The organism is Pseudomonas citronellolis, from assembly GCF_029335315.1.
GTDB classification, from domain to species: Bacteria; Pseudomonadota; Gammaproteobacteria; order Pseudomonadales; family Pseudomonadaceae; genus Pseudomonas; species Pseudomonas citronellolis_A.
Genome location: NZ_JARJLT010000028.1, coordinates 1 through 52,825, shown reverse-complemented (window position 1 = coordinate 52,825; position 52,825 = coordinate 1). Strand labels below are relative to the sequence as shown.

66 protein-coding genes and 1 other RNA gene are annotated in these 52,825 nt (G+C 67.2%); 17 read left to right on the top strand and 50 right to left on the bottom strand.

Going from position 1 to position 52,825, the window contains the following annotated elements:
- Positions 1–29 precede the first annotated feature (29 nt).
- From P3W75_RS02200 to flhB, 9 genes are all read left to right on the top strand, one after another.
- The gene (locus P3W75_RS02200; RefSeq protein ID WP_276225733.1) at positions 30–1,340 is read left to right on the top strand and encodes a flagellar hook-length control protein FliK; all 1,311 of its coding nucleotides are present in this window, start codon (positions 30–32) and stop codon (positions 1,338–1,340) included.
- Positions 1,341–1,602: 262 nt separating this feature from the next.
- Positions 1,603–2,115 (top strand): flagellar basal body-associated protein FliL, encoded by a 513-nt coding sequence (fliL, locus tag P3W75_RS02195; protein ID WP_276225732.1) that lies wholly within the window; start codon positions 1,603–1,605, stop codon positions 2,113–2,115.
- A gap of 9 nt (positions 2,116–2,124) precedes the next feature.
- Positions 2,125–3,096 (top strand): flagellar motor switch protein FliM, encoded by a 972-nt coding sequence (fliM, locus tag P3W75_RS02190; RefSeq protein ID WP_276225731.1) that lies wholly within the window; start codon positions 2,125–2,127, stop codon positions 3,094–3,096.
- A 24-nt stretch (positions 3,097–3,120) separates the two neighbouring features.
- Complete coding sequence (gene fliN / locus P3W75_RS02185; protein ID WP_276225730.1) at positions 3,121–3,588, top strand: flagellar motor switch protein FliN; 468 nt, start codon at positions 3,121–3,123, stop codon at positions 3,586–3,588.
- Between the two features lie 2 nt (positions 3,589–3,590).
- The gene (gene fliO, locus P3W75_RS02180) at positions 3,591–4,073 is read left to right on the top strand and encodes a flagellar biosynthetic protein FliO (RefSeq protein ID WP_276225738.1); all 483 of its coding nucleotides are present in this window, start codon (positions 3,591–3,593) and stop codon (positions 4,071–4,073) included.
- Positions 4,070–4,849, top strand: a complete 780-nt coding sequence (gene fliP, locus P3W75_RS02175; protein WP_276225729.1) for a flagellar type III secretion system pore protein FliP — start codon at positions 4,070–4,072, stop codon at positions 4,847–4,849. The genes fliO and fliP overlap by 4 nt, the downstream gene beginning before the upstream one ends.
- A gap of 19 nt (positions 4,850–4,868) precedes the next feature.
- On the top strand, positions 4,869–5,138 hold the full coding sequence (gene fliQ / locus P3W75_RS02170; protein ID WP_276225728.1) for a flagellar biosynthesis protein FliQ: 270 nt from the start codon (positions 4,869–4,871) through the stop codon (positions 5,136–5,138).
- Positions 5,138–5,914 (top strand): flagellar biosynthetic protein FliR, encoded by a 777-nt coding sequence (gene fliR, locus P3W75_RS02165; RefSeq protein WP_276225727.1) that lies wholly within the window; start codon positions 5,138–5,140, stop codon positions 5,912–5,914. Before fliQ ends, fliR begins: the two co-directional genes overlap by 1 nt.
- Entirely contained in the window at positions 5,914–7,050 is a 1,137-nt protein-coding gene (flhB, locus tag P3W75_RS02160; RefSeq protein WP_276225726.1) for a flagellar biosynthesis protein FlhB, read from the top strand. Before fliR ends, flhB begins: the two co-directional genes overlap by 1 nt.
- A 107-nt stretch (positions 7,051–7,157) precedes the next feature.
- Here the strand turns inward: flhB and P3W75_RS02155 are convergent, their stop codons facing one another.
- Positions 7,158–8,417, bottom strand: a complete 1,260-nt coding sequence (locus P3W75_RS02155; RefSeq protein ID WP_276225725.1) for an OprD family porin — start codon at positions 8,415–8,417, stop codon at positions 7,158–7,160.
- A gap of 346 nt (positions 8,418–8,763) precedes the next feature.
- On the opposite strand from P3W75_RS02155, the gene P3W75_RS02150 reads away from it, so the two are divergent.
- From P3W75_RS02150 to P3W75_RS02140, 3 genes are read left to right on the top strand one after another with little or no spacing between them, the layout of a single operon-like run.
- The gene (locus P3W75_RS02150; protein ID WP_276225724.1) at positions 8,764–9,795 is read left to right on the top strand and encodes a TRAP transporter substrate-binding protein; all 1,032 of its coding nucleotides are present in this window, start codon (positions 8,764–8,766) and stop codon (positions 9,793–9,795) included.
- A gap of 11 nt (positions 9,796–9,806) precedes the next feature.
- Positions 9,807–10,343: a TRAP transporter small permease gene (locus P3W75_RS02145; RefSeq protein WP_276225723.1), complete on the top strand. Its 537-nt coding sequence runs from the start codon at positions 9,807–9,809 to the stop codon at positions 10,341–10,343.
- Entirely contained in the window at positions 10,340–11,662 is a 1,323-nt protein-coding gene (locus P3W75_RS02140) for a TRAP transporter large permease (RefSeq protein ID WP_276225722.1), read from the top strand. Before P3W75_RS02145 ends, P3W75_RS02140 begins: the two co-directional genes overlap by 4 nt.
- Before the next feature lie 765 nt (positions 11,663–12,427).
- Here the strand turns inward: P3W75_RS02140 and P3W75_RS02135 are convergent.
- The 7 genes from P3W75_RS02135 to P3W75_RS02105 all read right to left on the bottom strand — a co-directional run bounded on the left by P3W75_RS02135 (position 12,428) and on the right by P3W75_RS02105 (position 22,277).
- Entirely contained in the window at positions 12,428–13,180 is a 753-nt protein-coding gene (locus P3W75_RS02135) for a glycine-rich domain-containing protein (protein WP_430765328.1), read from the bottom strand.
- Positions 13,181–13,278: 98 nt separating this feature from the next.
- A complete protein-coding gene (locus tag P3W75_RS02130; RefSeq protein ID WP_276225720.1) occupies positions 13,279–14,751 on the bottom strand; it encodes a hypothetical protein in 1,473 nt (490 codons plus the stop codon).
- Positions 14,752–14,759: 8 nt separating this feature from the next.
- Positions 14,760–16,511, bottom strand: a complete 1,752-nt coding sequence (locus P3W75_RS02125; RefSeq protein WP_276225719.1) for a hypothetical protein — start codon at positions 16,509–16,511, stop codon at positions 14,760–14,762.
- Positions 16,508–16,858: a hypothetical protein gene (locus tag P3W75_RS02120; protein WP_276225718.1), complete on the bottom strand. Its 351-nt coding sequence runs from the start codon at positions 16,856–16,858 to the stop codon at positions 16,508–16,510. The genes P3W75_RS02125 and P3W75_RS02120 overlap by 4 nt, the downstream gene beginning before the upstream one ends.
- A gap of 1 nt (position 16,859) precedes the next feature.
- A complete protein-coding gene (locus tag P3W75_RS02115) occupies positions 16,860–18,503 on the bottom strand; it encodes a hypothetical protein (protein ID WP_276225717.1) in 1,644 nt (547 codons plus the stop codon).
- 110 nt (positions 18,504–18,613) lie between these two features.
- Positions 18,614–19,144 (bottom strand): hypothetical protein, encoded by a 531-nt coding sequence (locus tag P3W75_RS02110; RefSeq protein ID WP_276225716.1) that lies wholly within the window; start codon positions 19,142–19,144, stop codon positions 18,614–18,616.
- Complete coding sequence (locus P3W75_RS02105) at positions 19,134–22,277, bottom strand: phage tail tape measure protein (RefSeq protein ID WP_276225715.1); 3,144 nt, start codon at positions 22,275–22,277, stop codon at positions 19,134–19,136. Before P3W75_RS02105 ends, P3W75_RS02110 begins: the two co-directional genes overlap by 11 nt.
- Positions 22,278–22,401: 124 nt before the next feature.
- On the opposite strand from P3W75_RS02105, the gene P3W75_RS02100 reads away from it, so the two are divergent.
- On the top strand, positions 22,402–22,548 hold the full coding sequence (locus P3W75_RS02100; protein WP_276225714.1) for a hypothetical protein: 147 nt from the start codon (positions 22,402–22,404) through the stop codon (positions 22,546–22,548).
- A gap of 215 nt (positions 22,549–22,763) precedes the next feature.
- Here P3W75_RS02100 and P3W75_RS02095 read toward each other — a convergent pair whose 3' ends face one another.
- The 37 genes from P3W75_RS02095 to P3W75_RS01915 all read right to left on the bottom strand — a co-directional run bounded on the left by P3W75_RS02095 (position 22,764) and on the right by P3W75_RS01915 (position 43,859).
- Entirely contained in the window at positions 22,764–23,111 is a 348-nt protein-coding gene (locus P3W75_RS02095) for a hypothetical protein (protein WP_276225713.1), read from the bottom strand.
- Positions 23,112–23,161: 50 nt separating this feature from the next.
- Positions 23,162–23,899: a hypothetical protein gene (locus P3W75_RS02090; RefSeq protein WP_276225712.1), complete on the bottom strand. Its 738-nt coding sequence runs from the start codon at positions 23,897–23,899 to the stop codon at positions 23,162–23,164.
- A 3-nt stretch (positions 23,900–23,902) separates the two neighbouring features.
- Entirely contained in the window at positions 23,903–24,109 is a 207-nt protein-coding gene (locus P3W75_RS02085) for a DUF7210 family protein (protein ID WP_276225711.1), read from the bottom strand.
- A 9-nt stretch (positions 24,110–24,118) separates the two neighbouring features.
- Entirely contained in the window at positions 24,119–24,586 is a 468-nt protein-coding gene (locus P3W75_RS02080; protein ID WP_276225710.1) for a hypothetical protein, read from the bottom strand.
- Positions 24,579–25,022: a phage virion morphogenesis protein gene (locus P3W75_RS02075; RefSeq protein WP_276225709.1), complete on the bottom strand. Its 444-nt coding sequence runs from the start codon at positions 25,020–25,022 to the stop codon at positions 24,579–24,581. Before P3W75_RS02075 ends, P3W75_RS02080 begins: the two co-directional genes overlap by 8 nt.
- Entirely contained in the window at positions 25,019–25,429 is a 411-nt protein-coding gene (locus P3W75_RS02070) for a gp436 family protein (protein WP_276225708.1), read from the bottom strand. Before P3W75_RS02070 ends, P3W75_RS02075 begins: the two co-directional genes overlap by 4 nt.
- 5 nt (positions 25,430–25,434) lie before the next feature.
- Positions 25,435–25,893 carry an HI1506-related protein gene (locus tag P3W75_RS02065; RefSeq protein ID WP_276225707.1) on the bottom strand — a complete coding sequence of 153 codons (459 nt, stop codon included), beginning with the start codon at positions 25,891–25,893 and terminating at the stop codon, positions 25,435–25,437.
- 12 nt (positions 25,894–25,905) lie between these two features.
- Positions 25,906–26,823 (bottom strand): Mu-like prophage major head subunit gpT family protein, encoded by a 918-nt coding sequence (locus tag P3W75_RS02060; RefSeq protein ID WP_276225706.1) that lies wholly within the window; start codon positions 26,821–26,823, stop codon positions 25,906–25,908.
- 2 nt (positions 26,824–26,825) lie between these two features.
- A complete protein-coding gene (locus P3W75_RS02055) occupies positions 26,826–27,848 on the bottom strand; it encodes a phage protease (protein WP_276225705.1) in 1,023 nt (340 codons plus the stop codon).
- A 61-nt stretch (positions 27,849–27,909) separates the two neighbouring features.
- Positions 27,910–28,377, bottom strand: a complete 468-nt coding sequence (locus P3W75_RS02050; RefSeq protein ID WP_276225704.1) for a hypothetical protein — start codon at positions 28,375–28,377, stop codon at positions 27,910–27,912.
- An 83-nt stretch (positions 28,378–28,460) separates the two neighbouring features.
- Positions 28,461–29,294, bottom strand: a complete 834-nt coding sequence (locus P3W75_RS02045; protein ID WP_276225703.1) for a phage minor head protein — start codon at positions 29,292–29,294, stop codon at positions 28,461–28,463.
- Positions 29,291–30,871 carry a DUF935 domain-containing protein gene (locus tag P3W75_RS02040; RefSeq protein ID WP_276225702.1) on the bottom strand — a complete coding sequence of 527 codons (1,581 nt, stop codon included), beginning with the start codon at positions 30,869–30,871 and terminating at the stop codon, positions 29,291–29,293. The genes P3W75_RS02045 and P3W75_RS02040 overlap by 4 nt, the downstream gene beginning before the upstream one ends.
- The gene (locus P3W75_RS02035) at positions 30,871–32,433 is read right to left on the bottom strand and encodes a hypothetical protein (RefSeq protein ID WP_276225701.1); all 1,563 of its coding nucleotides are present in this window, start codon (positions 32,431–32,433) and stop codon (positions 30,871–30,873) included. The genes P3W75_RS02040 and P3W75_RS02035 overlap by 1 nt, the downstream gene beginning before the upstream one ends.
- A gap of 97 nt (positions 32,434–32,530) precedes the next feature.
- A complete protein-coding gene (locus tag P3W75_RS02030) occupies positions 32,531–33,043 on the bottom strand; it encodes a DUF3486 family protein (protein WP_276225700.1) in 513 nt (170 codons plus the stop codon).
- A 2-nt stretch (positions 33,044–33,045) separates the two neighbouring features.
- Positions 33,046–33,357, bottom strand: coding sequence for a hypothetical protein (locus tag P3W75_RS02025; RefSeq protein ID WP_276225699.1), 312 nt, complete (start codon positions 33,355–33,357; stop codon positions 33,046–33,048).
- The gene (locus P3W75_RS02020; RefSeq protein ID WP_276225698.1) at positions 33,350–33,724 is read right to left on the bottom strand and encodes a hypothetical protein; all 375 of its coding nucleotides are present in this window, start codon (positions 33,722–33,724) and stop codon (positions 33,350–33,352) included. The genes P3W75_RS02025 and P3W75_RS02020 overlap by 8 nt, the downstream gene beginning before the upstream one ends.
- Positions 33,724–34,353 (bottom strand): hypothetical protein, encoded by a 630-nt coding sequence (locus P3W75_RS02015; RefSeq protein WP_276225697.1) that lies wholly within the window; start codon positions 34,351–34,353, stop codon positions 33,724–33,726. The genes P3W75_RS02020 and P3W75_RS02015 overlap by 1 nt, the downstream gene beginning before the upstream one ends.
- Positions 34,350–34,853: a lysozyme gene (locus tag P3W75_RS02010; RefSeq protein ID WP_276225696.1), complete on the bottom strand. Its 504-nt coding sequence runs from the start codon at positions 34,851–34,853 to the stop codon at positions 34,350–34,352. Before P3W75_RS02010 ends, P3W75_RS02015 begins: the two co-directional genes overlap by 4 nt.
- Positions 34,843–35,196, bottom strand: a complete 354-nt coding sequence (locus tag P3W75_RS02005; protein WP_276225695.1) for a hypothetical protein — start codon at positions 35,194–35,196, stop codon at positions 34,843–34,845. The genes P3W75_RS02010 and P3W75_RS02005 overlap by 11 nt, the downstream gene beginning before the upstream one ends.
- Before the next feature lie 80 nt (positions 35,197–35,276).
- Positions 35,277–35,714, bottom strand: coding sequence for a Mor transcription activator family protein (locus P3W75_RS02000; RefSeq protein ID WP_276225694.1), 438 nt, complete (start codon positions 35,712–35,714; stop codon positions 35,277–35,279).
- Entirely contained in the window at positions 35,711–36,115 is a 405-nt protein-coding gene (locus tag P3W75_RS01995) for a gp16 family protein (RefSeq protein ID WP_276225693.1), read from the bottom strand. The genes P3W75_RS02000 and P3W75_RS01995 overlap by 4 nt, the downstream gene beginning before the upstream one ends.
- Positions 36,112–36,366 (bottom strand): hypothetical protein, encoded by a 255-nt coding sequence (locus P3W75_RS01990; RefSeq protein WP_276225692.1) that lies wholly within the window; start codon positions 36,364–36,366, stop codon positions 36,112–36,114. Before P3W75_RS01990 ends, P3W75_RS01995 begins: the two co-directional genes overlap by 4 nt.
- On the bottom strand, positions 36,363–36,641 hold the full coding sequence (locus tag P3W75_RS01985; RefSeq protein WP_276225691.1) for a hypothetical protein: 279 nt from the start codon (positions 36,639–36,641) through the stop codon (positions 36,363–36,365). Before P3W75_RS01985 ends, P3W75_RS01990 begins: the two co-directional genes overlap by 4 nt.
- A 10-nt stretch (positions 36,642–36,651) precedes the next feature.
- Positions 36,652–37,056 (bottom strand): hypothetical protein, encoded by a 405-nt coding sequence (locus P3W75_RS01980; RefSeq protein WP_276225690.1) that lies wholly within the window; start codon positions 37,054–37,056, stop codon positions 36,652–36,654.
- Between the two features lie 5 nt (positions 37,057–37,061).
- Positions 37,062–37,134: hammerhead ribozyme type II (locus tag P3W75_RS01975), an RNA gene on the bottom strand.
- Positions 37,132–37,338: a hypothetical protein gene (locus tag P3W75_RS01970; RefSeq protein ID WP_276225689.1), complete on the bottom strand. Its 207-nt coding sequence runs from the start codon at positions 37,336–37,338 to the stop codon at positions 37,132–37,134. Before P3W75_RS01970 ends, P3W75_RS01975 begins: the two co-directional genes overlap by 3 nt.
- Before the next feature lie 2 nt (positions 37,339–37,340).
- The gene (locus P3W75_RS01965; RefSeq protein WP_276225688.1) at positions 37,341–37,613 is read right to left on the bottom strand and encodes a hypothetical protein; all 273 of its coding nucleotides are present in this window, start codon (positions 37,611–37,613) and stop codon (positions 37,341–37,343) included.
- Between the two features lie 2 nt (positions 37,614–37,615).
- On the bottom strand, positions 37,616–38,002 hold the full coding sequence (locus tag P3W75_RS01960) for a DUF2528 family protein (RefSeq protein WP_276225687.1): 387 nt from the start codon (positions 38,000–38,002) through the stop codon (positions 37,616–37,618).
- Positions 38,003–38,004: 2 nt separating this feature from the next.
- The gene (locus P3W75_RS01955; RefSeq protein ID WP_276225686.1) at positions 38,005–38,622 is read right to left on the bottom strand and encodes a DUF3164 family protein; all 618 of its coding nucleotides are present in this window, start codon (positions 38,620–38,622) and stop codon (positions 38,005–38,007) included.
- Positions 38,623–38,639: 17 nt separating this feature from the next.
- Positions 38,640–38,960 carry a hypothetical protein gene (locus P3W75_RS01950; protein WP_276225685.1) on the bottom strand — a complete coding sequence of 107 codons (321 nt, stop codon included), beginning with the start codon at positions 38,958–38,960 and terminating at the stop codon, positions 38,640–38,642.
- Complete coding sequence (locus P3W75_RS01945; RefSeq protein ID WP_276225684.1) at positions 38,944–39,327, bottom strand: hypothetical protein; 384 nt, start codon at positions 39,325–39,327, stop codon at positions 38,944–38,946. Before P3W75_RS01945 ends, P3W75_RS01950 begins: the two co-directional genes overlap by 17 nt.
- Complete coding sequence (locus tag P3W75_RS01940; protein WP_276225683.1) at positions 39,324–40,076, bottom strand: hypothetical protein; 753 nt, start codon at positions 40,074–40,076, stop codon at positions 39,324–39,326. The genes P3W75_RS01945 and P3W75_RS01940 overlap by 4 nt, the downstream gene beginning before the upstream one ends.
- A 2-nt stretch (positions 40,077–40,078) precedes the next feature.
- Positions 40,079–40,798 (bottom strand): AAA family ATPase, encoded by a 720-nt coding sequence (locus P3W75_RS01935; protein WP_276225682.1) that lies wholly within the window; start codon positions 40,796–40,798, stop codon positions 40,079–40,081.
- Positions 40,799–40,815: 17 nt separating this feature from the next.
- Positions 40,816–42,876, bottom strand: coding sequence for a Mu transposase C-terminal domain-containing protein (locus P3W75_RS01930; RefSeq protein WP_276225681.1), 2,061 nt, complete (start codon positions 42,874–42,876; stop codon positions 40,816–40,818).
- Entirely contained in the window at positions 42,869–43,081 is a 213-nt protein-coding gene (locus P3W75_RS01925) for a hypothetical protein (protein WP_276225680.1), read from the bottom strand. The genes P3W75_RS01930 and P3W75_RS01925 overlap by 8 nt, the downstream gene beginning before the upstream one ends.
- The gene (locus P3W75_RS01920) at positions 43,078–43,518 is read right to left on the bottom strand and encodes a hypothetical protein (protein ID WP_276225679.1); all 441 of its coding nucleotides are present in this window, start codon (positions 43,516–43,518) and stop codon (positions 43,078–43,080) included. Before P3W75_RS01920 ends, P3W75_RS01925 begins: the two co-directional genes overlap by 4 nt.
- 2 nt (positions 43,519–43,520) lie before the next feature.
- Complete coding sequence (locus P3W75_RS01915; protein ID WP_276225678.1) at positions 43,521–43,859, bottom strand: helix-turn-helix domain-containing protein; 339 nt, start codon at positions 43,857–43,859, stop codon at positions 43,521–43,523.
- A 231-nt stretch (positions 43,860–44,090) separates the two neighbouring features.
- Here P3W75_RS01915 and P3W75_RS01910 point away from each other — a divergent pair, with 231 nt between their 5' ends.
- Complete coding sequence (locus tag P3W75_RS01910; RefSeq protein WP_276225677.1) at positions 44,091–44,753, top strand: XRE family transcriptional regulator; 663 nt, start codon at positions 44,091–44,093, stop codon at positions 44,751–44,753.
- A gap of 356 nt (positions 44,754–45,109) precedes the next feature.
- On the opposite strand, the gene P3W75_RS01905 is transcribed toward P3W75_RS01910, so the two are convergent.
- Positions 45,110–46,558 (bottom strand): aldehyde dehydrogenase family protein, encoded by a 1,449-nt coding sequence (locus P3W75_RS01905; protein ID WP_276225676.1) that lies wholly within the window; start codon positions 46,556–46,558, stop codon positions 45,110–45,112.
- Positions 46,559–46,853: 295 nt separating this feature from the next.
- On the opposite strand from P3W75_RS01905, the gene P3W75_RS01900 reads away from it, so the two are divergent.
- From P3W75_RS01900 to feaR, 3 genes are all read left to right on the top strand, one after another.
- Positions 46,854–48,353: an APC family permease gene (locus tag P3W75_RS01900; protein ID WP_276225675.1), complete on the top strand. Its 1,500-nt coding sequence runs from the start codon at positions 46,854–46,856 to the stop codon at positions 48,351–48,353.
- Entirely contained in the window at positions 48,334–48,912 is a 579-nt protein-coding gene (locus P3W75_RS01895; RefSeq protein ID WP_276225674.1) for a DUF3156 family protein, read from the top strand. The genes P3W75_RS01900 and P3W75_RS01895 overlap by 20 nt, the downstream gene beginning before the upstream one ends.
- Before the next feature lie 153 nt (positions 48,913–49,065).
- Positions 49,066–50,007 (top strand): transcriptional regulator FeaR, encoded by a 942-nt coding sequence (feaR, locus tag P3W75_RS01890; RefSeq protein ID WP_276225673.1) that lies wholly within the window; start codon positions 49,066–49,068, stop codon positions 50,005–50,007.
- A 7-nt stretch (positions 50,008–50,014) separates the two neighbouring features.
- Here the strand turns inward: feaR and P3W75_RS01885 are convergent, their stop codons facing one another.
- The 4 genes from P3W75_RS01885 to P3W75_RS01870 form a co-directional block, all read right to left on the bottom strand.
- Positions 50,015–50,353, bottom strand: coding sequence for a hypothetical protein (locus tag P3W75_RS01885; RefSeq protein WP_276225672.1), 339 nt, complete (start codon positions 50,351–50,353; stop codon positions 50,015–50,017).
- Positions 50,354–50,454: 101 nt separating this feature from the next.
- Entirely contained in the window at positions 50,455–51,222 is a 768-nt protein-coding gene (locus P3W75_RS01880; RefSeq protein ID WP_276225671.1) for an SDR family oxidoreductase, read from the bottom strand.
- A complete protein-coding gene (locus P3W75_RS01875; RefSeq protein ID WP_276225670.1) occupies positions 51,219–52,013 on the bottom strand; it encodes an SDR family NAD(P)-dependent oxidoreductase in 795 nt (264 codons plus the stop codon). The genes P3W75_RS01880 and P3W75_RS01875 overlap by 4 nt, the downstream gene beginning before the upstream one ends.
- A partial coding sequence (locus P3W75_RS01870) for a molybdenum cofactor biosynthesis F family protein (RefSeq protein ID WP_276225669.1) occupies positions 52,010–52,825 on the bottom strand: 816 nt, incomplete at its 5' end. The genes P3W75_RS01875 and P3W75_RS01870, both read right to left, overlap by 4 nt.

The following is a 52,825-nucleotide window of genomic DNA, read 5'->3' as shown; positions in this document are numbered from 1 at the left end:
TGACGACGCAAACCACACGGAGATCGCCGATGGCTGTCGCCCCGGACATTCTACTTTCGCCAACCCCCGCGCCGAGCCCCCGGACGACCCCGTCCAAGGCCGCGCAGGACTCGGTCGGCACCAGCAACGACAAGGGTTCCAGCTTCGCCGACGTGTATGCCCAGGAGCAGCGTCCGGCGGTCAAGGAGCGCCCGCAGACCAGCACCAAGGCCAGCCGCGACAAGCCGCGCGAGAAGGACGACGAGCCGACCAAGGACGCCGCCCAGGCGCCGGCCGACGGCAGCGACCCGCCGAAGGTTGCCGATGGCGGCAAGGACTTGCCGGCCGAGGCCAAACCGGCCGACGCCAGCGACGACGCCCCGCCGGACCCGAGCCTCGACCCGCTGCTGGCCCTCGGCCTGGGCGCGCAGTTGCCCGCCCCGGCGCTGGACACCCCGGTGCAGCTCGGCCAGGCGCAGCTCAACGCGGCCAATAGCGATGGCGACCTGCAGAAGCTCAACCAGGCCCAGGGGCTGAACCTGTTGCCGGGCGCCAGCGACGCCGACGCCAGCGCCGACGCGACCCCGCAACTGCAATTGCAGCTGAACGGCAGCGGCAAGGCCGAGGTCGACGTCAAGGCCACCGACGGCAAGGGCGAAGGCAACGCCAAGCTGGACATGGCCAGCATCCTCGCCGGCCTCACCGGTGGCCAGGACGCGCAGGCCGGCAAGACCGCCGAGGCCAGCCAGCAGGCCGCCGCCGACCTGGCCGCGCAGCTGCCGGAGAACGCCCGCGAGACCAAGGTCGAGGCGCGCAACGACAACTTCGCCCAGCGCCTGGAGTCGCTGACCCAGGCGCTCAACGGCACCCAGCAGGCGCTGACCAACCGCCCGGTCAACCCGCAGGTACCCGGCCAGGCCGTGGCCATGCAGCAGAACGGCTGGACCGACCAGGTGGTCGACCGGGTGATGTGGATGTCCAGCCAGAACCTGAAGTCCGCCGATATCCAGATGGACCCGGCCGACCTCGGGCGTCTTGAGGTGCGCATCCACATGACCAGCGACCAGACCCAGGTGACCTTCGCCAGCGCCAACGCCGGCGTCCGTGAGGCGCTGGACAGCCAGCAGCAGCGCCTGCGCGACATGCTCGGGCAGCAGGGTATGAACCAGGTCAACGTCAACGTCTCCGACCAGTCGCTGGCGCGCGGCTGGCAGGGCCAGGGCCAGCAACAGGGCAACGGCCGCGGCGCCGGGGCCAGCGGGCGCGACAGCGGCGAGGACGAGCCGACGCTCAGCGGCGTCAGCGAAATCCGCGCGCGGCCGCAGCTGGGTGGGCTGGGGATGGTGGATTACTACGCGTAGCCGATGCGCCGGGGCCGAACGGCGCATAACGCCGTAGGCGTTATGCGCCCTACGCCAGGTCTGACCAGGGCGTAGGGCGAATAACCGTTCGCGGTTATCCGCCGATACCCCCGGGGCAAATGGCGAATCCTGTACCGCCCCTCGCTCCGCTCATCGGCAGCCTGTAATATCCGCCGCGGCGGCCCGGTCTGCGGACCTGGCACAGCCCTTGCTCCTGTCCTTCAGGACAGGCATCGGACCGCGCAAGTGACGGATTTCTGGCATGGCTAAGAACGATCAGCAGACCACTCCACCCGCCGAGGGCGGCGCCGGCAAGGGCCGGCTCAAGCTCATCATCATCCTGGTCCTGGGCCTGCTGCTGGCGGTCGGGGCTTCGGTGGGCGGCACCTGGTTCTTCCTCAGCCGCGGTGCGAAGCCGGCCGAGGCGCCGGTGGCCGAAGCCAGCAGCGGCAAGAAACCGGCGCTCTACGACGTGCTGGCGCCGGCCTTCGTGGTCAACTTCAATCAGGGCGGGCGGCAGCGTTACCTGCAGGTCGCCGTGGCGCTGATGGGCCGCGACCAGGCCCAGCTCGACGCCCTGCACGAACAGATGCCGCTGGTCCGCAATCAGCTGGTGATGCTGTTTTCCAGCCAGAATTTCGATGCGCTGACCACGCCCGTGGGCAAGGAGATGCTGCGCCAGCAGGCCACCGCCAGCCTGCAGGAACTGGCGAAGAAGGCCACCGGTCAGTTGACGGTGGAACAGGTGCTTTTCACCAATTTCGTACTCCAGTAGGTAGCCGCCATGGCTGTACAAGATCTGCTCTCCCAGGACGAAATCGACGCGCTGCTGCACGGCGTCGACGACGGCCTGGTGGAAACCGAAGCCGATTCCGATCCTACGGCGGTCAAGTCCTATGACCTGACCAGCCAGGACCGCATCGTCCGCGGGCGCATGCCGACCCTGGAAATGATCAACGAGCGCTTCGCCCGCTACACCCGCATCAGCATGTTCAACCTGCTGCGGCGCTCGGCCGACGTCGCCGTGGGCGGCGTGCAGGTGATGAAGTTCGGCGAGTACGTGCACTCGCTGTACGTGCCCACCAGCCTCAACCTGGTGAAGATGAAGCCGCTGCGCGGCACCGCGCTGTTCATCCTCGACGCCAAGCTGGTGTTCAAGCTGGTGGACAACTTCTTCGGCGGCGACGGCCGCCACGCCAAGATCGAGGGCCGCGAGTTCACCCCCACCGAGCTGCGGGTGGTGCGCATGGTCATCGAGCAGGCCTTCGTCGACCTGGCCGAGGCCTGGAACGCGGTGCTGCCGATCACCTTCGAGTACGTCAACTCGGAAGTGAACCCGGCCATGGCGAACATCGTCAGCCCCAGCGAAGTGGTGGTGGTGTCGACCTTCCACATCGAGCTGGACGGCGGTGGCGGCGACCTGCACATCACCATTCCCTACGCGATGATCGAGCCGATCCGCGAGATGCTCGACGCCGGCTTCCAGTCCGACGTCGACGACCAGGACGAGCGCTGGCTCAACGCCCTGCGCGAGGACATCCTCGACGTCAAGGTGCCGATGGACGCCACCGTGGTGCGCCGCCAGCTGCGCCTGCGCGACATCCTGCACATGCAGCCGGGCGACGTGATCCCGGTGGAGATGCCCGAGCACATGGTGATGCGCGCCAACGGCGTGCCCTCGTTCAAGGTCAAGCTGGGCTCGCACAAGGGCAACCTGGCCTTCCAGATTCTCGATCCGCTCGAGCGCCCGCGCTGAGCGAATCCACCAGAGGAACCGACAATGACAGATGAAGACAAAGTGACCCCCGAGGAGCAGGCGCTGGCCGACGAGTGGGCCGCGGCCCTGTCCGAGGCGGGCGACGCCAGCCAGGACGACATCGACGCGCTGATGGCCCAGGGCGGCGCGGCGGCCACCCCGGCGGCGCCGCGCGCGCCCATGGAAGAGTTCGGCATGACCCCGCGCGCGCCGACCATCGCCGGCCTGGAAGGGCCGAACCTGGACGTCATCCTCGACATCCCGGTGACCATCTCCATGGAGGTCGGCAACACCGACATCACCATCCGCAACCTGCTGCAGCTCAACCAGGGCTCGGTGATCGAGCTCGACCGCCTGGCCGGCGAGCCGCTGGACGTGCTGGTCAACGGCACCCTGATCGCCCACGGCGAGGTGGTGGTGGTCAACGAGAAGTTCGGCATCCGTCTGACCGACGTGATCAGCCCGAGCGAACGCATCAAGAAGCTGCGCTGATGATGGCCCGCCCGTTCGCGCTGTTCTGCGCCCTGCCACTGGCCGGGCTGCTGTCGCAGGCCTTGGCCGCCGAGGAAGAGGCCGCGCCGGTAGCGCCGGCCATCGTCCACGCCAGCGCCTCGCCCAGCCTGATCACCGGCAGCGCCGGCGCCCAGCTGCTGCAGCTGCTGTTCGGCCTGGTGCTGGTGGTGGCGCTGATCTTCCTGCTCGCCTGGCTGGTGCGCCGCGTGCAGCAGATCGGTCCGCGCAGTAACCAGGCGATCAAGCTGGTGGCCAGCCAGGCCCTGAGCCCGCGCGACCGCCTGCTGCTGGTGCAGGTCGGCGAGGAACAGATCCTCCTCGGCCTGACCCCCGGACGCATCACCCCGCTGCACGTGCTCAAGGAGCCGGTGCGCGGCGTCGAGGAGGGCGCCCAGCCGGCCGCGCCGGAATTCGCCCAGCGCCTGCTGGAACTGCTGAACAAGGACAAGGGCCGTCCGCAATGAGTCCGAGCGTCATCCCGCAGGCCCTGCGCCGTTGCCTGCCGCTGCTGGCCATGCTGCTGGCGCTGCTCGCGCCCCAGGCCTTCGCCGCCGATCCGCTGCAGATCTCGGCGATCACCGTGACCACCAATCCGCAGGGCCAGCAGGAGTATTCGGTCAGCCTGCAGATCCTGCTGATCATGACGGCGCTGAGCTTCATCCCGGCGTTCGTCATGCTGATGACCAGCTTCACCCGGATCATCATCGTCTTCGCCATCCTGCGCCAGGCGCTGGGCCTGCAGACCACGCCGTCGAACCAGATTCTCACCGGCCTCGCGCTGTTCCTCACGCTGTTCGTCATGGCGCCGGTGTTCGACCGGGTCAACAGCACCGCGCTGCAGCCCTACCTGAACGAGCAGATTCCCGCGCAGGAGGCGCTGACCCGCGCCCAGGTGCCGCTGAAGGCGTTCATGCTGGGGCAGACCCGGCAATCCGACCTGGACCTGTTCGTGCGCCTGTCCAAGCGCACCGACATCGCCAGCGCCGACGCCACGCCGCTGACCATCCTGGTCCCGGCGTTCGTCACCTCGGAGCTGAAGACCGCGTTCCAGATCGGCTTCATGATCTTCATTCCGTTCCTGATCATCGACCTGGTGGTGTCCAGCGTGCTGATGGCGATGGGCATGATGATGCTGTCGCCGCTGATCATCTCGCTGCCGTTCAAGATCATGCTGTTCGTGCTGATCGACGGCTGGGCGCTGATCATCGGCACCCTGGCCGGCAGCTTCGGCACCGTTTGACGCAAGAGGAGGGCGCGCCATGACCCCTGAAGTCGCAGTCGACCTGTTCCGCCAGGCGCTCTGGCTGACCGCCATGATGGTCGCCATCCTGGTCCTGCCGAGCCTGCTGGTGGGCCTGGTGGTGGCCATGTTCCAGGCCGCCACGCAGATCAACGAGCAGACCCTGAGCTTCCTGCCGCGCATGCTGGTGGTGCTGCTCACCCTGATCACCCTGGGCCCCTGGCTGCTGCGCGAGCTGATGGAGTACACCCAGGGCCTGATCGCCAGCATCCCGACGTTGATCGGCTGATGCTCGAACTGAGCAACGCGCAGATCGGCGCCTGGATCGGCAGCTTCATGCTGCCGTTCTGCCGTATCGGCGCGCTGTTGATGACCATGCCGATCTTCAGCAACCAGATGGTGCCGGCGCGGGTGCGCCTGTACCTGAGCCTGGCCATCTGCGTGGTGCTGGTGCCGAACCTGCCGCCGATGCCGCAGGTGGACGCCCTGAGCCTGCGCGCCTGGGTGCTGGTGGCCGAGCAGATCCTGGTCGGCGCCATGCTCGGCTTCACCCTGCAGCTGATGTTCCACGTCTTCGTGGTCGCCGGGCAGTTGCTGTCGATGCAGATGGGCCTGGGCTTCGCCTCCACCGTGGACCCGGCCAACGGCATCTCGGTGCCGGTGATGGGGCAGTTCTTCAGCCTGCTGGTGACCCTGCTGTTCCTCGCCATGAACGGCCACCTGGTGGTGTTCGAGGTGATCGCGGAAAGCTTCGTCACCCTGCCGGTGGGCCAGGCGCTGTCCTCCGAACACCTCTACACCGTGGCCGGCAAGCTCGGCTGGGTGCTTGGCGCCGGGCTGCTGATCGCGCTGCCGGCGGTCACCGCGCTGCTGGTGGTGAACCTCGCCTTCGGCGCCATGACCCGCGCCGCGCCGCAACTGAACATCTTCTCCATCGGCTTCCCGCTGACCCTGGTGATGGGCTTCGTCATCGTCTGGATCGGCACCGCCGAAATCCTCTCGCAGTACCAGGACCTGGTACAGCAGGCCCTGCAGCTGCTCCGCGAACTCGTGGGAGCGCGCTGATGGCGGAAAGCGAGAGCGGTCAGGACAAGACAGAGGAACCTACAGAGAAGCGGCGCCGAGAGGCCCGCGAGAAAGGCCAGCTGCCGCGTTCCAAGGAGCTCAACACGCTCGCCGTGCTGATCGCCGGGGCCGGCGCGCTGCTGGTCTATGGCGCGCACCTGGCCGACGTGCTGATGCAGGTGATGCGCGGCAGCTTCGAACTGTCCCGCGAGACGGCGATGAACAGCGAGAGCATGTTCCAGCTGCTCGGCATCGCCGCGCGCAGCGCCGCGGAGGGGCTCTGGCCGATCCTGGTGGTGCTGCTCATCGCCTCCATCGTCGGCCCCATCGGCCTCGGCGGCTGGCTGTTCTCCGGCGAGGCGCTGGCGCCCAAGTTCAGCCGGATGAACCCGCTGGAGGGGCTCAAGCGGATGTTCTCGGCCAAGGCCGTGCTGGAGCTGTTCAAGGCCCTGATCAAGTTCGTGGTGGTGCTGGCGGTGGCCGTGCTGGTGCTGCGCTCGGACAAGGACGCGCTGCTGGCGTTGCTGCACCAGCCGTTGCAGACGGCCATCGTGGAGAGCGTCAAGGTGGTGGGCTGGAGCGCCTTCTGGATGGCCTGCAGCCTGTTCCTGATCGCCGCGGTGGACGTGCCCTACCAGCTCTGGGACAACCGCCAGAAGCTGCTGATGACCAAGCAGGAAGTGCGCGACGAGTACAAGGACTCCGAGGGCAAGCCCGAGGTCAAGGCCAAGGTCCGCCGCCTGCAGCGGGAAATGGCGCAGCGGCGGATGATGCAGGCGGTGCCCGACGCCGACGTGGTCATCACCAACCCGACCCACTTCGCCGTGGCGCTGAAGTACGACGCCGCCGCCGGCGGTGCGCCCAAGCTGCTGGCCAAGGGCAACGACTTCCTCGCCCTGAAGATCCGCGAGGTGGCCCAGGAGCACAAGGTGACGGTGCTGGAGTCGCCGGCGCTGGCGCGGGCGGTCTACTACTCCACCGAGCTGGACCAGGAAATCCCCGCCGGGCTGTACCTGGCGGTGGCCCAGGTGCTGGCCTACGTCTACCAGCTCAAGCAGTTCCGCGCCGGCAAGGGCAAGCGCCCGGGGCCGATGCCGAACGTGCCGATCCCGCCGGACCTGCGCCGCGACGAGTAGCCCTCCACACCCCCGTAGGAGCGGGCCATGCCCGCGATTCGCGCGCATGGCGCGCTCCTACCGTCCGCTCCTATCCAGCGCCTTCGTGCGGCGCGCGCCATTCCCCACTACCAGAACTTCACCGTGTAGTTGGCGATCAGGCGGTTCTCGTCCATGTCCGCCCCATGGCTGCTGCGCACCGTGACGTTGCGCCAACGCAGCGACAACCCCTTCAGCGCCCCGTCCTGCAGGGTGTAGGCGAGGTCGCTGTCGCGCTCGTACTCGTGGCCGTCCGCGCGGCCGGCGCCGCGGTCGATGTCGGTGCCCTTGGCGTAGCGGGTCATGAAGCTCAGGCCGGGCACGCCGAGGGCCGCGAAGTCATAGTCGTAGCGCAGCTGCCAGGACTTCTCGCCCGGCTGGGTGAAGGTCTGGATGGTCATCAGGTTGTGCGAGTAGGGCGGGGTGTAGCCGTTGAGGGTGGGGAAGCCGTCGTCGCCGAGCATCTTCTGGTAGGCCACGCCGACGGCATGGGCGCCGGCGCGCAGGGTGAACATCAGGCTCAGGTTGCGGTTGTCCACCGGGCCGGAGATGGCCTTGCCGTCGGCGTCGCTGTCGAAGTAGCGCAGGTCGCTGCGCAGCGACAGGCCCTCGGCCAGCGGCAAGGTGTGCAGCAGGCCGTAGTAGTGCTGCTGGTAGATGTCCTTCAGCTCGCCGTAGTAGTAGCTGGCGCTCAGGTTCGGGGTGAAGGCGTAGCTGGCGCCGGCGAGGTTGAACTCGTCGCTGGCGAAGGCCTTGCTGCGGCCCATGATGTACATGTCGTCGTTGCCCGACGACTCGCGCGTGCGGGACTTCCACAGCTGGCCGGCGGTGAGCGTCAGCCTGTCGATCTCGTTGGAGGTCAGCAGCGCGCCGTCGAAGGTCTGCGGCAGCAGCCGCACGTCGTCGCGGAACACCACCGGCAGCTGCGGTTCCAGCAGGCCGATGTGCAGCTGCGTCTTCGAGTAGCGCAGCTTGGCGGTCAGCCCGGCGTGGCTGAAGTCGTCCGCCGGCTCGCGCGAGTTCGGCCCGAAGGGCAGGGTGCCGTCGCCGCTGCGCCCGCGCCCGGAATCCAGCTTCACGCCGAGCAGCCCGGTGGCGTCGAGGCCGAAGCCGATCGGCCCCTCGGTAAAACCCGATTGCAGGCGCAGGACGAAGGCCTGGGACCAGTTCCCGGCTTGCGACTGCGTGGCGTTGTCCTGGCGGTAGTCGCGCAGCTGGTAGAAGTTGCGCAGGTCGAGGCGGGCGCCGCTGTCATCGATGAAACCGGCCTCGCAGGCCAGCGGCAGGAGGCCGCCGGCGAGCAGCCAGCAGCGGGGTGAGAGACGCTTTCGAGGTTGTTTGGCGGACATGCTGGTTCCCCTTTGTTGTTCTTGTTCTGCGCCCTCGTCGGGGCGTGAGGGAGGGGTTTTATCACATGATTAACTTATTAACTATATGTGGGTGTAGCTGGGACTTGTCCTACCTGGCTCACAGGCTTTTCCGCAAGCGATGTGTCTATTGGGCGGCCCTGCTGGCCAAGCTCACGGCGTCTGGATTTCCGTAATTTCGTTAACATATTGATACAAAGCCTCGGGCGTGAATGCCGGGATGGCCCTCGGCGAAATATCGTTAAAGTGTTAACTATGTGCCTCGCCCCGCCGCGCCCGACCATCGCCTGGCGCCGGCCCACAACAAGAACGACAACGAGGTACGCCCATGTACAGACCCTCCCTCCTGGCCCTGCTGCTGGCCTGTGGCAGCCTGGCTCCCGCCACCGCGGCGGAGCGCGTCACGCTGAAGATCGCGCACTTCCTGCCGGCCAGCTCCAACGCCCAGCAGCACGTCATCCAGCCCTGGTGCGAGACCCTGGCGCGCGAGTCGGAGCAGCGCATCCAGTGCCAGATCTACCCTTCGATGCAGCTCGGCGGCACCCCGGCGCAATTGCCCGACCAGGTGCGCAACGGCGTGGTGGATATCGTCTGGACCGCGCCGGGCTATTCGCCGGGGCGCTTCCCGCGCAGCGAGGCGGTGGAGTTGCCGTTCATGCTGCCGGCCAATGGCGTGCAGGCCTCGAGCATCGTCTGGCAGTTCTACCGCCAGGCCCTGCAGGACGACTACAAGGGCTACCGGGTGCTGGCCCTGCACAGCGACGGCGGCATGCAGCTGCACACCACCGGCAAGGCCGTGGGTGAGCCGGAGGACTTCAAGGGCCTGAAGCTGCGCGCCTCGTCGCGGATGAGCGCGCGCCTGGTCGCCGGCCTCGGCGCCGCACCGGTGAGCATGCCGGCGGCGCAGCTCACCGAATCTCTGTCCAAGGGCGTGATCGACGGCGCGCTGGCCAGCTGGGAGCTGATTCCGGCGCTCAAGCTCGACGAGGTCACCCGCCGCCACACCGACGTGCCCGAGGGCCGGCCGACCTTCTCCATCACTCTGCTCGGCATGCTGATGAACCCGCGCAGCTACGAGCGCCTGCCCGACGACCTCAAGGCGATCCTCGACCGCAACAGCGGCGACGCCCTGGTGCGGCGCTTCGGCGAGGCTTGGGACGCCGAGTTGCGCCGCGCCCGCGAGAGGGTTCCCGCCGACAGCGTCGCCAACTTCGCGCCGCCGGCCTACCAGCGCCTGCGTGAGACCGGCGAGCGGGTCAGCGCCGAGTGGGTGGCCGACGCCGAGCGCAAGGGCCTGCCCGGCGCCGAGCTGGCCCGGCAGCTGCGCGAGCTGTCGCAGGCCAACGGCGTGCAGATGTAGGAGCGACGGACATGAGCGATCTGTTGCCCCTGGAAGACGCCGGGGCCGCGCGCCCCATGGGCCCGCCGTTGCGCCTGCTGGACGCCCTGGCGCTGGGCTTCGCCTACCTCGGCGGCGCGCTGCTGCTGGCGCTGGTGGGGATGTCGCTGGTCTCCATCGTCGGCCGCAAGCTGTGGTCGGCGCCGATCACCGGCGACATGGAACTGCTGGAAATGGGCGCGGCGGTGGCCATCGCGGCCTTCCTGCCGCTGTGCGAAATCCGTAACAACCACATCCGCGTGGAGATGTTTTCCAACTGGATGCCGCTGGCCGCGCGCCGCGCCCTCGACGCCCTGGCGCACCTGCTGTTCGCCCTGGTCGCCGGGGTGCTCGCCTGGCGCACCGCGCTGCAGGCGCTGGAGGCCCACGCCAACCAGGACAGCAGCACCCTGCTGGCGCTGCCGCACTGGATTCCCCTGGCCCTGGTGGTGCCGAGCCTGGCGCTGCTGGGCCTGTGCGCGCTGTGCCGGAGCCTGCTGGCGCTGGTCGAAGAAGGAGCCGGACGATGAGCGGAATGGCCCTGGGCCTGTGGATGTTCGCCGGCCTGCTGGCGTTGCTGGTGCTGCGCGTGCAGGTGGGCGTGGCGATGTTCCTCGGCGGCGCGGCGTGCTTCCTGGTGGTCAACCGGGGCGAGCTCGACGCGCTGCTCTACACCCTCAACAACCTGGCCTACGCGCGGCTGTCCAACTACGACCTGGCGGTGATCCCGCTGTTCGTCCTGATGGGCCAGTTCGCCACCCACGGCGGCCTGTCGCGCACGCTGTTCCGCTGCGCCGCGGCCTTCATCGGCCACTGGCGCGGCGGCCTGGCGCTGTCGGCGGTGGGCGCCTGCGCCGGCTTCGGGGCGATCTGTGGCTCGTCCCTGGCCACCGCCGCGACCATGGGCCAGGTGGCCCTGCCGGAGCTGGCCCGGCACAAATACTCCGGGCGCCTGGCCACCGGCGCGGTGGCCGCCGGCGGCACCCTGGGCATCCTCATCCCGCCGTCGGTGCCGCTGATCATCTACGCGGTGCTGACCCAGGAATCCATCGCCAAGCTGTTCGTCGCCGCCATGCTGCCGGCGCTGGTGGCGGTGCTCGGCTACCTGCTGGTGATTCGCATCCAGGTCGCCCGCGACCCGCACGCCTGCCAGCCGGCGCCGAAGGCCAGCGGCCGCGAGCGCCTGGCGGCGCTGCTGCAGGTGCTACCGATCCTGGCGATTTTCCTGGTGGTGATCGTCGGCATCTACGGCGGCTGGGCCAACCCCACCGAGGCGGCGTCGATCGGCGCGGCGGCCTGCGGGCTGATGGCGGTGTGCAAGGGCGGCATGCGCTGGGACGGCCTGGGCAAGAGCCTGAGCGGCACCGCCGAGGCCAGCGCGATGATCTTCCTGGTGCTGCTCGGCGCCGACCTGCTCAACTCCGGCCTGGCCCTGACGCAGATGCCGGTGGAGCTGGCCAGCTGGGTTCGCGACAGCGGCCTGGCGCCGTTGCTGGTGCTGGCGGCGATCCTGCTGATATACCTGCTGCTGGGCTGCGTGATGGACTCGCTGGCGATGATCCTGCTGACCATCCCGATCTTCTACCCGATGATCATGGGCCTGGAGTTCTACGGCCTGAGCGAAGGGGAGAAGTCGATCTGGTTCGGCATCCTGGCGCTGATGGTGGTAGAGATCGGCCTGATCCACCCGCCGCTGGGGATGAACCTGTTCATCGTCAACAAGCTGGCCAAGGACGTGCCGTACCTGGAAACCGCCAAGGGCGTGCTGCCGTTCCTGGCCTCGGACCTGTTGCGGATCGTGTTGCTGGTGCTGGTGCCGGGGGTGTCGCTGTGCTTGCTGAGCCTCTGAGCTTGGCCTCTCACCCCGTCCTTCCATGTGTCATCCCCGCGAACGCGGGGACCCAGCGACTTCTCGTTTTGGGCTTGGTGTAGCGCGCCGCTTATGAGTGCTCGGATGTTTCTTGTTTCGCCCCCTCGGGCGAGTCACTTTTGCAAACGCCGGAAGGCCGGCCCCGCAAAAAGTAACCAAAACGCTTGCCCCGGCATCCGGGCCCGGCAAGCCGGGCTTCCCTCGCGAACTCCCCCGCCACGGAGGCACGAACTAGGCGTCCCCCCCACGACTGTACGTCCCTGTACAGATCGGGGCTCGCGCGACATCCATTTCGCCCGACCTCCTGAGCGGGGGGTTCGCTCGGCCTCCTGAACGGGGCGCTCGGCGTGCTCGGCTGTTCCTCTGGAAACCCGTAGGGCGCATAACGCCTAAGGCGTTATCCGCCGTCAGCTCCGGCGCTCGGGCCAACGGCGGATAACCGCGAACGGTTATCCGCCCTACGCTCCTACGGTTCCAGGAAGCACGGGCGTAGGAGCGGACTCCGTCCGCGATTGGGCTCATCGGCCGAACCACAGCCTCCGATGGCGATCAATAGGTGATGCACACCGACTTGCCCTCGGTGAATCCCTCGATCGCCGCCCGCCCGAACTCTGTAAGCGCGCGACGGTTTTGGCACCGCCTAGCGCAACATTTGGCATTGCCTGCCGGCGTTACTAGCCTCAGTCCTTCGCGGCGTGATTGGCATAGAGCCGGCCCGCCAAGTGGCGTTCAGGCTTACCTGGATCATGGAGCGATGTATCGGATGATCACAACGCCGCTCCCGCCAGCACCTCCGGCAAACGCCGCAGAGCCGGAGCCACCACCACCGCCACCGGTGTTGGCTACACCAGGCGCACCGGCGGCAGGCTGAACACCAGTGGAGTCTTTGCCGGCGCCGTCACCCTTGCCACCGCCCCCCCTGCCTCCGGCGCCGCCGCCATCCACCGCGAGGGTGCTGTAGCCACCACCACCACCACCACCCCCGAACCAGCCAGCAACGCCGTACGCCGAAAAGGCCGGGAAGAAGAGCCCAGCGCCGCCAGCGCCAGCATTCCCTTGATAGTCTGCAGAGGGATTTGAGGGGATACATTGACTGCCTGGTGAGCCCGCGCCGCCACCGCCACCGCCAAGATTCGCAACGCTGGTAGTGGCGGCGGCACCTCCGTTGTTGCCCTGACCTGCAGCTCCGAGGCCGCCGGCAGTACCGAGCCCGGCCGTCGAACCGCCGCCACTACCACCCGATGCACCGCTGACGTTTGAAGTACGGCCACCACCACCACCACCGCCGAGCGCAGTGAACCCGCCAAACGAACTGTCCCCGCCGGTTCCGCCCCGAATGCCGTTAGTTCCGCCAACTGCCCCCACTCCGACGACCACAGCCATAGCCGCTCCAGGGGTAACACTGATGCTGGTGAAAATGACACCACCAGCGCCGCCACCACCACCTTGGCGCGATCCACCGCCACCGCCGCCGGCGACGATAAGCGCGTCAACCATCGCCACCCCGGCAGGTACTGTGAAAGTGCCGCCGGCCAGGAATGCCTGATACGTGTAGTTCGGCGCCCCGTAAGTCATCATCAGCCGCTGATGCACGTTCATGACAGGCCGACCCCGCTGATCTTCCAGACCGTCGAACTCTCCTTCACTACGGTGGCCATGCCCGACGGCGACAGGGTGCGTGTGCCGGTAGTTCCGGCGCCGGCCAGGTACATGGTGTCGCTGTTGATCGCGATACTCACTACGCCGGCACCTGTTTGGTTGGAGAACGTGAAACAGGTTCCAACAGGGAAGGCAACTGCAGCGTTTGCCGGAATCGTGAAGGTTCGCGCAGTAGCGTCAGCACTGGGGTGAAGGACACCGATATTGGCGTCCGCCAGGACTAGGGTGTAGTCGGCGCTCTTGCTAGCCCAAGAAATGCCACCAGAAAGGCCATCGAGCTTGGTCTTGTCCGTCGCCGACATGAACCCCGCTAAGCTGGTGGTGGCCACCGCGTGGGTACTACCGCCTGCACCGACGTGGTCGCTCAGTTGCTTTTGCAGCTTGCCCAGGGCCGACAGCACGGTATCCGCCGCCGTGATCGCTGCGCTTACCGTGAGGTCCAGGCCTGCCAGCACCACAGCTCGCACGCGCGCGACGGTGAAGTAGAGGTTGGTCGAACCCTCGGCCACTGCATCGGTGCTGCCCGGCGATGGGCTGATCTCGATATACGACGACCCACCCCAGCGCCACGTCTTGTTGTTGTCCAGGGTGACGTAGATTTTCCCGCTCTCACCAGTTGCGGGCAGGGCTGCAGCGCTCGCCGCCTCGATGACGTCGTCGACGAAGGACGGCAACTGCACCGCCGGAACCTTGCCGGCCCCGTCCAGGGTTGCCAAACCGCCGGCCACTCCCACCGCCGCCGACGCCACGGCCCCAACGTCCGCCGCCGTGGGCATGGGGTGCTTGTGGTCCTCGCGCGACGCGTTGCCGCTGCTGCCTGCGCTGGCCGAGCCGAGCGCTTGTGGGATCGCCGATCCGACCGGCGCGCCAGCGGGGAGCACGCCGGCATCATGGGTCGTCTCGTCGTCGTATGTGATGATCAAGTGGCGGTCGCCGTCGACATCCATGCTGGCAATGCCGCGCCCGTCCGCGCCAGGCGCCCCCGGTTCTCCATCGACCCCATCCGCGCCATCGGCGCCCCGCAGGTCGTCGATGAAGTCCGCTTCGCTGCCCGTGTTGCCCTGGGCGAGCCAGGATTGATAGGCCGACTTTCCTTCCGGTCCCTCCTCGCCGAACAGCGACAGGATGCCGGACGTGACGCCTGCATAGACATATGTGTCTGCCGGCCAGTCCTGGGCGGTCGTGCCTTCCTCCCCGCGCGCCAGCCCCTCGGCGGTGATGGTGACGACCTCCACCAGGGTCTGCTGCAGAGGGTCTAGCGTGGCGACAAGGGTCAGCGTGTAGACCCCGTCGCCGCTCAGGTCCAGGCGATCAAGCAGCGCCTGGGCAACCGGCAGCTCGGCGCCGCCGGCAAGGAGCGGGCCGGTCAGCTTGCCGATCCAGTTGTTGATGTAGCGTTGGGTTGCCATAGGCACTCCTATATCCAGCAGAAGGCCGACGCGCCGCTATTGCTGGCGGTCGAATAGATTTCGTGGGTGACGGGGTGGTAGGACGCGCGACGACTGCCTGTTGTGTCCTCACTATCGGGGTTCGTCCAGAGCGCGCGAGGCCCCACCAGGTGGCCCACCCTCCAGCGCTGCGGGAGGGCGCCGGCTGTAGCTCGCTCGCGCACGCCGATCAGGCTGTGGCTGTAGCGCTGCAGAGTGATTTCCGAGCTTGAGTAGTCGTTTGCGCTGTTGCCCCCGAAGGAAAGGCTCACGCCATAGCCGCCGAGCACCGGCGATGGCGACCCCGTCATGCCCGCCCATAGCGGGGTGCCGCTGTACGGCAGCGGCCAATCGGGGCCAATGGAGACCGACCGAACAGTCCACGCGGCGCCCGCACTGGATTGCGTGTCCGTGTAGTCGTACTGCCAGCGGAATACGTGCCCACCGCCCACAACCTGGCCATCCTTACGGTGCAGCTCTGGCGTTTGCGTGTAACTCGGGCTGAGGCGGTAAGTCTCGTTGAGTGTGCGTGACGCGCGGAAACCGTCGCGCACGACTTCCACGCCGTCGCGCAGCAGCGCGACCTCGCCATACAGGACTTCGGACGAAGTCCGGGAGAATTCGCCCACTATCGTGTTAGTGACGTTCGATTGCGTTAGATCGACGCTGTCAGCCATCCATCCGGTCATCGCTCCGGAAATGCTTCCTGCGAACGCTGGGTAGCTGTAGTCGACGCGCCAGTGCGATTCGTAGGCCAGTTCGACCAGCGTATCGTTCTCGTCGAAGACCAGCGCCATGACGCGATTCTTGCGCTTCTCTCCGATCCAGCCTGCGCCAGCGTATGGCAGCACAGCCGACTGTTCCGTGGAGGACATGCCGACTGCGTTGCACACGTAGTCTGCGCCGGATACACCGTTGATTACCCGGGGTGTACTGGTCGTCGAAAATGTAATGGCCTGCTGCAGGCCCTTCGGCGCAGAGCGCTGCACCTCAATCGAACCGAGGCATTGCAAGCGACTGCGCAGCACTGTCAGCGAAAGCTCGAAGTCCGGGCCAGCGCCCGACAACTCAAGCTGCAGGAAGCCGGCCGGCGCGGTGTTGATGCGCTCAGTCGCAGGAACCGCAGGCGACCGGACGCCGCGCAGTTCAATGACCATGCGGCGCCCGTCCGAGCTAACACTGCACACCCACATTTCCAGGCTTCCGTCGCGCGTGCCGGGCGGCACATCGCCGCTGGACTGGCCGATATCCGCGAGCGTCACCGACTTGGTGAAGGCAGCCACGGGCGATTGGTCGAGATACCCAAAGGGGCGCACCGAGACGTCAACCGTCAGCGGCGCACCAACGTCTACGGTGCTGCCGAACGGGCCAGGGTCAGCTTGGATCAGCCAGCGATTGCCCGCAGGGTCGATGCACACCCAGCCGCGCAAGGGCTTACCGAGCAAGGTCAGGGTCGTCTCGGAGAGCAGCGCATAGTTCTGCCAGGTGCGCCCCTGCAGCGCTTCGGCGGCCGCCTCTTCGGGCGTGATGTCGACCGCCGGCACCCCAGGGGCCCGCAGTAGGTGAACGTCGAATGGGTCGCGGGTCTCACCGGCCTGGAACTGCCAGGCGAACGGCAGCGGGAATTCGAGCGCCCCGACGCGCAGCTTCGGGGAAGATGCCCACGGCTCGATCAGAAGGCCGTGCGCGGTGATCCCGAAGCGCTCGACCTCGTCGCCGATGCTGAAGGCCGACTCGATCATGACGACACCACCGGCTGGGCGAACTGCTGGATCACTTCAGCGTTGTTGGCGTCGACCTGGTGGATGGACTTGATGGGTTTGATCTTGAAGCTGAAGAGCCCGTCGGTACTTGTGATTACCTTGTCGGCCCAGTACTCCCGATCCAGGAAGCTCGACTCGGTCAGCGGGCTGGCGATGCCCCCACTTGCGGCGGCGGCTGCTGGCTCGACGTAGTCGGCCCGGCCGCGCTTCTCTTCAAGCGCGCCGCGCGGCTCCAGGGTCTTCAACTGCTTGCGCTGCTGGCTATCGGCGCCAGTGATCGCGCGAATGTCCGCCGCGAGGGTTGCGCTGTTGCTTCTGTCCGCCATGTCACAGCTCCAGGAGGTCGTTGGGGATGCCGATCCGCAGCACGACCTCGACTTCAACCTTGCGCTCGTCGCGCAGCTCGGCCTCGATCTCCGGCGCCGTTACCGTCATGCGGCGCGGGAACTCTTCGAGGCTCGGGTTGATGTCGTCGTCGCGGTTGTCGTAGTTGCCGGCGAAGCCGTCCAGTTCGTCGTTGTAGATCGGGCTTTCGTTGCGCATGCCGAGCTGGGTTGCAAGCGGCGGGTGGCTGAACTCGAAGTCATCAACGTCGACCACCGGCTTGGCCGGCGGCACCAGCGCGTCAGAGTCGCCGCCACCGCGCATCACGGCGATGGCCAGGGTGGTGATGGCCGTTCCAGCGTCGAAGTCGTAGGCATCGAGCAGGCGGCGCACCTTGCCCAAGGCCTTGGACTGGTCGCTGAGCTTGAGCGTATGGATCAGGTCGACGCCCACCGCCAAGGGGGTGGGAACCTGCCAGCTCGCTACAGTGCCTCGGTGCGCACCAATCACGGCGGTGGCCGCACGGTGCAGACTGCAGATGAACGCGGCGTCGCGCCGGGCGTCGTCGACCAGGTCGGTGATACCGGCCGGTCCGGCGCTGTACTCGTCGCTTTCCCAGCTGTCCGCGCGCTTGTCCTCGATCTCCAGCGCGGTGCTCTGCCGGGTGATGATCTGGCCGTTGCCTGGCGCGAGGCCCTTCTCGGTGCCAAGCACGACGTTGTAGTGCTCGGTGATCGGTTGCACCCAGCGCCGCGCGCCGGTCCAGTCTGCGCCGAGCACCAGGTTGGGGTAGTCGTTACGCCAGCCTTGCCCGGTGCCGCAGGGGTCGCCGCTGGTGGGCGGCAGCTTGTTGTAGATCGCGCCGGCCAGCATCTTCATCCCGGCCCCGGAAGTCGCCTGCTCGACCATGTCGACGTCAGGCAGGTCGGTGGAGTCCGGGCGCCAGTGACAGAAGCCGCCGATTCCGACAAGGCCGGCGGTGCCAGGGTGCTCCCATGAATAGCTGTCGTGCCGCTGCCATAGCCGGCTGTACCGATAGTCAACGCCCAGCTCGACGCGGTTGGTTGTGCTCTGCGTCTGCGCAAGCTCGATGCTCACGCTCTGATAGATCGTGCTGCCGGGGCCGAACTCCCATCCGGGGTTGCCCGCGTACCAGCTGGTGACGCGCAGGTCGCCGTTGACGCCCGCATCCAGCGACGCGGGGATGGTGCTCATGCGCTCGCCGGCATAGTCCCAGCGTGACCGGCCATCGGCCGCCTCGAAGACGTCGTCTGTCCAGTACCCGCCGACCAGGGCGTCGATGTCCGCCAGTTCCATGGCCTCGACGCGGTACTGCAGCTGGTCGCTGCAGGTGATGGTCATTACCCGGTTCACCACGTCCCAGCGCGGTTCGATTGCCACGCCGGAGTAGCGGCGCGTCTGGACGGTGACGCCGCCAGTCTCGCTGATGAAGTCGATGACCACGGGCGCGCCGTCCAGGTCGGTTGGCACCGAGGCGCCCGGCGCGTAGTACAGGGCGAAGGTGGCGACGCCGGCCGCGCCTTCCTCGCGGTCGATCTCCATGCGGCCGGTCAGCTTGGCGGCGACCTGGACCCCACCGACCAGAGCCGACACGCCCCAGCGGTAGGCGTAGCCAGAGGTCGGCACGCCAGGGCCTGGCGTCTCCGGCGGGAGGATGACGATAGGCCCCTCGGGCTGGCCAGCGAGGGCCAGCAGCGCGTTGAGGGGACCGGAACCGAGGGGGGCGCCGCCGAGCATCAGACTTCCTCGGCGCTCAGCGACCAGTCATACAGACCGCTCGCCTCGTCGAACTCGTAGGTCAGGCCCGGCGTGAACACCACCAGGCGCGGCAGCCAGAAGACGCGGTAAGCGCTGGCACCCGGCACGGCGGCCAGCTCGGCGCTGTCGCCGGTCAGTTGCACCGACGTATCGCGCCAGTCGGCGCCGACCAGCGCCCAGCCCCACGGCGCCACGTCCTGGCGGCGCTGCTCGGCGGCCGGCAGGGAGAACTGGCGGCCAGTGCCATTCATTGCGCGAGGCGCGACACACAGCAGCTCCAGCGGCTGGCTGTAATCCAGCGCGGCCAGGCCGGGATCGAGGTAGCCGGAACCGCTGGCGGTGGTCGCGGTACGGCTCCAGTTGGTCATCTTGATCCCGGTCCCGCCCGACAGGCGCAGCGTCGAGCTGCCGCCCATGGCCTCGTAGCGCTGGCGGATCGGGCCGGCGCCCGCGTGCTGGATGATCGAGACACCGCCGAGGACAAGCGGGGTTGGCGCGTTATTTGGCATTGGTGCCCCCGAGCTTGATGCGAGCAATCCGCAGGTCTTCCTGGAAGCGCTGCGCCTCGGCCGGCGCAGCCTCCATCTGGTAGGAGCCGCCCCACGGCATGGACAGGCTGATGGGCTGGCGCTCGCCCACGCGGTCCAGGGCCGGCAGGCTGGGGATGTACGGCACCAGGTCGCCCCGGCCGGGCAGCTCGCCGGTTCGGTTCAGGTGCTCCAGGTTCATCGCGCCCAGGCGCTGGGCGGAGCGGGCCTGCAGGACGTACTCGCCGCGTGAGGCGTTCAGCGTGATGCTGTCGCTGGTGTAGCTGCCAGGGCCGTCGACCCAGCCACCCCCCGCACGGCTCACGCTGCCGTCAGCACCGTCGATGATCTTGCCGGCGTCCTTCTCGCTGCTGGCGACGTTCGGGTCGGCGCCGACGTAGCTGACCGGAATGACCATGTACTTCTTCAGGCGCTCGGCCAGCGCCAGGGCCTGCGTCTCCAACTGCTGCATGCTCTGCTCGTCGCCCGTGAACTCGATGTTCACCCGCTTCAGCGCTTCGGCCTTCGCCAGTAGGTCGTCCATGTCCGCCTTGACCAGGGCGAGCTTGACCTTCTCGTCGCCCTCGACGTTCGCGGCGGCCTGGTTGGCGATCTTGCCCAGCTGGTCGGCGACGCCGGCCATGCCGTAGCCGTTTTCGCCGGCATCCTTCAGCTCGCGCAGAATCTTCGCCGCCTCGCGGGCCTGGCGCAGGGCGTCGTCGTTGCGACCGCTCTGCAGGGACTGGCGCGCGCCGGCCTGCAGGTCGTACACGTCGGACAGCGACGCAGTGCCCTGGCTGGGCGACGTGCGCATGTCCTTGGAGAGGTCGGAGAACTCCTTCGCCACCGTCTCGCGTTGCTTCTTCGCGGCGGCCAGGCGCTTGTTGGCGGCGTCGTACAGGCGCAGCTCGGCCGCCAGCTGGACCTGGACCTTCGCCAGGTTGTCGGCCCTGATCTTCTCCATGTTGGCGGTGTGTCGTTTCTCTGCCGCTTCCTGCTCGGCGGCGGCCGTAGCCTGCTCGTCGTTCATCTGCTTGAGCGCGCGGCCGTAGGCGCCGGCCTGTTTCTGCGCGGCCATGGCGTCGGGGTCGATATCGGACGTTACGCCGTCGCGCTCGAAGGCCTTGCGGCTCAGCAGCTCGGCCTGCTTCTGGTAGTGCTGCTGTGCCAGGCGCAGGCTTTCGGCGTAGGCCTTGCGCTCTTCGTCGTTCATCCGGGCCAGGGCTTCGCTCGGCTGAATCACCACGTCGGCGTACTTGGTCGTCGCCGCGATGGTGTCGTTCAGCGACTTCTCGTAATCGCGCTGGCTCTGCTCAAGCTCCTTGTTCTGCTTGTACAGGTCGTATAGCTCCAGCAGGTTGCTGCCGGTCCAGGCCACCAGGGCCGGTCCAATGGCGTTCAGGGCCAGCCCGCCGACCGTGGCCAGGGTCTTGAGGACAGGAATCAGCCCGAGGGCGCTGGTGGTCATGCTACTCAGACCAGCCGACCCGGCAGCCGCCGCCGCCGGAGCAGCCCGCAGGTGACCGAGCAAGAGCACCATGGGGTTGCGTAGCGAGTTGACGGCGCTGGACAAGGCAACGGCTGTAACCGTGCCTGTCACCATCACAGCAAAGACAGTTCGCAATGGGCCGGGCAGGCTGTTGAACAGCTGCAGCACGTCGCCGCCGAACTCGACGACCGGCAGGAACGCCGCAGCCGCCTCGCCCAGCTGCAGCTTGGTTTCGGCCAGCGTGGCGTTGAAACGATCCATGTCCGCCTGGGGCGTATTGGCCATTTTCTGGTAGGCCGCTTCCATCGAGCCCCCGGCCTCGCCCATGGCCGTAACCTCGGCGCGCATTTCTTTGATGTACTGCGTCAGGCTCAGGACAGCGGTTCGCGCATCGACGTCAGGAACGAGCTGGCGCATCACGTCGAGCCCCAGCTTCCTCGATGCGATGTCCTCCAGGGTCGCGGTCAACCCCTTCCAGGTAATGCCCAGCTCGTCCATCTTCTTCTGGGCATCGGGCGTCGGTGCCGCCAGGGCGTTGATGGCCCCCTTCAGTGCGGTGGTGGCCATCGGGGTGCGGATGCCGGCGATGGTCATCCGGGCGATGGCGGCCGACACCTCGTCGAAGCCGACGCCCGCCGCCTTGGCCGTGGGCAGCACGTCACCCAGGTACTGGGCCAGCTCGGGGAAGGTCGTGACACCGTCGCGCACGGCGAGGAACATCTGGTCATAGCGCAGGCCGAGCTTGTCGATGCCTTCGCCGTAGGCGTTGACCACCGCCAGGCCACCAGCCGCTGCCGTCTTCGTCTCGGTCAGGCCAGCGACGGCAGCCTTCGTCGCCAGCGCCAGTACCGAAATACCGTTGTTCTCCGAGACGCCGGACGACAGGATGTCATTCAGCGCCTCGGCGGACTGGGTGGCATCGCGGCCCATTGCCAAGCTGAGCTGTCGGACGTCGCGCGACATAGCCTGCAACTGGGGCCGAGTCATGTCGGTGATGCTGTCGACGGCCGCCATCGCTTGCGTATATCGGGCGTAGAAGGACAGCAGCGCGCTACCACCCACAGCCAGCGCACCGATACTGGCCACGGCGACGCCGGCCTGGACGTGGACCTGGCTCAGCGACTTGGCCCAGCCGTTGGTGCCTTCCATCAGTTCGGCCGTGCGCTCCCGCAGACGCACCTGAGCCTGGCCCAGCTCGGCAGCAGACAGGCCGCCTACGCGCTGTAGGGTCTGGTATTGCTGCTGCAGCAGCGCAACCTCGTTACGAATCTCGCGGTGCGGGCGAATGCCAAGCGCGGCCTGGGCTCCAGCGATACGGGCCTGCTGGCTGGACGCGGCACTGGCCTGTGCCAAGTCCGCCGCGAGGCGCTTCTGCTCGTTGCTGAGGTAGTTGGTGTCCACGCCAGCGCTCTTCAGCGAGGCCGACAGCTGGGCGAGCTGGGCCTTCTGGCTGGCGATGGCTTGTTCCAGGGACTTCGCCTCGGCGGTGGCCGCGCGGTAGGCCAGCTGCTGGGCCTTGGTGGGCTGCTCGGCGCTGACCAGCTCGTTGGCCAGATCGCGCACGCGGTCGCGCACCGCATTGAGTTGCTTGTCGTTCTCGACTAGGCTGGACTGCAGATCGCGCAAGGACGCGATCTGATTGAGCGGGCGTCGCAGCTGGTCCACCAGCGCAGAGTAGCCAGCTCGGAAATTCTGCAGCTCGGCGCGCCCCTGCCGAGCGTCAACGGAAACTGAGAGGCGGACGTCTGTCATGAAGTTCTATCACCTGGTGATCTTCGAAGGCTTGCTCGCCCTCTTCTCACCCAAGGCTGCGGTTGCAGTGGTATTCCTCACCGGCATTGCCGCTATCGTGGCCTGGATGTTTGTCCTGGCCGGCGCCGGCAGAAAGCGCCAATAGCCGAGGACTGATGGGCAAAGCTAGGTTGCCCGCCGCCCCCACCCAGGCCCAGTGGAAGCGGTTCAGTAGAAAGCAGAAGCCCCGCATTGCGCGGGGCTTCGTCGTTATGGGCTACCGCCCTTTGCTGGCTCGCTCGGCGGCCTCTATAGCCTCAGCGTGCGCGGCCTGCCAGGTGCTCCAGGGGTAGTCCCACAGGCCGGTGTGGCCGTGGCGGATCAGGGCGCTGGCGTTCCGTTCGAGCTGCTGGAGAGCGTCTCCAGGACTCGACGCCCCCCCGCCTCGACGCGCCCGAGCAGGTCGAAAAAATCCTTGTTGATCTCGCGCGCCGCCTCGTACACCTTCCGCATCTGGCTCGGCGCCAGGTCTTCCAGCTGCTCCGGCTCCAGGTTGGTCATCAGCTGCAGCTGGGCCAGGCCGATTTCCTCCAGAATCGAGTAGCCCACCAGGTCGTCACTGCCTTCGGCCATGGTCTTGAGCAACTGGCGAATCTCGCCCACCGTCAGCTCGCGTACTTCGACCTTCAGGCCTTCGAAGTTGAGGGTCTGTTTCAGGGCCATGCTCATGTTCGGTCACTCCGAGGGCCGGCCCCAGGCGGGGCCGGCAGGTGGAAGGGTTACAGCCAGTCGATGCGGTAGAAGGGCGACTCGTCAGCCGGGCGGCTGGGGTCGGCCAGGCATTCGCCCTTGGACAGCAGCTTGCCGGGGTTCTCGGCATCGATCAGCGCCAGCTCGTCGGCCGGCGGCGCCTTCCAGCGCCAGATGGTCACGACCACCGGGCGGCCGCTCTCGGCCTCGTTGAGCCCATCGAACACCACCTTGTACTCGGCGCCGGCTTCCACGATGGGCTCGACGCGGGTGGCTTTGGTGCTGGTGTAGGCGATGGTCGCCGGGGTCGGCTCGGTGATCACGGCACTGTCCGCCTTCACCCGGAAGCCGGCCGCCGATACCTCGACCTCGGTCAGCGGCACAGGCGTGCTGCCCTGGGTCTTGGTGATAACCAGGCTCTGCGGGCCGGGGAAGTCAGTTACGACCAGGCTACCCGGAATCAGCACGACCGCTTCGCCCGTGACCGTCTCCGGTTCCAGCTCGATGACCTTGCCTTGCAGCACCATCGCCTGGTTTTCCGGTGTCCATTCCTGCATCTGCACCGACAGGTCGATGCCATCCAGGGTGTCGAGCTTCGCCAGGTTGCCGCCACCGGGGCGGCGATGTTGCTTCCAGGTGATCGAGCTGGTGCGGTGCGCGAACTTCAGTTGCTCGACGTCACCAGTGTCTCGCATCGGGGCATTTTCCAAGCCCAGGCGCTGCATGGAGACGATGCCGGTGCCCTTGAATACTTTCGGCTGTGCCATGGGTTACTCCCCCTTCACGTATTCGCCGACCTTGAAGGTATCGACGATCTGTTTGGCGTCGCCCTCGGTCACGGGGACAACCGCGCCCTTGGGGTGTTTGGTGCCGGCGTGGCGGTGGCCGTTGTCGGCGGTGATCTTCACCTTGACCAGGGCCGGCGCCGGCGCCGATTTGCTTTCGTCCGCCGGGGCGGCCTTGTCGCTGCTCTTCATGTGGTCCTCCTAACGGACGCGGGGATGTTCAAACTTCACCGGCCAGGTCAGCACCCAGGCGGCGGTGCCTTTCTTGTCCAGCTCGGCGTGGTAGAGGTTGGCGGCGCGCATGTCCTTCGCGTTGATGCTGTCCATCAGCTCCAGCCCGCAACGGCTTCCGGGGAGCGCCGCTTGTAGCGCGGCCGTCACCGTCAGCACGTTGCTGGCACGACTGCCGGCCTTGCCCAGGTCGCCGGCCAGGGCGACCACAACGGCGTGGGCGGTGGCCACCAGCTGGCCCCTGCCGTCGGTCTCGAACTTCAGGCCTTCCAGGGCGATCCGGCACGCCATGGTGCGGGTGGAATAGCGTTCCAGATCGGCCACCGCGAAACGTCCGCCGTGCAGCGCCGTCTCGACTTTCAGCCCGGCCGCCGCGAACACCAGCACGGCCCAGGACTCGATGCCGTCCAGCACCTGGGCGGCGGTCAACTTACTCATCTGCCATGTCCTCTAGGTAGTCCTCGATCAGGCCGACGACGTCTTCCAGGTCGTTGCCCTCCAGCCCGAGGAACTCGCGTTGCGGAATGCCGCGCTCTTCATCGCCATACTGGTGCGTGGCGGCGTATACCAGTGGGCTGCCGACCAGCACGCTGTCATCGATCACCTGCACGGTCAGGCTGCTCAGCAGGTGGCCCTCGCCCTGCAGCAGGCTCTGGCCGCTGTGCCGGGTCTCGGCGTAGTCGGCCGACCACTCCGGCCACGGCGACCCCGAGGGGCTGGCCTTGTTGACCTGGATGCGTCGGCGCGTCTGGCTTTCCACCTCGGCGCCGATGCCCTCCAGAAGTGGCCCCAGGTCCAGCTCGGCCAGGCGGTCCAGTCGCCGGGCCAGGCGCGGGTCCTGGAGCAGGTTCACATTGATGGCCGCGCCGGTCACAGCAGCTTCCCGAAGCGAACCGGCTGGGCCTCGAACCACGCTTCGCCGCTGCTTTCCTGCTCGGGCGGCGTGGGCAAGCCGAGGGAGACTTCCCCCGAAGCGATCCGTCGCAACAGCGCCACGGCGTCCTCATAGCGCTTGCGCTTCTCTTCCGTGGAGCTGTTCCCCTCTGACGACAACCGATAGAGCGCGATGTCGCTGCAGAGCCGTAGCAGCACCTCGGGGACCGAAGGCAGCGGCAGGCGGTTCTTGGCGCCGACGTAGGTGTCGATTTCAGCGGTGGCATCTGCCAGCGCGTCGTCGACCACGTCGTCGTCAAGCACGCCGTCCTGGTCGCGATCCGCTACGACCAGGAGGGCGTCCATGCCCCAGCGCTTCACCATGTCGTCGCGCGTGGCGTAGGGCATGGCGGTTACTCCTGCCCGGTCCCGCCGTCGCCGGCCGCGTCATCCTTCGCGGCGGCATTGGCACTGTCGTCGGCCGGCGGCTCGTCCTGGGTCGCCTGCGCGGCGGGCTTCCCTGCCGCCTTGGCCGGTCCCTTGGCCTTGGGAGCGCCAGCCTTGGCGCCCCCTTTGCCCTTGGCCGCCGCCTTCGCCGGTGCCTTCACCGCCTTGGCGGTGTCGGCGGTGGGCGCCGCCGATGGCTCAGCCGAAGCCGAACCACCAGCCGGGGGCTGTTCCTCGCCACCAGACTGGCAGGCATCGGCCACCAGCTCGCCGTCGACCAGCTTGACCAGCAGCACCGGGTCGGCCTGGAGCGTCTGCAGCTCGGCCTCGGTGAAGCGGTCGTCCGCGAAGTCGATGGCCTGCTTGCCGAACACGATGCCAAGGCGGCGGTAGACGGGGCGATTTGCCTTGATGCGAACGATCATGGCGCCGCCCCCTTAGCCGAGCTGCTTGCATACGAACAGCTCGGCAGTGCCGGCCCATTCGTTGCCGCCGTTCTCGTCCTTGACCAGCAGCTTCCGGGCTGCAGCTTCCAGCTGCGGCGGAACAACCAGCAGGCCCGGCTCGATCTCCATCAGCTCGCCGCCGTCGGCCTTGAACAGCCCCATGGCCGCGCGCGCCTTCGCGTAGTTCTCCGGCGTGAGGGGCTGGCGGCTGAGGTAGGCCATCTGCCAGAAACCGAAGCCCGCGTTGCAGCGGTAGCGCACGCCGTGGACGTACTCGTCGCTGTTGAAAACGTGGTCGGAGTTGTTCGGATCGGTCTTGCTGGTCAGCTCCGGCTTGGTGCGTTCCTGGAAGATGATCGGCTTGATGGCGCGCGAAACATCCAGCAGATACCAGGCCGGGCCGGGGTCGGTGGCCGGGACATCCATGTTGCTGACCAGCTCCGCGGTGCCGGTGCCGTCGACGTTCGGGTAAACCGGGTGCTCGGTGTCGAAGAAGTTCTGACCGTCGTAGCACTCGGTGGTGGTGCCCGCCTTGAGCAGGGGGAACACCAGCTTGTCAGGGTGTCGCGCGGCGGCTTGACCCATCTCGGCGAACATCGGCATGAACACACCGGCCTGATCGTCTTCGATCACAGTCCGCTCGATACCCACCGTGCCTTCGAACTTCTTGTTCTCGATGGCGTAACCGTGGGCCGCCATGCTTTTCAGGACACGTTCCCCCACCCACTCGCGCAGCGCGGGGAACTTGCCCAGCCAGGGGTAGATGTTGCCCGAGGTCGAGCTGGGCACCAGAGTGGCGACCATCGGCCAGGCGGCTTTCGCCTTGGCAGCGCTGAAGGCCTTCTGATACTCGGCGCGGTAGCCCTGGAACAGGGCGGACAGAAGAGCCGGAGAAATGGTAACGGCCATGGTTATTTAACCCCCTCGATATGCTTGGTGTACTGCTCGTCGTCCATGCCCAGCATGCGAGCGGCCTGCTGTTGCTCGGCGTTGAGCGCCTTGTCGCCACCCTTGCTCTGACCCTCGGGCGTGACCGGATCGGTTACGGACGGGGCCGCCTTCACGAACTCGCGGAAGCGCTCCAGGCCGCCCTGCTCTTGGCAGGCCGCCAGGTGGTAGGCCTTGGTCGCCGGGGTGATCTTGCCGGCCTCCAGGGCGCCCTCGATCTCGGCGTTGATCGCCTTTTCGAGGTCGCCCTTCTTCTGCTGCGCCAGGCTCTGCTCGGCGTTGTTCGCGCGCAGCACCTGGTTGTCGTAGTCCTGGCGCGGTACGTACAGCGACAGGGACGGCACCTTCTCGCTGTTGGCTGCGGACTGGATGGCGGATTCCTTGTCCGCCTTCAGCTTGTCGATGGCAGCCACGGCGTCCTGGTCCGTGGCGGTTTCAGGCAGGCCGAGGGCCGCCAGGATGATGGCTGCAAGCGCCATGTCGGATTCCTCCGGTTGTTGGGAAAGGGAGTCGGCCTGCTCGGAGTTGAGGGCCTTGATGGAAAGGTTGGGCTTGGTGACAAGGCCGAAGCTGCTGAAGCGCTCGATGCGGCCCGCCTTGTCGTGCATGAACACCGGGCTTACGTAGCGGTATTCGCGCGCTTGGATTGCATTGCGGGCTGCTGCCGTCCACTCCACGCGCGCCTCCAGGGCGCCGCGCTCGTTGACGCGATATTCCTTCGCCCAGCCGGCGGCCGGAGCCTCTTCCCCGAGGGGGGCCTTCAGCTCGGTGGCATGCCAGTAGTCGAAAGGCAGGTCCGCCCCGGCGGTGTGGTCGGCGGTGGCGGTCATGACCTGGCGCGGGTCGTAGGTCCACTGGCGGCCATCGCGGCCGACCACCTTCGGACCCGGAGGAAGGACTTCCACCCACTCGGGAACGTCGGCGCTCAGCTCAAAGCAGAGGGCGGTGGAGACTGCGCGGTTTTGCTGGGGGGCTTGTGCGTTCATGCCGCCATAGTCGGCGGCATGGGGTACGCGGAATTAGAGGAAGGGGTTCAGTAGATCGGGATCAGCTGCCAGGCGGCCGGCGACTCGCCTTGAAGAAGGCGAACACCTCGGCCAGGGCGGCGTCCACCACGGCGATTTCCCGGTCGAAGTAGCCTTGTGCGTCGACCTCACCGTCCGGCGGCAGCTCGCCGGGGCCGACCAGGCTGTTGATGATCCAGGCCATGGCCGCCTCGGCGCCGGCGCCGTGGTCCATCTCGATAACCGCCGAGCGCATGGCCAGGATGTAGCGAGCGAAGAGCAGGTCAAGTTCCTTTATACGCATCACCGCGTACCGGTAGCGCTCCTGCTCAAGCTCTAGGTTCGCCTGCTTGATGTCGGAGCTGATGCGGAACGTCTCCGCCTCGGCTGCCACTCGATCATGCTCGCTGGCCAGGACATACTCGGTGCATCGCTCGCCTCGGGAGTCCTTCCGCAAGATCCCGCCGAAGCGCTCGACCTGGGGCTTTTCCTGTTCTTCCTGTCGTTCCATCTGCAACCTCACCTTCGCCACACCGTTAGACCGCCGTTAGATTCGCGCAGAACGCGCAAACCCCTCCTACCCGCGCCCGTCGCCTAGCCCGACTCGCTATCGTCGCGCCTGCGCGATTTCTCGGGCTTCTCCGATTCGGCCAGGATGACCGACGCCTTTTCCTTCTCGGCGAGCTGCTGCTGCGCCTGCTCCGGCCGGGAAACGGCGCCGGGGTTGTAGGCCCAGCCGGGATCGATCCCGGCCGGCACCTTGAGCACCTGGCCGGTGCGCCGGTTGATGTACTCCATTTCCTCCGAGGTCGGCGCCCGATCCAGGTAGTCGCCCGTGGCCAGCAGCCGCTCGGCCTCGCGCCGGCTGACCTGGCGGACCCAGCACTTGCACCCCCAGCCGTTCGGCGGGAAGTGCGTTTGCCAGAAGGGATCGTCGGCCGGCAGCAGGATGCCGGCCCAGCCCAAGTGCTGCTCGCGGTGGTGCTGGCTCGGGCCGAGCTGATAGAGCAGATACGGGTGGGTCTTCTTCGTGCGCTCGATGCGCTGCCACTGGCCCGCCGCGTTGGCGGTGCGCAGGTTGATGTCGTAGATGGTGCGCAGGCGGCGCGGGCTGCCCAGCTGGACGTCCCGCTTCTCGCCTGTGAGTGGGTCGACAATGTTCGAGACGCCCCACCAGCCGAGCTTGACCAGCAGCGGCTGCAGCTCGCGCTTGAAGGTGCCGAAGTCCTGACCGGCCTCGACCATCTCGTCCACGGCCGAGCGGATCGCTTCGAGGATGTCCAGGCGCATGGCCTTGGCCACCGTCCAGGTGGTGGCGTGCTCTTCCTGCCAGACGTCGCGATGGTCGAAGCTGGGCTTCATGCCCTTGGCGCGGAACCAATCTAGCGCGTCCTTTGGCACCGGCACCTGGGACTGTTCGGGCGTCACAGCTCGTCCCTCACGTCACCGAGGGCGCGGGCCTTGAAGCTCGCGATGGCCAGTTTCTCGACCAGCTCGGTCGGGTCCATGTCATCGAGCAGCGCCGCCAGCCCTGCCTTGAACTCGTCGAAGCTGGCGGCCTTGTCGGCCAGTTCCTGGACGGGATCGAGCACCGGGCGCAGCAGTGGCTCCCAGTCGCCCAGGTCGTCGTCGGCCAGTTGGTCCAGCTCGTCGCGCGACTGCTCGGCGTTCAGCGCCTTGCGCTTCCCCCGTTCGACGTTGCAGGCGTGGCAGTGGCAGGACCGCTGTTCGTGGTTCAGGGCCGGCGCGGCTGGTGCTCCGTCCTTGGCTCGCAGCACCTCCGCTCCGTCCTCCGGAGCCGACAGGCCGAACTTGTCGAGGATCGCCGACGACTCGACCTTCAGGCCCCGATCAATGAACGGGGTAAGCGCGTCGGCCAGGGCCTTGAGGTCTTCCGGCTCCGTCACCTGCAGGACGACCTTGGGATAAACCTTCTGCGGGCCGTAGTTCAGGTCGATGAAGATGCGGACCAGGTGATTGACCGTCGCGGCGAGCTGCTTGGCGTCGGCCTTGAGGATGTCCTTTCGCACTTCGTTGTGGACGTTCGCCTGACTCTGGCTCGACCCATCGTCGGTGGTCATGGTCTGGCCCAGGACCGCCTTGGAGATTTGCTTGTCGAGCCACTCGGCCAGCTTCTCGAACAGCTCAGCACCGCCCGCCGCGTTGGCGATTTCCACGAAGTCGATCTTCATCCCTTCCGGGAGAATCGCCGCCGCGTCGGCTGCAAGCTGGGCAACCGCCCGCCGGAGCACGGCGATGTCGTCGGGCTTCGCGCCAGGACCGTAGCGGCCGATCCGCAGTGGCATGCCGTACAGCTCTGCAAACCGCATCCAGTCCTTCAGGGTGAAGGACTTGCACATGTAGGAAACGGCCACCAGGCGCGCGACACCGCCCCGGATGGGGAGGCCCGACTTGAGGCGGGGCCGGTGGATGAGCAGGCGGCCAGGCGGCAGCTCAGTGCCCAGGCCCGTGGAGTCGAGCAGCTGCAGGCGCTTGCCGGTGACGCGGTCGAACTGGAACCAGCGCGGGTCGCGGTGCTCGTAGCTCTTCGGCCAGAACTTGCCGTCGCGGTACTCCCACAGCGGCTCCACGACGGAGTAGCCCTTTCCGATGGCGTCCAGCAGATCGTCCAGCATGTCGCCGAACTCGGGCAGCTCGACCAGCTGGCGCACGACGTCGGCCAGCTCTTCGTCATGCGGTTGCGCACTCGCAGCCTCGACACTGATAGGCAGGCCGGATACGGCGCGCTTACGGGTGCCCAGGACGGCCGCGTAGTGCGGGTCTTTCTCTTCCATTTCCTCGGCGAGGGTCAGGTAGTCGCGGGCGTCGCCCGTGGCGGCGGCGTTGAGGATGGCGCGGAGCCGGGCCGGGTCGAGGGAAGTCGACACGGTGTCGGTCGACCACGCCTGGTTCACGCCCGTGACGCTGGCATGGACGACTTCCTGCAGGATGTCGACCTTCGGGAAGGGTCGGCCGCTGGCGTCGAGGATGGGGGATTCAGCCATTACAGAACACCTCCGATGCCCCAGCCGTGGGACACCTGGTCGTCGTCGTTGAACTTGTCGGAGTTGGAGGGGCGCACGGCCTCGTAGCCGTATTGCTCGATCTCCATGCGGCTGGCGAAGCGCGCCAGGGCCATGGCGATGCCGGCGTCACCGTGGCGCTGGCCGCCTTCCTTCTCGGTGGTGCGGACGTCGGGGACACGGGCCACCCCCCTGACCATCTTGAACGCGCGCAGATCGCCGATGACGTCGCGGTCGCTGGGCAGGTCGTAGAGGGTTCCGTCTTCCAGGTCGGCCTTGAGGCCGGGCATGTTGTCCCGATACCAGCCCTCGGTCAGCATCACCTGGCTGATACGGGTGTGCCCGTACTTGATCGACGCCGCCTCGGCCAACTGCTGGCCGTTGCCGCGCGCATCGTTGGCCCCCGCCATGAAGCTGGGCAGGCGGTCGACGATGTAGAACAGGATTTGCTCTTGCTGCTTGAACGGCACCCCGCGCAGCTCGACCAGGAAGGGCGGCCGCTTGCGGCTGTCCTGTTCCTGGATCAGCGGCACGATCACCGACAAGTCGCCACTGCGGGCGAAGTCCATGCCGTAGAAGCTCCAGGCGGTGGCCGGCAGCTGCTTCAAAAGCGGTGCCAGCTCACGCTCACACCAGGCGAAGGAATCGGCCAAGCGCAGCGGTTCCGCGGTGGTGACGTAGCCTACCGGGTACGCGAGGCGAAGGACCGGCACACCGTCCCGGCTGCGTTGCTCCAGCAGCGCCAGGGACAGGTAGGTGCCACCGCCCTGGCTGGGGATGCAATCCAGCTCTTCCTCGGCCGCATCGCCGTAGAAGGCGTAAACGTCGGCCACCCACGCCTGTTCCTCTGCCGCGTCGTAGGGAATGCCTTTGCGCAGGCACACGCGGTTATAGAGGCCATCGGCTACGGCCTTCTTGAAGTCGCAGTGGAAGAGCACGCCCTTGCGCTTGCCCGCGCGAATCTCGTCGATCAGTTCGTTGAAGGGGTTGTCGGTGCCATCGTGGGTGCTGATGACGTGGACTTCGCCGCCCCAGATCAGCAAAGCGAGGGCCGCCTTCAGCAACTGGGCGAGGTCGGCATGGAACGCCGCTTCGTCGATAACCACGATGCCCTGGCGGCCCCGCAAGTTGGACGGACGGCTGGTCAGCGCAACGATGCGGTGTCCGCTGGGGAAGGTGATGGCATAGGTCTTGATGTTCTTGTCCGGGCCATCCTGCCAGATACCTTCCTCGATCTCCCCGGCGGCGTAGTCGAAGGCCCGCGCCCACATGGCGCACGCCTGGATATATTCGACGGTCATGTCCTGGTTGTAGCCCAGGTAGTAGACGGTTTGGCCGCCAGCATTCTTGGCTGCTGCGGCGACCAGGACGTTGTCCGCCGCCTCGGCCCAGGTCAGGCCGATCCGGCGCGACTTCTCGCCCACCTTGAGCGGTGCGCGAATGCCGATCCACTCCTTCTGGTAGTCCAGCAGCACGGCAGGGACCGCAGCCCCGGCCGTGTTGCTGACGTGCTGCAATAGCGGGTCGTTCGTTTGCTTGCTCATCACTGGAATACCCAGGCAAGGAAGAGAGCCACGGCGGCGGCGTACCGCTCGCCAGGCGATGCGGGAAGCGCGACCAGTAGGAAGGCGAGCAGATAGTTCATCCGGCCACCCCGAGGATTTCCCGGCGAATCTCGGCCACGGTGTCGGCGCTGAGCCCGCCCTTCTTGGCGATGTTCTCGACCTTGGCGGCAGCCGCCTCGGCGCGCTCCTTGAACTCGGCCTTCCACTTCAGCTGGACGACGGATGCGCGGCCCAGCTCGGCCACGGCCTTGGCCACCTTGGGCAGGTCCAGCTTGCCCTCAGAGGCCATCAGCAGCTTGAACAGGTGATCCTGAACCAGGCGCATGAGTGCCTCGTTCACGGCGCCCTCGTCATCGGGTGCGGCAGTGACCACCGCCTTGGCCTGCTCGCTGGATTGGCGAAGCGCGGCCAGGCGATCCTCGAAGGTCTGGCCGTAGGCGTGCAGTGCGGACTTGCCGATGCTGTAGCCGCGCTCTTCCAGTGCGGCCGAGAGTGCCTCGTAGCCGGAAAAGTTGGTGTCGACCAGGTACTTGTCGAGCCAGGCCTTCACGTTGGCCGGGAGCTGTTGAACCTTGGAGCGCGGCGGCATGGTCAGGCGCTCCAGTATTTCTCGGGCCGGGCGATGCCGGGGAAGCATTCGACGGTGTATTCCGCGATGTCCACACCGTAGTGGGTCAGACCGCAAATCCACTGGCCGCTGGGCTTCTTCTCCAGCGTCACCAGCTTGCGGTCTTCGAGGTAGTCCAGCTCACGCCGCAGCTCAATTGCCGTCGCGTCGGGGTAGATGCCCTGGATGGTCGTCAGCACCACGGCTTCGTGCGGGTCGACGGGGCGCGACGTGTTGAGCGTCAGGAGGACGAACCAGCGAATGGACTCGCGGCGGGCTTTGGTGGGATCAATCATTGCGCGCTCCTTTGAGCAGGATGTTTTCAAACCGGAGCGCCAAGCCATCCAGCTTGGCCTCGATCACGGATTGCCCTCGCGCCCACTCTTCGCGGCGGACGTACTCCAGGGGGAGCTGGGCTTTGAAGTTGAGGAAGGCGCGCTCCAGTTGCTGGACGGCCAGCGCGTCCTTGTCCTGGCGCTCCAGCACCTTGGCGAAGTTGTCCTCCCAGTGCTTGCTGGCCTCACGCCGGGCCTCATCCTGGGCGGTGAATTTCTCGGACAGCCGCTTCTCGAACTGCCACAGCAGCAGCCGGACCAGGCCGACCACGACCCCGGCGAAGGTCGATAGCAGGGTGATTGCCCAGCCGATCATTTCGATAGCCATCAATGGCCCTCCACGGCGTCTATCAGAGCGTCCAGCTGAGCGGCCGTGTTCCGGCACTGCTCGGCATAGCGGACGTGGTGTTCCAGGACTGCGCGCTGGTCGATGCCTGCGGGGAGCTGGTCAGCGGGGTCGCCGGCTCCGGCCGGCGTAGCAGCTCCGGCGGCAGGTCGCGCGGCTGGCACACGGGCGCCGGTTGCTTCGTCGTAGACTCGCACCCAGCCGCGAGTAAGCACGCAAGCAGGCACAGGCTTAGGCGGCGCGTCGAGCGCCTCCCGGTAGAGGTCGTTGACACGGGCTATCTCCCCAGCGAGGTGGTCAGTGGTCTTGCGGTGTTGGCGCTGCTGCTCGGCCAGGGCGGCGGCCAGCTTGTTGGCCCGGCTCTGCTCCGAGGCCAAGCGATTCGCGGCGGCTTTGGCATCGTCTTCGGCTTGGCGGGCGCGCTTGGTGTCCGCTTCGGCGTACTTCCGCTGCAGCTGCTCCAGGGCGGCCTGGCCCTCGGCCTTGGCCAGGTCGTAGCCCTGCTGCCGCGACAGGGCCTGCATGGCCTCGGCACCGGCAACGATCAGAAGCAGGATGCTGATGACTGCCACCGGGCCGGCCAGGCGCTTGAGGATGTCGAGCCAGGTCATAGGTCGGCCTCGCACAGGGTCCGTTCAGCCGCGCGGCGGCGCACCAGCCCGCCGAGCTTCCGACCTCCGGCGCTGGTCCAGCTGGACAGCTGGGCGCAGGCCTGGGCGACGCGACCGGCCTGCAGCTCGCGCAGCATGGTCGAGTGCTGGCCGGACTTCAGCCAGACAAACCCGTCCTTCACGCCCGGCTTGCCGGGGCCGACGTTGTAGATGAAGGACAGGAAGGCGGCGAGGGTCTTGGGCGGCAGCCGGTCGATGACCTGTTGCGGCACCCAGGCGCCGAAGATGTCGGCCGCTTCCTGCAGTCCCTTGCGGGTCAGCTCGTCGCACTCGGCCGGCGTGGCCTGGTCGTCGAGCTGGACGCCACGGGTCCAGCCATCGCAGATGGTGGGGATGCCCACCGGGTCGAGGTAGGCCGGCAAGCTGCGGCCTTCGAAGTGGACGACTACGGGCGTGGCGATCAGCACAGCCGCCGCCAGTACGCGCGCCTTAATCCCCATCGCGCTTGCCTCCCACCAGGGCCTTGAGCTTGGCCAGTTCCTGGTTGCCCTTCTCGGGCGCGGACTTCTTGGCGTCGAAGTCGCTGATGCGGAAGCTGGTGTCCTCCCGGCGCGGCGCCGGCTTCGGCCCCTCGGCCATGGCCCGGCGCTGGCCGGTGAGATACTGCCGATAGGCCTGGATGCGGGAATAGCCGGTCTTGACGTGCTCGCCGACCAGCTCGCGCCAGTGCTCGGGGCACCGCTCCATCAAGAGGCGGCGGCGCTCCAGGTTGGGCTCGGCCAGTACCATCGCGGCATAGTCGCGGGGGCTGGTGGGGGCGTGGTGGATCGGTTGTGCGCTCATGCCGCCATGGTGCTTATCCGGCGGCCTGCGCTTTAGAGGAAGGGGTTCAGTAGAAAGACAAAGCCCCGCATGAGCGGGGCTTAGTCGAAGAGGTCGGCGGAGGTCGGGTAAGGCTCCGGAAGCACCTGCTTGAGAATGATCCAGATACGACGGTCGCTGAGCTGATAAGTTCGGGCCAGCTCGGCGACCACCGTGTTGGCGCTCACGCCCTCGCGCACGGCCTGTTCGAACTGGCGGTGAATCTCCAGGTCGCGCAGGCGGCGAAGGGCTGCGTCACAGCGCGGGATGTAGACCGACGTCCCGCCTACGCGACTGGTCAGCAGCTGCGCCGCCTCGTCGCCGATGACGTCGGCCAGCGCCGCGACCCTGATTTGCCCACTGCGGTTGCCACCCTTGGCGAACTCCCAGGTCGTACCGCCCAGCTCAGCCACCAGGCGCAGGGCGGCGGGCATGCCCACCACCTCGGCAATCTCCAGCACCTGGGCCGGCAGCTGGTCGCGCACCTGCTCCAGGTTCATACCTTCCGCCCGTGGCGCTTGGCGTCGTAGGCCAGCGCAGCGACCAGGCGCCCCAGCTGGCCAGCATCCAGCCACTCGACGCGCTCGACCTGGAACATCCGCAGCGCCATGGCGTCGGCGTAGCTCCAGGGGCGCTCGGCCTCGGCCAGGAAGGCCTCGATCTTGCTGACCAAGGCCTGGCGATCCGGGGCGACCTGGGGCGCCGCGCGGCCGACCGTCTTCCGGGCAGGCTCCCAGCCCAGGCGCTCCAGCTCGGCCAGCACCAGGCCGACCTGGCGCGGGGTCAGCTTGGTCGACGACGTCACGCCGGCCACCCGGCCCAGCATGGCGCGGTAGGTGTCGTCATCCATGCCCAGCTGGCGCCGGGCAATCTGGATCAACTGTCGGCCCTTGCTGCTCATACCGGCCTCCGTTTTCCGCGTGCGGCCAGGCGCTTCTGCATGGACGGCATTTCGTAGTAGCAGGCCTTGCAGTAGGTATAGAGCTTGCCGTTGCTGCCCTTGAAGAAGAACTCCGCGTCGAACGGCCAGTATTCGTCGCACTTGCTGCAGAGTTGTTCCACGCCATCCAGGGTGGTCTGGAAGCGAGGCTTGTCGATTTCCTCGTTGGCCGCCACGGGGGCGCGGGCGACGTTGATGGCTTCGGGGATCATGCTGGGTTCCTCGGGTCCATGGCGCTGCGGAAGGCTTCCGGGTCACGTCGTGCCAGGCCTGCCAGGTAGCGGATGCCAAGGGTGATGGCTTCCTCCACTTCCTCGAACTCGCCGACCTGCTGCATGGTGTCCAGGTCAGCGCGGGTGCCGGCGAACATGGTCATCTTGAATTTCTCCGCGCCCACCGCCTCACGGTGCGCGGCGCGGCGGTCGCGCAGGCTCTGCTGGCGCTTGGTGTCCTGCTTGCGGACTTTTTCGGTGCGGGGTTTCGGCATGGCTTCCCCCTCACTCGACGCGCTGAATGCTGGTGCAAGTGGCAAGTAGCTGCTTCTTCAGGCTGTTGAAGCTCTTCCAGGTCGGCTGGAACATGACCCAGCGCTTTTCCTCCAGCCTCTTCGCTTCACGCTTCCCGAAGATTTTGCGGTGCTGCTCCACCTCTTTCGCGCTGTACACGCGCCGCGACTCCTTGCGCAGGAAGCGACGGGCCTCTTCAAACTTCGGCTTGTCACCGTCCGCCTGCATCCATGCCCCCTTGAAGTAGCCGTCGACGTAGACAGCGGTAAACCAGCTCTTGGACTTGTTGTCCGTTTGTTGTTGAAACGCTACTTCGAACTGGTCGCACTTCAGTTTCATGCACCCGTAAGGGCGTGCCATCTGCGCTTCAAGCGCATCCCAATCGGCTTGTTCCATTTCTTCCTCGGCTGCTCGTCAGTACCCAGCCACCACGCTGGGCAGACCGTCCCCGGCCAGGCCGGGGCGGTTTCGCTAGTGGTAGGTGTTGCTGAACTGCTTGCGGTGGGCTGGGATGCTGGCCAGCTTCAGCTCGAACATGGCCAGGTCGTGGAGCCGCTCGCCGATACGCTGCGCAAGGCTCTGCCGGATCAGGTCGCGTGGGCTGATTGCCCGGTCGTTGCGGATGTCCAGCGAAACGCCGCTGGCGGTGTCTTCGAGTATGAACGTCACTTTGGCCATGCTCAGACCCCCAGCGCCCGGACACCGGGCACGTCTTGAGTGGACAGGTGCCGGATGTAGCTGGCGATAGCGCCGAGATTGGCGCGAGGCTCGGCGCCCTGGCGGATTCCCGGTACACGCCAGGCGAACCCGGCGACGGGGTCGGCGGTGAGGTCGATCACGCGCCGCAGCTCGGCCGAGTCGCCCTCGGCCAGGGCGAAGTAGCCGTCTCCAGGGTGCCGGTCGTGCAGCTCGATGAGGCCGTCCATGCGGCAGGCTGCGAAAGTCTTCGCCATCGTCATGCCCCCTTAAACTCAAGGTCGAGGTCGACCTCGACGTCGGCGCGGACGAGCCTGATGCCGCAGTTGCCGAAGGGGGCGCCCTCTACAATTCCGCCCCAACCCTCCAGGTCATGGAGTTGCTTCGTCCAGAGAGCGGCCTGGAACGGAGAACTCGATACCGCTCCACCATCTTCCAGCATCAGATAGATGAGGCTGCGGGCGGCGGACCTGACGACTGCACGGACAACATCCCCATCAGCATCAAGGAGGCGGTCCTCGCTGCCGGTCCAGAAGTCGTTGATGTCAGTTGCAAGCTGCTTGGTCAGTATTTCGCGGTCGACTTCCAGGGTGATTTCCCAGTCCTTCCAGGTATCGCTCAGGGTGAATTGCTCAAGCTTCGCCATGCTCAGGCTCCTGCAATGTCGAGGGGGATTGCTTCGAACTGGTTGCTATCGCCGACCCGTTCATAGAGGCGGATGTAGTCCTTGGAGCCGATCACCTGGCAGGCCTCGCCAATGGCTTTCATCGCGCGCTTCCAGCGCTCGTCGGCGATTTCCAGGCGGCGCAGGGCCAGGACTCGGGCGGTGCGAATCTCGCCCTTGGTGTCGGTGCGGAAGGCGTCGTTAACCAGCGTGACGACCTCCGGGCGGGCGCCCTCGGTCCACTCCAGCAGGCACTCGTCAATGAGCGCCCGCGCAGCCTGCAGACGCTCGTCAAACTGGACGGATTCCTGCACGGCCTTCTTCAGCATGTAGCGGCCGTCGAAGGACACCAGCGAGACGTTGCCCTTCTTGCCGCCGAGCTTCACGCCGTACTCTTCGACGGACAGGTCCACGAATGCGGCGACGTCGCCGAAGGCGGTCGCCTTGAAGTCGGCCAAAGCCTTGTTGAGGGTCTTCGCCTTGTCGACCAGCTCCAGCACCAGCTTGTCGCGGGCCTGGTCGATTGGCTTGATCAGGGTTTCATGCACCAGGCGGCCCTGGGCGTCTTGCCGGTAGCCGGCGGGGATGGCGTTTGCGGTCATGGGGTTGCTCCTGTTGGTCAAAAGAAAGAGAGGTCGCGGGGGCTGGCGAAGTCGCGGTAGCTGATGGGCTCCAGCCATGCGATTTCGACGCCCTGGAAAATGCCGCTCCAGCGTGTGCTGCCGGCCGTGCCGTGGCGTTGCAGGCCCGCCAGCAGGCGCATCTGCTGGAGGCGGTGGCCGTCATCCGGGCTGACGACAAGGCGGTTCTCGGTCGGCTCGATCCGGCACATGCGGATGCCCAGGCGCTGCAGGTCGCGGGCGGCGCTGTTGAAGGTCCGCAGACGCTCAGCGAACTGCGGGGTCAGGACTTTCAGGACAGCGTTAGTGCTTGGTTGCATGGCTCGCCTCCATCGCGCGGGCGCAGTTGGGGTTAAGGGGGCAGTGCTGGCATGCCTTCCACAGCTGCATGGCCTGCGGGTTGTGGGTCGGGGCTCTCATTTCGCGGAATGCTTGGCACTCGACGACGGTGATGCGGTCGCCTTTGGCCGGGCAGTCGAGGGCGCCCAGTGCTTCAACAACGCGGCGCTCGACGGCGGCAGTGCTGGGCGACGGGTAGCGGTTGGAGAGGACCAGGCTGACTGCGCTGCGACTCATGCCGATGCGCTCGCCCGCGCGGGTGCGGTTGCTCTGCTCGACTTCGGCGGCCAGCAGGCAGACCCATTGCGGGGGCTGCTCGCCCCAGGCGGACAGGTCGACGCGGGTCATGCGCCCACCCCCGTGGCTTCACCGAGCGCTTTGCGAATTAGCTCGATCCAGCCATCGCCGTACAGCACCAGGGGCCGAGCGGTCTTCAGCTCTTCCAGCAGCTTCCGCAACCGTTGATTTTCGATGCGCAGGCCAGTCACTTCCGGGCCTTCCCCGTCGCCCTTGCTCCACACAACCTGGTCGAGATTCGGGTCATAGACCTGCTCGAAGGTGGTGCGCTGGTAGACGGGATGCTGCGGGCCAGTGTCGCGCCTCGGTAGCAAGGTGTAGAGCGCGGGCTTGCCTGGCGTACCGCCGGAGCGCGTCACATACCCGGCCAGGGCCAGCCCCTGCAGATAGATGCGAGCAGCCTGCTCGCTCATGGTCACGCCATTGACGCTCGCATGGTCCGCCGCATCGGCTGCGCTCAGCTCGCCCACGATCCGCAGCGCCCGCCAGATGTTCTCGACGCCGGACGGCGGCACGCGCTTGCCGTGTTTGTTGACGCGCGGCGCCTCGGCGCCTTCGTCCTTCTCCAGCTTCCAGCGATAGTCGCGCTTGCCCAGCACTTCCAGACGCTGGACGACACCGGCCTTCTCCAGGTCGCGCAGGTAGCTATGCGCGGCCTCGTCGTCCTGGCCTGACAGCCGGGCGACGTTGTATGAGGTCAGCCCCTTCGGATCGCGGGACAGCGAGCGGATCGCTTCCCACATGTGCTGGCGAGGCGACTTGCCGCCCAGCATGGCAAGGTGGATGGGCTTGCGAGCCATGCTCAAGCCCTCCGCGCCGGGGCTTCGCCGGTGAACCAGCCGCGATTCCCCCAGGTGGCCAGGTCCACAGCATGCGCCCCCATGGCTTGAGCCTCGGTATGGACGCGGTACAGGTTCACAGCCACGCGGCGCAGGCAGCCCTTGGTCTGGCGGCGCAGGTCTTCCAGCAACTCGTCGGCGATTTCCAGGGTGGGATAGTTGGCCTCGGCCAGGTCGCGCAGGTCGTCCAGCGTGGCGGGCTGGGCCGGCACCCACTCCAGCACCCTGTTGTGCAGGCGCTCCAGGCGGGCCAGGCTCTGCGGCACTCGCTCTTCTCCTATCAGCACAATCGTTCCCTGGCTGGCGTTGTAGATGTCGGTGATGATGTTCGCGGCGGCCTTGTCCAGCAGGTACTGGGCGTCATCGACAAGCAGCGGGCGCCCCGACAGGGACAGCTGCTCGGCCACCTGGTCGACCATTTCGCTCAGGGTGCGGCCGGGGACCAGGCCCATTTCGCGCAGCACAGCTTGGAGGAAGGCTTTCTTGGTCCAGGTGTCGCGGCACTCCACGTAATAGGCGCGGTGCTTGTTGGCGGCGAAGGCGGCGGCCACGCTCTTGCCGAAGCCGCTCGGGCCGTACTTCACCACCAGCCCCGGCAGGCCGACAGGGCGGCGCATGGCGCGGTCGATGGCGTTGGCCAGCAGGCCGACATTGGTCAGGGGAACGATCTTATTCGCGTTCATCGTTGTTGCTCCTTTGGTCAAGCGCGGGCCTGTCCGGCCTCTGCGAAGTCGTACATGGACTGGGTCGATTGGAATTCAGGGGTCTTGCGGTAGTCGCTGTGCCAGCGGGTGGCGTCGGCTTCCAGCTGTTCGCCAGCGGTGATGCGGCGGTCGAAGCGCTTCCACAGGCGATAGCGCGCCATGGAGTCGCCCGGAACCTCGAAGCTGGCGGCCTGCTCCGGGGCGGCGAGGCTGGCGGCGTAGCGGCGAGCGTCTTCCAGCTGCTCGACCGAGAGGTCTGCGGTTTGCGCGACCTTTGGCACAACGTGCAGCTCGACGTCCTGGCCGGTCAGGGTCTTGGCCTTTTTCACCAGGCGAGAAAGCTGGCCGCGCTCGCGTTTCTCTGCGGCCTTCTCCAGCAGCGACTGCGGCATAGCCGGGGCGGCGTTGCCGTTCACCGTGGCTTCGCCGATCAGCTCGCCATCGAGGGTGTGAACCCACACGCGCCCGGCATCGCGGAAGTCGTATGCGACGCGGACTTCCTGCCCGTGGAACGCTTCCAGCTCGGCCAGGAAGTAGGCCGCACCGCTGAAGCGCACCTCGGCACGGTGGGTCGTGCGCACCACCTGCGGCCGAGTCAGGCTGGCCACGATGTCGGCGGATGCCTGCAGCGGCTCAAAGCCCTCTGCGACCGCCGACTTCCAGGATTCCATGGGGCTTTGGTGGCGCATCCTGCCGGTGGCCAGGTCGCGCACCTTCGGCAGCCCCCGGTGGGGGTGGTGGTTGTAGGCGTCCAGGGCGTCCTGCAGATCGGCGAAGAACGTCTCAAAGGTCGGAACCTGCGTCGGCTGGACGCCCTGGGCCAGCTGCTGTCGGGACAGGCGATGCACGCGGGTAGCGGCTTCCTTGTCCATGTCGACGCCGATGTAGCTGTCGTAGGTCTTGGACAGCCGGACCAGGATCGTCTTGTGCGGCCGCTCGATGACGCCGCGTGCCTGGGAGTTGTAGGGCAGCGAGTGGGTGATGGAGCCGCCCAGGCGGTCGACCACTTCATACACATCGGCGTTGTCGAAGCCGCTGCCGTTGTCGACGTAGAAGACCTTGAACATCCCGACGCGGGTGACGCCGTCGCGCAGGGTGTCCACGGTGGCAATGGTCGACTCGGCCAGGTTGACGGAGAAGCCGACGATACGGCGGGTGCCCCAGTCGATGACCATCGTGATTTCCGGCCTGAAGAACTGGCCGGTCAGCGGGTTGATCACCTCGGCGTCGAAGGTGTGGCCGTCCGCCACCCACACGTCATTGGGCCAGAGGGTGTCTGTCAGGCGGCGCTTGTAGGCCTTGATCGACTTGATTTCGCGGGAGCCCATGCGGCCCTGCTCGCGGGCTTCCGGGCTCAGCTTGTCCAGGAAACGACGTACAGCATGGATGCTCGGGCAGCCGGGATACTCGGCGGCGAACTCCGAGTAAGCCGCTTCGACGCTGGGCTTCTGCGGGCGCTGGTAGTGCTTGAGGAACATGGGCGCCCAGCTCGGCAGGCTCATGTTGGGCTTACGCCGAACAGGGGCTAGGGCGACCTCGCCGTGCTTGCGATAGTCCGCTAGCCAGCGCTTCAGGGTTCGTTCGCTCAAGGTGCGATCAGAGGTCTTGCGGTCGTTGGCGCGCTCCACCTGGCCAGCCAGGTAGGGGCTAAGTTGGCCGTCGCGGGCCAGACCAACTAGCGTCAGAATGGCGCGTTGCTGGCTGACCACCAGGCTCATGCGCTCGACTTCGCGAATGATGGATACGCGCGCGGTCATGATTTCGCGTTGATCATCATTCAAGCGTGACGTTGAAACGCCGTCACGCTTAGGCGTAATCAGCGCATGCGGCGCGGTGGGCTGCTGGACCTGCTTGGGCTCTTCCTGCTGCACCATGCGCGCTAGCAGGGCGGACTGGGTTGCAGCCGGGAGGACGGCGAAGGAGTATTCCAGCGCCTTGGAACCCAGGCGGCGCTGGCCTTCCCAGCCTTCCCGCTTAGCGCGAATCTGAATCGCCCGCTCTGTTCCTGGCATGCCAGGAAGCCCTGCCAGCTCTTGGGCCGCGAACCACTTATGCATGGGGCACCTCGCCCGTCGCATGCGCGGCGATCAGCGCTTCGCCAAGCTGCAGTGCGGCGCTTTCGAGCCACTCGCTGGCGTCTTTCCAGGCGCCAGTGGAAGTGCAGTCAGCCCCCTCCTTGTTCTCGGCCTGGACGCACTTATAGAACTCGGTCGCGTTGCGCAGATTGTCGAGCAGGCTGGCAGGCAGATCGCGGGCGCTCATACGTCACCCCCCAAGTGGCGGCGAAGCGCGCGCGCCTTGCGGCCGGCTTCTTCACGGATGCGCTCTTGCCGGCCAAGCTCGGTCAGCAGCGCGTCGCGGCCGTAGTTCACTTGGCCGCCGCGAATCTCAACGAGCAGGTCGGTCAGGCAGTGGCTGCCACAGACCTCTTCCAGCAGGGCTGCTCGGTAGAACGGCAGGTTGTGGTCGACGCGGGCCGGGCTTGACCAGGCGTCGAGCATTGCCTTGCTGACGTCATCGCCAGAGAGGCGCGACATTTGCGCAGCGATGTCGTTGCGCGGGTGGCCCGCGTGCTTCGCGCGGTCCAACATGTCACTGATGATTTCACTGACCTGGACCCGGAAGTCGCAGGCATTGACTAGAACAGGCTGGGGAACAGCGAAGATGTCTAGGGTTCGGTCGTCTTTTCCGTGACGCATGTTCAGTCCCTCGTGCCGGTTTTACGGTGCGAAACAGGAACGTAACGGCTATCCTTGGCGGCGCTGCGCGGAAAGGTTTCCGCCCGGTTCGGGCGCTGGCGCAAAGGGGTGCCGTCGTGATTCCAGCGCTCGGGCCAAAGCTCTATGGGCTGCACGCCCAACCGCTTGGCGATCTCGCGCTCGATGTGCGGGTACGGCCTGGTCTTCACTGCGCGGATTGCCCGGTCGGTGATTTCCAGCTGGCGCGCCAACTCTGCAGGCGAGCACTTGTGAATTCGGAGCTGGTACTTGATCCACTCCCAGCGCATGGCCGGATCGAGCGGCATATCGGCGATGTTCATCAGCACAACCATCTTGGCGGGTGGTTTTTTTGGGCCGTTTAACGACCTGTTGCGGATAAACATAGCCGGATTGTTCTTTCTGGTAAAGCGAAAACCGGCATTTCGCTTTGCGTGAAGCAGCTAAATCTAGCCAGAACTGGCTATGTGTTTGATCTTTAAGGGCTTTCTTAGAATGCGAAATTTCGTTTTCCTGGCCACCTCCCTTTCGTTTCCCGTATGAGAGAAAGCGAAATGAATGACGAGCTTGCTGCGCGGATGCGGAAGTGCGCCGAGATAGCCGGAAGCGGCGACGAGCTGGCGCGCATAACGGCTATCCCAAGACGAACCCTGGAGTACTACTTGACCGGGGAGAGAGAGCCCAAAGTCGGGCGGTGCGTGGAAATTGCAAAGGCTGTTGGCGTAGATATCGGCTGGCTGGCTTCCGGCGAAGGCGAGCCACTTCCCAAGCCCCTACAGAACCAGGCGCTGGATGGTGAGGTTTACGCGTTTATTCCGCTCTACGACGCCCGTTGCAGCTCTGGGCATGGAGCCTGGAACGAGCGCGCAAAGGTGCTGACGGAGCTGGCATTTACTCGCTACTCGCTACGCAAGAAGGGGCTTAGCCCAGATCGCCTGGCATGTCTGCGCAACGACGGGGACTCGATGAAGGGGCTCATTGAGGACGAAGACACCGTGATGATCGATCAGAGCCGCAACTCTCTTGAGGGCGAAGGTGTCTACGTGATCCTCTTGGATGACCATCTATACGCGAAACGCCTTCAGCGGCAGTTTGACGGCTCGGTCCTAATCATCAGCCACAACAAGGACTATCAGCCGATGACTGTCCCCAAGGAGCGCCTGGCAGAGCTTCAGATTGTTGGCCGCGCTGTATGGGCCGGGGGCTGGCTGATTTAGTCTCTCGCAGTTCCGTTTCCTCTTTTCGGCGCCCACGGTGCTAGCCATGCTAGGGCCCAGTAGTTTCAATGGGGCTGGCGGAATCGGAACCGCAATAGCAGTGGCGGCGCCCAGTTCTGTTGCATCGCCTAGAAAGGGAACTGCGGGCGCCGTTGGGGCCAAATAGCTCCAGGCGGCGCAGGGTCGCTGCTGTTATCTCGGGCAGTGCCAATTACCCTCGCGAAATTTGCCGCTTGCTTCGTTTTCGAGCTTTGGCACTGGCACCCGCTTCAGCTTCCCGAATGTCCCGTCGTCCGGGGCTCTCCGGGCTCTTCCGGTTTCTTCCGGCGTCCTCCGGCCCTGTGCCAATACTCCCACTAGCTCACAAACTCCCTTCCCAGCCCCGACTGCTTGTAGCCGCCGAACGGCAGGTTGGGGTCCACCGGCACGTGGTTGTTGACCCACACCGTGCCCGCCTCGATGCGCGGGATCAGGTCCATCACCCGGCCCAGGTCGTTGCTCCAGATGCTCGCCGCCAGGCCGTAGGGGTTGTCGTTGATCTGCGCCACCGCGCTGTCGAGGTCGTCGTAGCTCAGCACCGAGAGCACCGGGCCGAAGATTTCCTCGCGGGCGCAGGCCATGCCGGCGTCCACCCCGGCCAGCACGGTCGGTTCGATGTAGTAGCCGGGCAGGTCGGGGCGGTTGCCGCCGCAGACGACCTGCGCGCCCTGTTCGCGGGCCAGCGCCAGGTGGCGCAGCACGCTGTCCTGCTGGCGCCGCGAGACCAGCGGGTTGACCTGGGCCTGCGGGTCGAGGCCGGGGCCGAGGGTCATGGCGCCGGCCAGCGCGCCCAGGCGCTCGACGAACTCGGCGTGGCGGCTGGCGTGGACGAACAGCCGCGAGGCCGCCGCGCAGACCTGGCCCTGGTTCAGCAGGCCGCCGCCGATGGCGCCGGCCACGGCCTTGTCGAGGTCGGCGTCGGGCAGCACCAGCATGGGGTTCTTGCCGCCCAGTTCGAGGGTGAAGCGGGTCATGTTCTGCAGCGCCGCGCCACCCACCAGCTTGCCCACGGCGGTGGAGCCGGTGAACGACACCTTGTTCAGCAGCGGGTGCGCCACCAGCGCCGCGCCGGCCTCGGCGCCGCCCAGAAGGACGTTGAACACCCCGGCGGGGATGCCCGCCTCGATGGCCAGTTCGGCCACCCGCAGGGCGGTCAGCGGTGTCTCGTCGGCCGGCTTGATGACGATGGTGCAGCCGCAGGCCAGCGCCGGCATGACCTTCCACAGGGCGATCATCAGCGGGAAGTTCCACGGCACTATGCCGGCCACCACGCCCACCGGTTCGCGCCGGGTGTAGGCGGAAAAGCGCGCGCCGGCCGGCATCGGGATCGACACGTCGAGGGTCTGGCCCTCGATCTTGGTGGCCCAGCCGGCCATGTAGCGCATATAGCCGAGGGAAGCGCCGACCTCGATGGCGCGGGCGATGTGGATCGACTTGCCCTGTTCCAGGCTTTCCAGCTGCGCGAGTTCCTCGGCGTGGCTTTCCACGCGCTCGGCGAAGCGCAACAGCAGGCGCTCGCGCTCGCTCGGCGGCAGGCCGCTCCAGACGCCGGCGCGGAAGGCGCGGTGGGCCGAGCGCACGCAGGCGTCGACCTGCTCCGGGTCGGCCAGGCGCACCTCGGCCAGCGGACTGTCGTCGGCCGGGTTGCGCAGGGTGCGGCGGGCCTCGCCGCCCGGCGCGCGCTGCTCGCCGTCGATGAAGGAGGCGTGGCTGCGCGCGAGGTAGGCCTGCACCTGCGGCAGGATCGGGATCAGCGGGCTGGACATGGGCAACTCCTGGGCTGCGATGGGCGATGCCCCAGGCTAGTGGCGGCCGGCGCCGGCGGCTTGTCCGAGGCTGCCAGGCGCGCATGACCCGGGCTGCCGGCCTGGCAGGCGCAGGCAAGTCCGCCGGCAAGCCTGGGCAAGACGCCAGCAGGCCCCGGGCGCACAGTGGCGGCCAGGCTCCACCGCGCCAGAGGTGTCGCGGCGCCCCAGCGGAGGGACGGGTGGAGCGCGGCCGCCACGGCCCTTAATGCCTAAGCCACAACAATCCAGAACATCTGCTTAGAGGCCCACCACGATGTCCATCCAGCAGCAGCTCGACGCGCACCTCAAGCGCGGCACTGTCGGTTTTCCCACCGCCCTGGCCAGCACCATCGGCCTGATCATGGCCAGCCCGGTCATCCTCACCGCCACCATGGGCTTCGGCATCGGCGGCAGCGCCTTCGCCGCGGCCATGGTGATCGCCGTGCTGATGATGCTGGCGCAGTCCACCACCTTCGCCGAGGCGGCCTCGATGCTGCCCACCAGCGGTTCGGTGTACGACTACATCTCCTGCGGCATGGGGCGCTTCTTCGCCATCACCGGGACCATCGCCGCCTACCTGATCGTCCACGTCTTCGCCGGCACCGCCGAGACCATCCTCGCCGGGGTCATGGCGCTGGTGAACTTCGAGCACCTCAACACCCTGGCCGAATCCGCCGGCGGCTCCTGGTTGCTGGGCGTGGGCTTCGTGGTGGTGTTCGGCATCCTCAACGTGTTCGGCGTCAACGCCTTCGGCAAGGCCGAGGTGGTGCTGACCTTCGGCATGTGGACGACCCTGATGGTGTTCGGCGTGCTCGGCCTGCTGGCCGCGCCGGCGGTGCAGCTGGACGGCTGGTTCGGCGCCTCGCTGGTGGGCACCGACCTGCAGACCATCCTCTCGCTGGTGGGCATGGCGATGTTCATGTTCGTCGGCTGCGAGTTCGTCACGCCGCTGGCGCCGGACCTGCGCAACTCGGCGAAGGTGATGCCACGCGCCATGGCCCTGGGCCTGTTCGGCGTGGCCTCGTGCATGTTCATCTACGGTGCGGCGATGAAGCGCCAGGTGGAGAACGTGCTGCTCGACCCGGCCGCCGGCCTGCACCTGCTGGACACGCCGATGGCCATCCCGAAGTTCGCCGAGCAGGTGATGGGCCAGGTCGGCCCGCTGTGGCTGGGCGTGGGCTTCCTGTTCGCCGGCGCCGCCACCATCAACACGCTGATGGCCGGGGTGCCGCGCATCCTCTACGGGATGGCGGTGGACGGCGCGCTGCCCAAGTGCTTCGCCTACCTGCACCCGCGCTTCAAGACCCCGGTGCTGTGCATCCTCGCCGCGGTGCTGATCCCCTGCCTGCACGCCCTGTGGCTGCGCGGCAACACCGACCACATCATGAACCTGGTGCTGGCCGCGGTCTGCGCCTGGAGCACCGCCTACCTGCTGGTGACCATCTCGGTGGTGCTGCTGCGCCTGCGCCGCCCGGACCTGCCGCGCGCCTATCGCTCGCCGTGGTTCCCGCTGCCGCAGATCGTCTCCAGCGTCGGCATCCTCATCGGCATGTGGTATATCACCCCGCCGGGGATGAACCCCGCCGACATCTACGGCCCGTTCGCCGTGATGCTCGGCCTGACCGCCGTCTACGCGCTGGTCTGGACGCTGCTGGTGCAGAAGGTCAATCCGTTCCGCCCGGTGCCGGTGGAAGAGGTGCTGGAGAAGGAATTCCGCAACGAACCGGGCATCCACTCCGACGAGTTCTACGGCCATGCTTCCAAGGCTGTCTGACTGGCTGCGCCGGCCGCCCTCGGGCTACCGCCCGGGGGTGACCCTGGAGCACGCCCGGCGCAACCTCGGCGGCCTGCTGTTCGAGGCCGTCGAGCCCGGCACCGGGCGCTTCAGCACGGTGGACGGCGGGCTGGTGTTCGAGCTGCGCGAACGCCCCGAGGCGCAGTTCCTCATGCACCTGGTGCTGACCGAGTTCAGCGTCGAGGGCCCGGCCCCGGACGCCGCCGAGGCGCGCTTCGAACTGCGCCACTGCGGCGCATTGCGCCGGCGCGGCGTGGAGTGCCGGCAGCGAGCCGGCGACGCCGAACTGGGTGCGCGCCTCGCCGCGCGGCTGGCGGCCGACGAGCACCTGCAACGCGCGCTGCTGCCGCTGGACTTCCGCCGCCTGGAGCTGCAGCGCGGCGCCGGGCGCTGGCGCATCCGCCTGGAGCACATGGCCGCCAGCGAGGTGGTCAACCGCATGCCCAGCTTCCGCCGCTACCTGCGCCTGAGCCGCGAACAGCGCGACCATCTGCTGCGTGCGCTGTTCCACCTGCGCCGGGTGCTCGGCGACCTCTGAGCGCGGCGTGCCGCGCTTATTTCATTCATAGGTTAGATATTTCCGCTGGCACGCAGGCTGCATAGGAATTTGCTGTCAGAAACTCGTTGCGAGAAAATTGATAACATGTTAACTGTTTCGCGACAACAACAAGACCACCCCACGGAGGTGCGTATGCAAGCCCATCACGCGGCCCAGGCCGGGCTGGAAGGCTGGAGCGCGGCGCTGCGCTCGATCTGCGGTCAGTTCGAGACCCAGCTGGCCTTCAGCCGCTCGCTGTTCATCGGCGACATCCACGCGCAGGCGCACTCCGGCCTCACCATGGCGCACCTGCGCACCAACGCCGGGCTGATCGCGCGCAAACGCCTCAACGCCGACCGCGACGACGACCGCCACTGCTTCCTCATCAGCCAGCGCAGCGGCTATTCGCAGATCAGCCAGAACGGCGAGAACATCCAGCTTTCGCCGGGCGAGCTGCTGCTGATGGATTCGGTGGGCAGCTGCGAGATCACCCCCTTCGGCCTCATCGAGCACGCCTCCCTGCACCTGCCGCGCGCGGCGGTGGACAAGGTGCTGCCCGGGCGCGGCAAGTTCGGCAAGGTGTCTTCCACCTGCGCCAGTGGGCGCATGCTGCACCTGCTGGTCGACCAGTTGTGCCGCGAGCCGGATTCCACCCCGGCCGGCGCCGAAAGCCAGGCCCTGGAGAACGCCTTCATCAGCCTGCTCGGCCCGGCGCTGCGCAGCGGTGACAGCGAGCCGGCCGGCAACGAGGCGCTGCAAGGTGGCAACCTGCGAAGCTACGTGCAGAAGGTCATCGACGACTCCCTCACCCAGCCCAACCTCAGCCCGCTGGGCCTGGCGCAGCGCCTGAACATCTCGGTGCGCCACCTGTACCGACTGTTCGAGGAGCAGAACGACAGCGTCTGCCGCTACATCCAGCGCGCGCGCCTGCAGCGCAGCGCCGACGACCTGGCCAACCCCTTCCTGCGCGGCGAGTCGATCACCACCATCGCCTACAAGTGGGGCTTCACCGACTCGGCGCACTTCAGCCGCGCCTTCAAGAAGCACTTCGAGCGCTCGCCGAAGGACTACCGCGCCAGCGCGCTACAGGGCTGAGGCGCGCTCAGAGCAGCTGGTCGATGAGCACGGCGTTGCTGTAGATCAGGCTGCCGTCGCTGGCGCGGTGGCCGACCAGGTGGAAGTGGCCGCGCTCGTCGCGGTCCAGGTAGACGCGCAACTGGCAGTCGGCCAGCGGGCCGTAGCCTTCGGGCAAGCTCAACTCCAGGGTGCCCATGTCGACGTCCACCCAGCGCTCGCGCCCGTGGCTGCGCTGCAGCTCTTCCTCGGCGTCTTCCAGGTGCCGGCGGTCGGTGCCGCTGAGATAGAAGTGGATGTCCTCGATGGGCGTGGATTTCGCGTCGGGGCTGGTCTTGCACCAGCCTTCGATGGTCAGGGTGCTCATGGCGTGACCTCCAGGGTGAAACGGCGGACACGGGTTTGCCCGGCCTGTGGCTGTGACCACGGGCCGGGGAGGGGATTCGATTTTCCTGCGCCGGCGGTCGCTCAGGCGCGTTCCGGCTTCACCTCGGGCAGGGTCGCCGCGCCATCCACCACCAGGGTCTGGCCGCTGACGTAGGCGGCCGCGTCGGAGGCGAGGAAGAGCATGGCGTTGGCGATGTCCTGCGGCAGGCCGAGGCGGCCGAGGGGAATGCCGGCGGCGATGCGCGCCTCCAGTTCGGCGTCGCCGAGGTTGGCCATGGCCGGGGTGCGGATCATCCCCGGTTCCACGCCGTTCACCCGCACCCGCTGCGGCGCCAGTTCCACCGCCGCGTTGCGGATGAAACCGTTGACCCCGGCCTTGGACGCCGCGTAGTGGCTGAGCCCCGGATAGGCCACGCGGTTGCCTGTGACCGAGGAGGTGGCCAGCACGCAACCGCCGCCGCACGCGGCGAACAGCGGCAGCGCCGCCTGGGTCAGCCAGAACAGCGCGCCGAGGTTGACCGCCAGGGTGCGTTGCAGCAGCTCGGGGGTGATGGCGTCGAGCTCGGTCAGCGGGAAGTAGGCGGCGTTGTGCACCAGTACGTCCAGGCCGTCGAGCCCGGCCAGGGCGGCGGCGATGGCCGGGGGATCGGCCAGGTCCAGCGCGCGGGTACGCACAGCGCAGCCGCGCTGGCGCAGCTCGTCGGCCAGCGCGTCGAGCGGCTCGGCCTGGCGGTCCAGCAACAGCAGCTCGGCGCCGGCCGTGGCGAAGCTTTCGGCGATGGCGCGGCCGATGCCCTGGGCGGCGCCGGTGACCAGCACGCGCTTGCCGGAAAAATCGAAACGGATCATGGCGCGTGCTCCAGGCGTTCGAAGGCCAGGGTCGGCAGGTCCACCACGCTGGCGCCGCCGTCGGCCAACAGGCAGGCGCCGGTGATGATCGCGGCCGCGTCGCTGGCGAGGAACTGGCAGAGGCCGGCGATTTCCTCCGCCGTGGCCGGGCGGCGCAGCGGCACCTCGGCGGTGACCCGTGCGTAGGCGGCGTCCAGGCTTTCGCCGTAGTGCGCCATCAGCGGCTGCATCTCGGCGTCGGCCATGGGCGTGCGCACCCAGCCCGGGCACAGCGCGTTGACCCGCACGCCGCGCGGGCCGTAGTCGCGCGCCAGGGAGCGCATCAGGCCGATGAGCGCGTGCTTGGCGGTGGTGTAGCCGCACACGCCGGGCCCGGCCACCAGGGAGGCGATGGAGCCGACCAGGACGATGTTGCCGCGCCGTTGCAGCAGGCTCGGCAGGCAGGCGCGGGCGCTGGCGAAGGCGCTGTCGAGGTTGCCGCGCAGGGCCTCGCGCCAGGCCTGGTCGCTGGTCTCGGCGGCGGCGCCGAGGCCGTGGCCGCCGGCGCAAGCGATGAGCGCGTCGATGCCGCCATGGGCGTCCTCGATGCTCGCCAGCAGGCCCTTCCAGGCCTCGCCGTCGGCGGCGTCGCCGGCCAGGGCCAGGCCGCCGCATTGCGCGGCGACCGCCTCCAGCGCCGCGCGGCGGCGGCCGATCAGCACGACCTGATCGCCGGCCTCGGCGAAGCGCCGCGCGCAGGCGGCGCCTATGCCGGTGCCGGCGCCGGTGATGACGACGACCCGGCCGCTCATGCATGCACCGTGCGGTTGAGTTCGTCGCAGTAGGAGCTGACCGGGAAGTTCGACAGTTCCTCGAAGCCGCTGCCGGCGTAGCCGAAGATCTTGCCGTCGCTGCGGTGCTGCTGCAGGTCGATCATCACCAGGCCGAGGGTGGGGATGATCTTCTCGCGCCAGACGAACAGGTACAGCTGCTCGGCGACCTTGTAGTAGTGGCAGCGGTCGGTGTCGCACAGCCGCGCCTCGACGCCGCTCAGGCACTGCCAGGTATAGAAATCCTCGTTCAGGTAGATGTGCTCGTAGACCTCGCTGGGGCTGTAGCGGTAGCGGTTGCGCAGGCCGACCAGCTCGCGGGTCGGCGCGTGCGGGCAGGCGCCGTCGCGCCAGGGGCGGTCGAGGCTGCCATGCAGGAACTCGACCTGCACGCCGGTCAGCGGCTTGCCGGCCAGGGCGCGGGCGTAGAGGCCTTCGCCGGTGTCGGCGGCGTCGGGCAGGCGCCCGAGCACGGCGGTGAACGACTGGCTGTGGCGGTCCAGTACCAGGCTGACCGACCAGGCCTGGCCGCCCTCGTGTTTGATGAAGTCGACCAGCACGATGCCCGGGCGCACCGAGGTGGCGCGGTACGCTGCTTCACCTTCGGAGTGGCCGTCGGCGGCGCGCCAGCGGGTGGTTTCGGCGTCGAAGCTGTGCTCGACGCGCCAGCCGTTGGCGAAGTGCAGTTCCAGGCGCTGCCCGGCGAGGTCGGCCAGGCGCGGCAGGATGAAGGCCTCGGGGGCGAAACCCTCGGCGAGGGCGCCGACGGTGATCCAGTCGGAGGAAGAGAGGGT

Coding starts and splice junctions, on each gene's coding strand:
- fliN (WP_276225730.1), top strand. CDS start 3,121: ATGACAGATGAAGACAAAGTGACCCCCGAGGAGCAGGCGCTGGCCGAC.
- P3W75_RS02130 (WP_276225720.1), bottom strand. CDS start 14,751: ATGGCAACCCAACGCTACATCAACAACTGGATCGGCAAGCTGACCGGC.
- P3W75_RS02200 (WP_276225733.1), top strand. CDS start 30: ATGGCTGTCGCCCCGGACATTCTACTTTCGCCAACCCCCGCGCCGAGC.
- P3W75_RS01990 (WP_276225692.1), bottom strand. CDS start 36,366: ATGATCCCCGAAGCCATCAACGTCGCCCGCGCCCCCGTGGCGGCCAAC.
- P3W75_RS02150 (WP_276225724.1), top strand. CDS start 8,764: ATGTACAGACCCTCCCTCCTGGCCCTGCTGCTGGCCTGTGGCAGCCTG.
- P3W75_RS02080 (WP_276225710.1), bottom strand. CDS start 24,586: ATGAGTAAGTTGACCGCCGCCCAGGTGCTGGACGGCATCGAGTCCTGG.
- P3W75_RS01915 (WP_276225678.1), bottom strand. CDS start 43,859: ATGAACATCGCCGATATGCCGCTCGATCCGGCCATGCGCTGGGAGTGG.
- fliL (WP_276225732.1), top strand. CDS start 1,603: ATGGCTAAGAACGATCAGCAGACCACTCCACCCGCCGAGGGCGGCGCC.
- P3W75_RS01995 (WP_276225693.1), bottom strand. CDS start 36,115: ATGAGCAGCAAGGGCCGACAGTTGATCCAGATTGCCCGGCGCCAGCTG.
- P3W75_RS01945 (WP_276225684.1), bottom strand. CDS start 39,327: ATGACCCGCGTCGACCTGTCCGCCTGGGGCGAGCAGCCCCCGCAATGG.
- P3W75_RS01880 (WP_276225671.1), bottom strand. CDS start 51,222: ATGATCCGTTTCGATTTTTCCGGCAAGCGCGTGCTGGTCACCGGCGCC.
- P3W75_RS01905 (WP_276225676.1), bottom strand. CDS start 46,558: ATGTCCAGCCCGCTGATCCCGATCCTGCCGCAGGTGCAGGCCTACCTC.
- P3W75_RS02060 (WP_276225706.1), bottom strand. CDS start 26,823: ATGGCCGTTACCATTTCTCCGGCTCTTCTGTCCGCCCTGTTCCAGGGC.
- P3W75_RS02100 (WP_276225714.1), top strand. CDS start 22,402: ATGAAGTTCTATCACCTGGTGATCTTCGAAGGCTTGCTCGCCCTCTTC.
- fliM (WP_276225731.1), top strand. CDS start 2,125: ATGGCTGTACAAGATCTGCTCTCCCAGGACGAAATCGACGCGCTGCTG.
- P3W75_RS01965 (WP_276225688.1), bottom strand. CDS start 37,613: ATGGCGAAGACTTTCGCAGCCTGCCGCATGGACGGCCTCATCGAGCTG.
- P3W75_RS02110 (WP_276225716.1), bottom strand. CDS start 19,144: ATGCCAAATAACGCGCCAACCCCGCTTGTCCTCGGCGGTGTCTCGATC.
- P3W75_RS02070 (WP_276225708.1), bottom strand. CDS start 25,429: ATGCCCTACGCCACGCGCGACGACATGGTGAAGCGCTGGGGCATGGAC.
- P3W75_RS01910 (WP_276225677.1), top strand. CDS start 44,091: ATGAATGACGAGCTTGCTGCGCGGATGCGGAAGTGCGCCGAGATAGCC.
- P3W75_RS02055 (WP_276225705.1), bottom strand. CDS start 27,848: ATGAACGCACAAGCCCCCCAGCAAAACCGCGCAGTCTCCACCGCCCTC.
- P3W75_RS01950 (WP_276225685.1), bottom strand. CDS start 38,960: ATGCAACCAAGCACTAACGCTGTCCTGAAAGTCCTGACCCCGCAGTTC.
- P3W75_RS02140 (WP_276225722.1), top strand. CDS start 10,340: ATGAGCGGAATGGCCCTGGGCCTGTGGATGTTCGCCGGCCTGCTGGCG.
- P3W75_RS01970 (WP_276225689.1), bottom strand. CDS start 37,338: ATGGCCAAAGTGACGTTCATACTCGAAGACACCGCCAGCGGCGTTTCG.
- P3W75_RS02125 (WP_276225719.1), bottom strand. CDS start 16,511: ATGATCGAGTCGGCCTTCAGCATCGGCGACGAGGTCGAGCGCTTCGGG.
- P3W75_RS02035 (WP_276225701.1), bottom strand. CDS start 32,433: ATGAGCAAGCAAACGAACGACCCGCTATTGCAGCACGTCAGCAACACG.
- P3W75_RS02025 (WP_276225699.1), bottom strand. CDS start 33,357: ATGATTGATCCCACCAAAGCCCGCCGCGAGTCCATTCGCTGGTTCGTC.
- P3W75_RS02015 (WP_276225697.1), bottom strand. CDS start 34,353: ATGACCTGGCTCGACATCCTCAAGCGCCTGGCCGGCCCGGTGGCAGTC.
- P3W75_RS02040 (WP_276225702.1), bottom strand. CDS start 30,871: ATGGCTGAATCCCCCATCCTCGACGCCAGCGGCCGACCCTTCCCGAAG.
- fliO (WP_276225738.1), top strand. CDS start 3,591: ATGGCCCGCCCGTTCGCGCTGTTCTGCGCCCTGCCACTGGCCGGGCTG.
- flhB (WP_276225726.1), top strand. CDS start 5,914: ATGGCGGAAAGCGAGAGCGGTCAGGACAAGACAGAGGAACCTACAGAG.
- P3W75_RS01985 (WP_276225691.1), bottom strand. CDS start 36,641: ATGCCGAAACCCCGCACCGAAAAAGTCCGCAAGCAGGACACCAAGCGC.
- feaR (WP_276225673.1), top strand. CDS start 49,066: ATGCAAGCCCATCACGCGGCCCAGGCCGGGCTGGAAGGCTGGAGCGCG.
- P3W75_RS02005 (WP_276225695.1), bottom strand. CDS start 35,196: ATGAGCGCACAACCGATCCACCACGCCCCCACCAGCCCCCGCGACTAT.
- P3W75_RS02050 (WP_276225704.1), bottom strand. CDS start 28,377: ATGGAACGACAGGAAGAACAGGAAAAGCCCCAGGTCGAGCGCTTCGGC.
- P3W75_RS02065 (WP_276225707.1), bottom strand. CDS start 25,893: ATGATCGTTCGCATCAAGGCAAATCGCCCCGTCTACCGCCGCCTTGGC.
- P3W75_RS02010 (WP_276225696.1), bottom strand. CDS start 34,853: ATGGGGATTAAGGCGCGCGTACTGGCGGCGGCTGTGCTGATCGCCACG.
- P3W75_RS02020 (WP_276225698.1), bottom strand. CDS start 33,724: ATGGCTATCGAAATGATCGGCTGGGCAATCACCCTGCTATCGACCTTC.
- P3W75_RS02030 (WP_276225700.1), bottom strand. CDS start 33,043: ATGCCGCCGCGCTCCAAGGTTCAACAGCTCCCGGCCAACGTGAAGGCC.
- P3W75_RS01980 (WP_276225690.1), bottom strand. CDS start 37,056: ATGGAACAAGCCGATTGGGATGCGCTTGAAGCGCAGATGGCACGCCCT.
- fliR (WP_276225727.1), top strand. CDS start 5,138: ATGCTCGAACTGAGCAACGCGCAGATCGGCGCCTGGATCGGCAGCTTC.
- P3W75_RS01895 (WP_276225674.1), top strand. CDS start 48,334: ATGCTTCCAAGGCTGTCTGACTGGCTGCGCCGGCCGCCCTCGGGCTAC.
- P3W75_RS01885 (WP_276225672.1), bottom strand. CDS start 50,353: ATGAGCACCCTGACCATCGAAGGCTGGTGCAAGACCAGCCCCGACGCG.
- P3W75_RS01930 (WP_276225681.1), bottom strand. CDS start 42,876: ATGCATAAGTGGTTCGCGGCCCAAGAGCTGGCAGGGCTTCCTGGCATG.
- P3W75_RS02000 (WP_276225694.1), bottom strand. CDS start 35,714: ATGAACCTGGAGCAGGTGCGCGACCAGCTGCCGGCCCAGGTGCTGGAG.
- P3W75_RS02135 (WP_430765328.1), bottom strand. CDS start 13,180: ATGGTTGACGCGCTTATCGTCGCCGGCGGCGGTGGCGGTGGATCGCGC.
- P3W75_RS01925 (WP_276225680.1), bottom strand. CDS start 43,081: ATGAGCGCCCGCGATCTGCCTGCCAGCCTGCTCGACAATCTGCGCAAC.
- P3W75_RS01960 (WP_276225687.1), bottom strand. CDS start 38,002: ATGGCGAAGCTTGAGCAATTCACCCTGAGCGATACCTGGAAGGACTGG.
- P3W75_RS02145 (WP_276225723.1), top strand. CDS start 9,807: ATGAGCGATCTGTTGCCCCTGGAAGACGCCGGGGCCGCGCGCCCCATG.
- P3W75_RS01900 (WP_276225675.1), top strand. CDS start 46,854: ATGTCCATCCAGCAGCAGCTCGACGCGCACCTCAAGCGCGGCACTGTC.
- P3W75_RS02120 (WP_276225718.1), bottom strand. CDS start 16,858: ATGGCGGACAGAAGCAACAGCGCAACCCTCGCGGCGGACATTCGCGCG.
- P3W75_RS01955 (WP_276225686.1), bottom strand. CDS start 38,622: ATGACCGCAAACGCCATCCCCGCCGGCTACCGGCAAGACGCCCAGGGC.
- P3W75_RS02155 (WP_276225725.1), bottom strand. CDS start 8,417: ATGTCCGCCAAACAACCTCGAAAGCGTCTCTCACCCCGCTGCTGGCTG.
- P3W75_RS01875 (WP_276225670.1), bottom strand. CDS start 52,013: ATGAGCGGCCGGGTCGTCGTCATCACCGGCGCCGGCACCGGCATAGGC.
- fliP (WP_276225729.1), top strand. CDS start 4,070: ATGAGTCCGAGCGTCATCCCGCAGGCCCTGCGCCGTTGCCTGCCGCTG.
- P3W75_RS02095 (WP_276225713.1), bottom strand. CDS start 23,111: ATGAGCATGGCCCTGAAACAGACCCTCAACTTCGAAGGCCTGAAGGTC.
- P3W75_RS02085 (WP_276225711.1), bottom strand. CDS start 24,109: ATGAAGAGCAGCGACAAGGCCGCCCCGGCGGACGAAAGCAAATCGGCG.
- P3W75_RS01935 (WP_276225682.1), bottom strand. CDS start 40,798: ATGAACGCGAATAAGATCGTTCCCCTGACCAATGTCGGCCTGCTGGCC.
- P3W75_RS01940 (WP_276225683.1), bottom strand. CDS start 40,076: ATGGCTCGCAAGCCCATCCACCTTGCCATGCTGGGCGGCAAGTCGCCT.
- P3W75_RS01920 (WP_276225679.1), bottom strand. CDS start 43,518: ATGCGTCACGGAAAAGACGACCGAACCCTAGACATCTTCGCTGTTCCC.
- P3W75_RS02090 (WP_276225712.1), bottom strand. CDS start 23,899: ATGGCACAGCCGAAAGTATTCAAGGGCACCGGCATCGTCTCCATGCAG.
- fliQ (WP_276225728.1), top strand. CDS start 4,869: ATGACCCCTGAAGTCGCAGTCGACCTGTTCCGCCAGGCGCTCTGGCTG.